The organism is Phreatobacter sp., assembly GCF_016793595.1.
Classification (GTDB): Bacteria; Pseudomonadota; Alphaproteobacteria; order Rhizobiales; family Phreatobacteraceae; genus Phreatobacter.
This window is the reverse complement of record NZ_JAEULY010000024.1, coordinates 1-55,448: the sequence shown is the minus strand read 5'-3', so window position 1 is coordinate 55,448 and position 55,448 is coordinate 1. Positions and strand designations below refer to the sequence as shown.

The 55,448-nt window shown below is 67.7% G+C and carries 55 protein-coding genes and 1 tRNA gene (1 of these 56 running past the window's edge); 25 read left to right on the top strand and 31 right to left on the bottom strand.

Going from position 1 to position 55,448, the window contains the following annotated elements; translation table 11 throughout:
• From JNK84_RS21465 to JNK84_RS21445, 5 genes are all read left to right on the top strand, one after another.
• Window positions 1-733, top strand: partial view of an AbrB family transcriptional regulator gene (locus tag JNK84_RS21465; RefSeq protein ID WP_293428074.1) — the 3' portion only. The gene continues 320 nt to the left of window position 1, outside the view; 733 of the gene's 1,053 nt are visible here — the last part of the coding sequence; the start codon falls outside the window, past its left edge; the stop codon is at window positions 731-733.
• A gap of 93 nt (window positions 734-826) precedes the next feature.
• A complete protein-coding gene (locus JNK84_RS21460; protein ID WP_293428072.1) occupies window positions 827-1,555 on the top strand; it encodes an SGNH/GDSL hydrolase family protein in 729 nt (242 codons plus the stop codon).
• A gap of 114 nt (window positions 1,556-1,669) precedes the next feature.
• A complete protein-coding gene (locus tag JNK84_RS21455; RefSeq protein ID WP_293428070.1) occupies window positions 1,670-2,872 on the top strand; it encodes a cell surface protein in 1,203 nt (400 codons plus the stop codon).
• A 133-nt stretch (window positions 2,873-3,005) separates the two neighbouring features.
• The gene (locus tag JNK84_RS21450) at window positions 3,006-3,950 is read left to right on the top strand and encodes a DUF6384 family protein (protein ID WP_293428068.1); all 945 of its coding nucleotides are present in this window, start codon (window positions 3,006-3,008) and stop codon (window positions 3,948-3,950) included.
• Window positions 3,951-3,961: 11 nt separating this feature from the next.
• The gene (locus tag JNK84_RS21445) at window positions 3,962-5,455 is read left to right on the top strand and encodes a hypothetical protein (protein ID WP_293428066.1); all 1,494 of its coding nucleotides are present in this window, start codon (window positions 3,962-3,964) and stop codon (window positions 5,453-5,455) included.
• Window positions 5,456-5,483: 28 nt separating this feature from the next.
• Here JNK84_RS21445 and JNK84_RS21440 read toward each other — a convergent pair whose 3' ends face one another.
• Window positions 5,484-6,308 (bottom strand): polyphosphate kinase 2 family protein, encoded by an 825-nt coding sequence (locus tag JNK84_RS21440; RefSeq protein WP_293428064.1) that lies wholly within the window; start codon window positions 6,306-6,308, stop codon window positions 5,484-5,486.
• Between the two features lie 125 nt (window positions 6,309-6,433).
• Between JNK84_RS21440 and JNK84_RS21435 the strand changes: the two genes are divergently transcribed.
• Complete coding sequence (locus tag JNK84_RS21435; RefSeq protein WP_293428062.1) at window positions 6,434-6,817, top strand: hypothetical protein; 384 nt, start codon at window positions 6,434-6,436, stop codon at window positions 6,815-6,817.
• Window positions 6,818-6,820: 3 nt separating this feature from the next.
• On the opposite strand, the gene JNK84_RS21430 is transcribed toward JNK84_RS21435, so the two are convergent.
• From JNK84_RS21430 to recG, 7 genes are all read right to left on the bottom strand, one after another.
• Entirely contained in the window at window positions 6,821-7,324 is a 504-nt protein-coding gene (locus JNK84_RS21430; protein WP_293428060.1) for a DUF2937 family protein, read from the bottom strand.
• Window positions 7,325-7,473: 149 nt separating this feature from the next.
• Window positions 7,474-7,548 (bottom strand) — tRNA-Lys (locus JNK84_RS21425).
• Window positions 7,549-7,622: 74 nt separating this feature from the next.
• A complete protein-coding gene (locus JNK84_RS21420) occupies window positions 7,623-8,369 on the bottom strand; it encodes an SDR family oxidoreductase (protein ID WP_293428058.1) in 747 nt (248 codons plus the stop codon).
• A gap of 105 nt (window positions 8,370-8,474) precedes the next feature.
• Window positions 8,475-9,218: a hypothetical protein gene (locus JNK84_RS21415; protein ID WP_293428056.1), complete on the bottom strand. Its 744-nt coding sequence runs from the start codon at window positions 9,216-9,218 to the stop codon at window positions 8,475-8,477.
• 48 nt (window positions 9,219-9,266) lie between these two features.
• On the bottom strand, window positions 9,267-10,232 hold the full coding sequence (locus JNK84_RS21410) for a PfkB family carbohydrate kinase (protein ID WP_293428054.1): 966 nt from the start codon (window positions 10,230-10,232) through the stop codon (window positions 9,267-9,269).
• On the bottom strand, window positions 10,229-10,603 hold the full coding sequence (locus JNK84_RS21405; protein ID WP_293428052.1) for a YbaN family protein: 375 nt from the start codon (window positions 10,601-10,603) through the stop codon (window positions 10,229-10,231). The genes JNK84_RS21410 and JNK84_RS21405 overlap by 4 nt, the downstream gene beginning before the upstream one ends.
• Before the next feature lie 3 nt (window positions 10,604-10,606).
• A complete protein-coding gene (gene recG / locus JNK84_RS21400; RefSeq protein WP_293428050.1) occupies window positions 10,607-12,721 on the bottom strand; it encodes an ATP-dependent DNA helicase RecG in 2,115 nt (704 codons plus the stop codon).
• Window positions 12,722-12,844: 123 nt separating this feature from the next.
• Between recG and JNK84_RS21395 the strand changes: the two genes are divergently transcribed.
• The 3 genes from JNK84_RS21395 to JNK84_RS21385 all read left to right on the top strand — a co-directional run bounded on the left by JNK84_RS21395 (window position 12,845) and on the right by JNK84_RS21385 (window position 17,451).
• On the top strand, window positions 12,845-13,144 hold the full coding sequence (locus JNK84_RS21395) for an FAD assembly factor SdhE (protein WP_293428048.1): 300 nt from the start codon (window positions 12,845-12,847) through the stop codon (window positions 13,142-13,144).
• The gene (mfd, locus tag JNK84_RS21390) at window positions 13,144-16,662 is read left to right on the top strand and encodes a transcription-repair coupling factor (RefSeq protein WP_293428046.1); all 3,519 of its coding nucleotides are present in this window, start codon (window positions 13,144-13,146) and stop codon (window positions 16,660-16,662) included. Before JNK84_RS21395 ends, mfd begins: the two co-directional genes overlap by 1 nt.
• A gap of 81 nt (window positions 16,663-16,743) precedes the next feature.
• Window positions 16,744-17,451: a DUF3053 family protein gene (locus tag JNK84_RS21385; protein ID WP_293428044.1), complete on the top strand. Its 708-nt coding sequence runs from the start codon at window positions 16,744-16,746 to the stop codon at window positions 17,449-17,451.
• 4 nt (window positions 17,452-17,455) lie between these two features.
• Here JNK84_RS21385 and JNK84_RS21380 read toward each other — a convergent pair whose 3' ends face one another.
• Entirely contained in the window at window positions 17,456-18,688 is a 1,233-nt protein-coding gene (locus JNK84_RS21380) for a hypothetical protein (RefSeq protein ID WP_293428042.1), read from the bottom strand.
• A 332-nt stretch (window positions 18,689-19,020) separates the two neighbouring features.
• On the opposite strand from JNK84_RS21380, the gene clpS reads away from it, so the two are divergent.
• The 4 genes from clpS to JNK84_RS21360 all read left to right on the top strand — a co-directional run bounded on the left by clpS (window position 19,021) and on the right by JNK84_RS21360 (window position 23,128).
• Window positions 19,021-19,356: an ATP-dependent Clp protease adapter ClpS gene (gene clpS, locus JNK84_RS21375; protein ID WP_293428099.1), complete on the top strand. Its 336-nt coding sequence runs from the start codon at window positions 19,021-19,023 to the stop codon at window positions 19,354-19,356.
• Between the two features lie 58 nt (window positions 19,357-19,414).
• On the top strand, window positions 19,415-21,898 hold the full coding sequence (clpA, locus tag JNK84_RS21370) for an ATP-dependent Clp protease ATP-binding subunit ClpA (protein ID WP_293428040.1): 2,484 nt from the start codon (window positions 19,415-19,417) through the stop codon (window positions 21,896-21,898).
• A 142-nt stretch (window positions 21,899-22,040) separates the two neighbouring features.
• Window positions 22,041-22,781 (top strand): AzlC family ABC transporter permease, encoded by a 741-nt coding sequence (locus JNK84_RS21365; protein WP_293428038.1) that lies wholly within the window; start codon window positions 22,041-22,043, stop codon window positions 22,779-22,781.
• Window positions 22,778-23,128 (top strand): AzlD domain-containing protein, encoded by a 351-nt coding sequence (locus tag JNK84_RS21360; protein WP_293428036.1) that lies wholly within the window; start codon window positions 22,778-22,780, stop codon window positions 23,126-23,128. Before JNK84_RS21365 ends, JNK84_RS21360 begins: the two co-directional genes overlap by 4 nt.
• Here the strand turns inward: JNK84_RS21360 and JNK84_RS21355 are convergent, their stop codons facing one another.
• From JNK84_RS21355 to JNK84_RS21345, 3 genes are all read right to left on the bottom strand, one after another.
• Window positions 23,129-23,575 (bottom strand): HIT family protein, encoded by a 447-nt coding sequence (locus tag JNK84_RS21355; RefSeq protein WP_293428034.1) that lies wholly within the window; start codon window positions 23,573-23,575, stop codon window positions 23,129-23,131.
• A 134-nt stretch (window positions 23,576-23,709) separates the two neighbouring features.
• Window positions 23,710-23,940, bottom strand: coding sequence for a hypothetical protein (locus tag JNK84_RS21350; protein WP_293428032.1), 231 nt, complete (start codon window positions 23,938-23,940; stop codon window positions 23,710-23,712).
• Window positions 23,941-24,114: 174 nt separating this feature from the next.
• Window positions 24,115-24,390, bottom strand: coding sequence for a hypothetical protein (locus JNK84_RS21345; protein ID WP_293428030.1), 276 nt, complete (start codon window positions 24,388-24,390; stop codon window positions 24,115-24,117).
• A 327-nt stretch (window positions 24,391-24,717) separates the two neighbouring features.
• Between JNK84_RS21345 and JNK84_RS21340 the strand changes: the two genes are divergently transcribed.
• Complete coding sequence (locus JNK84_RS21340) at window positions 24,718-25,113, top strand: hypothetical protein (protein ID WP_293428029.1); 396 nt, start codon at window positions 24,718-24,720, stop codon at window positions 25,111-25,113.
• Here JNK84_RS21340 and JNK84_RS21335 read toward each other — a convergent pair.
• The 3 genes from JNK84_RS21335 to JNK84_RS21325 all read right to left on the bottom strand — a co-directional run bounded on the left by JNK84_RS21335 (window position 25,110) and on the right by JNK84_RS21325 (window position 27,567).
• Complete coding sequence (locus tag JNK84_RS21335; protein ID WP_293428027.1) at window positions 25,110-26,288, bottom strand: GNAT family N-acetyltransferase; 1,179 nt, start codon at window positions 26,286-26,288, stop codon at window positions 25,110-25,112. The two genes, JNK84_RS21340 and JNK84_RS21335, sit on opposite strands and share 4 nt — an antisense overlap.
• 71 nt (window positions 26,289-26,359) lie before the next feature.
• A complete protein-coding gene (locus tag JNK84_RS21330; RefSeq protein WP_293428025.1) occupies window positions 26,360-27,109 on the bottom strand; it encodes a glycerophosphodiester phosphodiesterase family protein in 750 nt (249 codons plus the stop codon).
• Window positions 27,109-27,567, bottom strand: a complete 459-nt coding sequence (locus tag JNK84_RS21325; RefSeq protein WP_293428023.1) for a RidA family protein — start codon at window positions 27,565-27,567, stop codon at window positions 27,109-27,111. Before JNK84_RS21325 ends, JNK84_RS21330 begins: the two co-directional genes overlap by 1 nt.
• 299 nt (window positions 27,568-27,866) lie before the next feature.
• Here JNK84_RS21325 and JNK84_RS21320 point away from each other — a divergent pair, with 299 nt between their 5' ends.
• Window positions 27,867-28,697, top strand: a complete 831-nt coding sequence (locus JNK84_RS21320) for a cell envelope integrity EipB family protein (protein ID WP_293428021.1) — start codon at window positions 27,867-27,869, stop codon at window positions 28,695-28,697.
• Between the two features lie 10 nt (window positions 28,698-28,707).
• On the opposite strand, the gene JNK84_RS21315 is transcribed toward JNK84_RS21320, so the two are convergent.
• The 3 genes from JNK84_RS21315 to JNK84_RS21305 form a co-directional block, all read right to left on the bottom strand.
• A complete protein-coding gene (locus tag JNK84_RS21315; protein ID WP_293428019.1) occupies window positions 28,708-29,340 on the bottom strand; it encodes an NUDIX hydrolase in 633 nt (210 codons plus the stop codon).
• A 145-nt stretch (window positions 29,341-29,485) separates the two neighbouring features.
• Window positions 29,486-30,748: a DNA polymerase IV gene (locus tag JNK84_RS21310; protein WP_293428017.1), complete on the bottom strand. Its 1,263-nt coding sequence runs from the start codon at window positions 30,746-30,748 to the stop codon at window positions 29,486-29,488.
• 121 nt (window positions 30,749-30,869) lie between these two features.
• Window positions 30,870-31,166, bottom strand: coding sequence for a DUF3572 domain-containing protein (locus JNK84_RS21305; RefSeq protein ID WP_293428015.1), 297 nt, complete (start codon window positions 31,164-31,166; stop codon window positions 30,870-30,872).
• 94 nt (window positions 31,167-31,260) lie between these two features.
• On the opposite strand from JNK84_RS21305, the gene JNK84_RS21300 reads away from it, so the two are divergent.
• Both JNK84_RS21300 and JNK84_RS21295 read left to right on the top strand, forming a co-directional pair.
• Window positions 31,261-31,632: a response regulator gene (locus JNK84_RS21300; protein WP_293428013.1), complete on the top strand. Its 372-nt coding sequence runs from the start codon at window positions 31,261-31,263 to the stop codon at window positions 31,630-31,632.
• 16 nt (window positions 31,633-31,648) lie between these two features.
• Window positions 31,649-33,022: a PleD family two-component system response regulator gene (locus tag JNK84_RS21295; protein ID WP_293428011.1), complete on the top strand. Its 1,374-nt coding sequence runs from the start codon at window positions 31,649-31,651 to the stop codon at window positions 33,020-33,022.
• Window positions 33,023-33,392: 370 nt separating this feature from the next.
• Here JNK84_RS21295 and JNK84_RS21290 read toward each other — a convergent pair whose 3' ends face one another.
• The 9 genes from JNK84_RS21290 to JNK84_RS21250 all read right to left on the bottom strand — a co-directional run bounded on the left by JNK84_RS21290 (window position 33,393) and on the right by JNK84_RS21250 (window position 44,411).
• Entirely contained in the window at window positions 33,393-33,632 is a 240-nt protein-coding gene (locus tag JNK84_RS21290) for a hypothetical protein (RefSeq protein WP_293428009.1), read from the bottom strand.
• Window positions 33,633-33,728: 96 nt separating this feature from the next.
• The gene (rpmG, locus tag JNK84_RS21285) at window positions 33,729-33,896 is read right to left on the bottom strand and encodes a 50S ribosomal protein L33 (RefSeq protein ID WP_293428007.1); all 168 of its coding nucleotides are present in this window, start codon (window positions 33,894-33,896) and stop codon (window positions 33,729-33,731) included.
• 140 nt (window positions 33,897-34,036) lie between these two features.
• Entirely contained in the window at window positions 34,037-35,449 is a 1,413-nt protein-coding gene (gene cysG, locus JNK84_RS21280) for a siroheme synthase CysG (protein ID WP_293428005.1), read from the bottom strand.
• A 59-nt stretch (window positions 35,450-35,508) separates the two neighbouring features.
• Window positions 35,509-37,116: a sulfite reductase subunit alpha gene (locus JNK84_RS21275; protein ID WP_293428003.1), complete on the bottom strand. Its 1,608-nt coding sequence runs from the start codon at window positions 37,114-37,116 to the stop codon at window positions 35,509-35,511.
• Window positions 37,113-38,897, bottom strand: a complete 1,785-nt coding sequence (locus JNK84_RS21270; RefSeq protein ID WP_293428001.1) for a NirA family protein — start codon at window positions 38,895-38,897, stop codon at window positions 37,113-37,115. The genes JNK84_RS21275 and JNK84_RS21270 overlap by 4 nt, the downstream gene beginning before the upstream one ends.
• Window positions 38,898-39,156: 259 nt before the next feature.
• Complete coding sequence (locus JNK84_RS21265; RefSeq protein ID WP_293427999.1) at window positions 39,157-39,546, bottom strand: hypothetical protein; 390 nt, start codon at window positions 39,544-39,546, stop codon at window positions 39,157-39,159.
• Between the two features lie 112 nt (window positions 39,547-39,658).
• On the bottom strand, window positions 39,659-41,842 hold the full coding sequence (mdoH, locus tag JNK84_RS21260; RefSeq protein ID WP_293427997.1) for a glucans biosynthesis glucosyltransferase MdoH: 2,184 nt from the start codon (window positions 41,840-41,842) through the stop codon (window positions 39,659-39,661).
• On the bottom strand, window positions 41,818-43,371 hold the full coding sequence (locus JNK84_RS21255; RefSeq protein WP_293427995.1) for a glucan biosynthesis protein: 1,554 nt from the start codon (window positions 43,369-43,371) through the stop codon (window positions 41,818-41,820). Before JNK84_RS21255 ends, mdoH begins: the two co-directional genes overlap by 25 nt.
• A 107-nt stretch (window positions 43,372-43,478) precedes the next feature.
• On the bottom strand, window positions 43,479-44,411 hold the full coding sequence (locus JNK84_RS21250; protein WP_293427993.1) for a DMT family transporter: 933 nt from the start codon (window positions 44,409-44,411) through the stop codon (window positions 43,479-43,481).
• Between the two features lie 43 nt (window positions 44,412-44,454).
• On the opposite strand from JNK84_RS21250, the gene JNK84_RS21245 reads away from it, so the two are divergent.
• A complete protein-coding gene (locus tag JNK84_RS21245; RefSeq protein WP_293427991.1) occupies window positions 44,455-45,489 on the top strand; it encodes a hypothetical protein in 1,035 nt (344 codons plus the stop codon).
• On the opposite strand, the gene pimA is transcribed toward JNK84_RS21245, so the two are convergent.
• The 3 genes from pimA to queF all read right to left on the bottom strand — a co-directional run bounded on the left by pimA (window position 45,486) and on the right by queF (window position 48,605).
• Window positions 45,486-47,144: a dicarboxylate--CoA ligase PimA gene (gene pimA / locus JNK84_RS21240; RefSeq protein WP_293427989.1), complete on the bottom strand. Its 1,659-nt coding sequence runs from the start codon at window positions 47,142-47,144 to the stop codon at window positions 45,486-45,488. The two genes, JNK84_RS21245 and pimA, sit on opposite strands and share 4 nt — an antisense overlap.
• 104 nt (window positions 47,145-47,248) lie before the next feature.
• The gene (locus JNK84_RS21235; protein ID WP_293427987.1) at window positions 47,249-48,106 is read right to left on the bottom strand and encodes a hypothetical protein; all 858 of its coding nucleotides are present in this window, start codon (window positions 48,104-48,106) and stop codon (window positions 47,249-47,251) included.
• Between the two features lie 52 nt (window positions 48,107-48,158).
• A complete protein-coding gene (gene queF / locus JNK84_RS21230) occupies window positions 48,159-48,605 on the bottom strand; it encodes a preQ(1) synthase (protein WP_293427985.1) in 447 nt (148 codons plus the stop codon).
• 241 nt (window positions 48,606-48,846) lie between these two features.
• Here queF and JNK84_RS21225 point away from each other — a divergent pair, with 241 nt between their 5' ends.
• Both JNK84_RS21225 and eno read left to right on the top strand, forming a co-directional pair.
• Entirely contained in the window at window positions 48,847-49,332 is a 486-nt protein-coding gene (locus JNK84_RS21225) for an ankyrin repeat domain-containing protein (protein WP_293427983.1), read from the top strand.
• Between the two features lie 128 nt (window positions 49,333-49,460).
• Window positions 49,461-50,744, top strand: a complete 1,284-nt coding sequence (eno, locus tag JNK84_RS21220) for a phosphopyruvate hydratase (RefSeq protein WP_293427981.1) — start codon at window positions 49,461-49,463, stop codon at window positions 50,742-50,744.
• A gap of 106 nt (window positions 50,745-50,850) precedes the next feature.
• On the opposite strand, the gene JNK84_RS21215 is transcribed toward eno, so the two are convergent.
• Window positions 50,851-51,558 carry a YbjN domain-containing protein gene (locus JNK84_RS21215; RefSeq protein ID WP_293427979.1) on the bottom strand — a complete coding sequence of 236 codons (708 nt, stop codon included), beginning with the start codon at window positions 51,556-51,558 and terminating at the stop codon, window positions 50,851-50,853.
• Between the two features lie 251 nt (window positions 51,559-51,809).
• Between JNK84_RS21215 and JNK84_RS21210 the strand changes: the two genes are divergently transcribed.
• From JNK84_RS21210 to JNK84_RS21190, 5 genes are all read left to right on the top strand, one after another.
• Complete coding sequence (locus JNK84_RS21210) at window positions 51,810-52,706, top strand: DMT family transporter (RefSeq protein ID WP_293427977.1); 897 nt, start codon at window positions 51,810-51,812, stop codon at window positions 52,704-52,706.
• 51 nt (window positions 52,707-52,757) lie between these two features.
• A complete protein-coding gene (locus JNK84_RS21205) occupies window positions 52,758-53,075 on the top strand; it encodes an FtsB family cell division protein (protein ID WP_293427975.1) in 318 nt (105 codons plus the stop codon).
• A 191-nt stretch (window positions 53,076-53,266) separates the two neighbouring features.
• Window positions 53,267-54,328 carry a pyruvate dehydrogenase (acetyl-transferring) E1 component subunit alpha gene (gene pdhA, locus JNK84_RS21200; RefSeq protein WP_293427973.1) on the top strand — a complete coding sequence of 354 codons (1,062 nt, stop codon included), beginning with the start codon at window positions 53,267-53,269 and terminating at the stop codon, window positions 54,326-54,328.
• Window positions 54,329-54,374: 46 nt separating this feature from the next.
• The gene (locus tag JNK84_RS21195; protein ID WP_293427971.1) at window positions 54,375-54,617 is read left to right on the top strand and encodes a hypothetical protein; all 243 of its coding nucleotides are present in this window, start codon (window positions 54,375-54,377) and stop codon (window positions 54,615-54,617) included.
• Window positions 54,618-54,638: 21 nt separating this feature from the next.
• A partial coding sequence (locus tag JNK84_RS21190; RefSeq protein ID WP_293427969.1) for a pyruvate dehydrogenase complex E1 component subunit beta occupies window positions 54,639-55,448 on the top strand: 810 nt, incomplete at its 3' end.

Here is a 55,448-nt window from a genome sequence, read left to right as displayed (position 1 = left end):
GGTCTATCTCGTCCGCATCGAGCGGTTCGACCGCGAGACGGCGTTCTTCGCCTCGATTCCCGGCGCGCTGAACTACGTCATGGCGCTGACGCTGGATTCCCGCGCCGATGCGCGCGTGGTGGCGGTGATCCAGAGTTTCCGCCTGGTTCTGCTGGTTGCGGCGCTGCCCAGCCTGATGGCGCTGGCCGGGCTCGGCGCGGCGGCGCGGCCGATCGCGGGAAACGCCCCGGTTCACTGGACGGAAATGGCGCTGCTGGTGGCCTTTTCCGTCAGCTGCGGACTGGGGATGGAGCGCCTGCGCGTGCCTGGGGGCGCGACGGTCGGCGCCATGCTCGCCAGCGCGGTGCTGCATGCCAGCGGCCTCGTCACCGCGCTGGTGCCGGAGCCGGTGGTCATCGGCGGCTTCATCGTCATGGGCGTGCTGATCGCCGGGCGCTTCGCCGGAACCTCGCTCGCCGAGCTGCGCCTGCTGCTGCGCGCCTCCGTCGGCGCCTTCCTGGTGGGAACCGCGGTGACGGCGGTGGTCGCGACGGCCGTCGCGCTGGTCGCTGGCCTGCCGGTCGGCAAGGTGATCCTCGCCTATGCGCCCGGCGGCATCGAGGCCATGGCCGTGCTCGCCTTCGTGCTCGACATGGACCCGGCCTTCGTCGGAGCGCACCATCTCGTGCGATTCGTCGGCATCGCGGTCCTGTTGCCGTTAGCCGCGCGCATGGTGATCCGTCGCAAAGCTTAACCAAAGTTTATGTTCGCTTCTGCGGCATCCCATTGCGGAATCCAAGTATTTCGGGCATAGAGCGGTCTGCTCCTCCGGTGGGGTATTCCCTTCATGCTCAGGTCGGTTGTCGCCGCGGCGGCTCTTGTCAGCGGGCTTCTTGCGATGCCTGCTCTCGCCGTGGCCCAGTGCCCGGTGCCGTCGCTCGCCGGTGCCATCGGCGCGGCATCGTTGCCGCAGACCGCCGCCCGGCTGAAGAGCGGACAGGCGGTCCGCATCCTCGCCATCGGCTCGTCGACCACGGCGGGCGTCGGCTCGGGCGGCCTCGGCTTTGCCCACCGCCTCGGCCCCATCCTCAAGTCGCGCTTCCCGCGCGCCACCATCGAGGTCGTCGTTTCCGGCGTGTCCGGTGAAACCGCCTCGGGCGCCGCCGGCCGCCTCGCCTCCGAGCTTGCCCGGCACAGGCCGCTGCTCGTCGTCTGGCAGGTCGGCACCAACGACGCCAATTTCGGCGTGTCCGTCGACAGCCTGCGCGCGACCGTGTCGGGCGGCATTCGCGCCATCCGCGCCGCCGGGGCGGAAGCCCTGCTGGTCGATCCGCAATATTCCCGCTGGGCCGAACGGTCCAACGCCACCGAGGTCGCTGCCCGCGTCGTCGCCGAGGAAGCCGGCCGGCAGGGCGTGCCGGTGGTCAGGCGCTATGCGGCGATGCAGATGGTCGCGGCCTCCGACCGCTCCGCCTTCGACGGCCTGATCGCCTGGGATGGGCTGCACCTGACAGCCTCCGGCCATGCCTGCATGGCCGAGCAGGTGGCCGGCACGATCGCCCGCACCGCGCGCTGAAATTCTCAAGCCGGCCATCGGACAGCTCATCTGTCAGCGCGCCTTGCCTTTGGGTGAGGCGGCCATCACATTGAGCCGGCCGGCGGCGGGCCGGCCTGGCCAACGAGTGTCGAGATGAGCAGCAGCACCACGCCCACGACCACCGCGACCAAGACCGTCGTTCCCTCTCCGATGCAGTATCTCGACCGCGCCACGGGCGTCCTGCGCGATCTCGGGCTGATGCCGGCCAAGATCGACGAGCAGCCGATCATCCCGCTGCTGCAGAAGATTTCCGACCTCGACCAGGACCGGGTGACGATGATCGCCCGCACGCTGAACCAGGTCGGCGTGTTCAACGAGGTGGTGCGCAACCAGGTCGCCGGCATGGAGATCGGCGAGCGCTACGAGCTCATCACCAAGAGCTTCAACTCGATCCGCGACGACGCCAAGCGCATGGTCGACCAGCTCGCCGACGGCAAGATCTCGACTTTCGAGCGGCTGGAGAACATCTGGACCAAGGTCAGGCGCGGCGACATCGCCACCCGCTTCGACGGCATCCGCACGGTCTATCTCGACGTCGCGCGGGCCACCAAGGACCAGATCCAGCGCGAGGTGACCATTCTCGACGCCTATCGCGACTTCCGCGGCGCACTGAAACAGGCCGAGGTGCAGGCCCTCGAAGTGCTGGAAAAGGCCAACGAGAAGCTTCAGGCCAAGCAGGCCGAACTGAAGGCCGCCTCCGACGGCGTCGCCGCCTATACCGGCACCGTGCCGGCCGAACGGGCCAATCTCGAACTCGTCCGCGACACCAAGCTGCGGGAGATGCAGGACGAGGAGAAGCGCTACCAGATCGCCAAGGACCTCTCCGACAACCTGACCATCGGCTACAACACGTCCGAGGTCATCATGGCGCGCCTGATGCAGACGACCAACGCCAAGGAGCGGGTCTATTCGCAGGCGATCTCGTTCTTCTCGACCAACGACGCGGTGCTGACCGCCCTCAAGGCGTCGTTCACCGGCCTGCAGGGCCTGCACGAATCCACCAAGACGCTGAACGAGATGAAGGAGGGCGTCTCCAGGTCGCTCGAAACCCTCTCGGAGATCGGCGACAAGGTGCAGGAGGAGGCGCTGCGCGCCGGCTACGGCCCGACCATCCGCGCGGACGCGGTGAAGAAACTGGTCGAGAGCGTCGTCTCCTTCCAGGAGAAGTCCGGCGAGATCATCTACGAGATGCGCAAGCTCTCCACGCAGAACTCCAAGGAGATCCGCGACGTGGTGGAGGACGGCAAGAAGCGGCTCGCCGCACTCGCCGAGAAGGGCGCGGCTTTGGGCATGTGAGGGATACCCTCGTTCAAACGCTGCTTTCACGTCATGCCCGGGCTTGGCCCGGGAATCCACGACTTGAATACGGCGTCTTGAAGAAGTCGTGGATGCCCGGGCCAAGCCCGGGCATGACGGAAGCGAGACTTGGATGACCGACACAGCCGTTGCGACCGCCTCGGCCGCACCCGCGGCCGATAAGCCGCCCGCCCAGCTCGACGACATCATGCTCGCCATGGATGTCGTCGATACCCTGCGGCATGACCAGAAGATCACCGAGCGGGAACTTGCCGAGGGCGACCGCGAGGAGGATCTGATCGAGCGGCTCAGGACGATCTACCGCAACCAGGGCATCGCCGTGCCCGACGAGATCCTGCGGCAGGGCGTCAAGGCCCTGCGCGAGGAGCGCTTCCTTTACAAGCCGCCGGCGGACAGCCTCTCGGTGAAGCTCGCGCGGCTCTACGTGACGCGGGGCAGGTGGGGCAAATGGGCGCTGGCGCTTGTCGCGGCGCTCGGCATCGGCGCCGGGACGCTCGCCTGGCAGGGCTATTCGGCGCGTGTCGAACTGACCCAGACGATTCCGGCAGCCATCGAGCGGGTGTCAGCCGACATCAACCGCGAGGCAACGGCCGATGCCGTGCGCCAGCGCGTCGCCGCGCTGGTGACGGATGGCCAGACCGCCGCGCGCGACGGCAAGGCGGAGGCCGCGCGCACCGCTGTCGCCGATCTCGAGCGCCTGCGCGACGACGTCCGCTCCGAATATGACGTGCGCATCGTCTCGCGGCCGGGCGAATCCACCGGCGTCTGGCGCCGGCCCCGGCGCAACCCCAATGCCATGAACTACTACCTCATCGTCGAGGCCATCGGCCGGGACGGCCGGGCGCTGTCGCGGGCGATCACCTCGGAGGAGGACAGCGCGACCCGCGTCGTGACCAAATGGGGCATCAGGGTTCCCGAGAGCCTGTACCGGCAGGTGGAAGCCGACAAGCGCGACGACGGCATCGTCCAGAACAACATTCTCGGCCGCAAGGCGCGCGGCCAGCTTGAGCCGACCTGGCGCGAAGCGCTGCCGGGCGGCGCCATCACGAGCTGGTAGGAGGTTCGCGAATGATCCCCGGACATTCCGCGCTGGGCGGCATCGAGGGCGCGCTCGCCGAGCTTCGGCAGGCCGAGAGCAATGCGACGCGCCGGCTCGACGATGCCAACCGGCAGGCGACCGAGGCGCAGGCCGCCGAAGGCGATCTGTTCCGCCAGCTCGCCGCTTTCCGCCTCAACAGCGAGAGCGGGCTCGGCGGCAGGCTGAACCAGGTGGCGACGCAGGTGCGCGCCGTGCTGGCGCTGCGGCTCAACGACCGCAACAACCTCGACAAGCGGGTCGTCGAGGTCGAGGCCCGCATCGCCAAGATCGCCGCCGACCGTGAGGCTTTCGCCAAGACACTGATCGAGGCGGAGGAACAGCGCACCGCGGTTCAGAACGAGGCGCAGGTGGGTCTCGCCGCGCGGCAGGATTATGCATCGACGCGCGCTTCGGCCGAGCAGGCCTCGCAGGTGGCCGCCGAGGCCGACCGGAAGGCGAAGCTCGCCGAGGACGAACTGGAGACGAAGCGCAAGCCCTACGAGAGCGATGCGCTGTTCATCTATCTGTGGAAGCGCAGCTACGCCACGCAGGACTACAGCGCCGGCAACATCGCGCGCCTCATCGACGGCTGGGTGGCGCGGCTGGTGCGCTATCAGGATGCGCGGCCGAACTATGCGCGCCTGACCGAAATTCCGAAGCGCCTGCGCGAGCATGCCAACCGGGCGGCGGCCGCCGCCGTCGATGCGGTCGAGCAGGTCAAGGCCATGGAGAAGTCGGCCTTCCTCGCCGTCGGCGGCGACCGCACCGACGCCGCCATCGCCGAGCAGCGCCGGCGGCTCGACGCGCTGGAAGCGGCGCGTCAGGCCGCTGAGCAACAGCACGAGGGGTTGGAGAAGGAGGCGGAAGCCTTCGGTCGGGGCCAGGATGCGCGCTTTCAGCAGGCGGTCGGCATGCTAGCCGAGACATTGCGCGGCGAGGATATCGACAGGCTCTATCAGGAGGCGCGCCGCACGCCTTCGCCGGAGGACGAGGCCCTCGTCGGCCGCATCCAGGCCGGGCGCGACGCCCAGGAGCGGTTCGCCGCCGAGGCCCGCAAGGTGCGCGCCGATCTCGCCGAAATCTCGCGCCGGCGGTCCGAGACATCGCAGGTCGCGACCGGCTTCCGGCAGCGCCGCTACGATGCCGACGGCTCGGTCTTCGACAATGACGTGGTCGGCGCGCTGCTGCGCGGCCTCGTCACCGGCGTCATTACCGGCGCGGACTACTGGTCGCGCATGGAGCAGGGCCGGCGCTGGAACCGGCGCCGCGACGATGATGACGATGGCTGGGGCCGCGGCGGAAACTGGGGCGGAGGCGGCTCCTGGGGCGGCGGCTCGTCCGGTGGCTCATGGGGCGGTGGATCGTCCGGCGGGAGCTGGGGCGGTGGCGGCGGCTCGTCGGGCGGTTCGTGGGGCGGCGGCGGTGGCTCCTCCGGCGGCTCCTCGGGTGGCGGCGACGGATTCGAGACGGGCGGGCGCTTCTAGGGTCCCGCCGGCACGCTGGGCCGTCCCGCTACTCGATCGTGAAGTCCGACGCCTTCCAGGGCATTTTCGGATATTGCGGGTCCATGGTCTCCAGCGTGTCGCGCACGATCGCGGCGATGATGCAGTTGCGCGCCCATTTGCGGTCGGCGGGCACGACATGCCACGGCGCGATGTCGGTGGAGCAGCGGGCGAGGGCGGTCTCATAGGCTTTCTGGAAATCGCCCCAGAGCTTGCGGTCGTCGAGGTCCGAGGCGTTGAACTTCCAGTTCTTGTCCTTCTCGTCGAGCCGCTCCTGCAGCCGCTCGCCCTGTTCCTTCTTCGAGATATGCAGCATGAACTTGAGGATCACCGTGCCGTTCTCGGCAAGGATCCGCTCGAAGGCGTTGATCTGGTCGTAGCGGCGCTCGATGGCGTCCTTCGGCGCGAGGTTGCGCACGCGGCCGACCAGCACGTCCTCGTAATGCGAGCGGTTGAAGATGCCGATTGTTCCACGGCGCGGCGCGGCCACGTGCACGCGCCAGAGGAAATCGTGCGCCAGTTCCTCCTCGCTCGGCTTCTTGAAGGCGGTGACCGAGACGCCGAGCGGCCCGGTGGTGTTGAACACGCCGCGAATGGTGCCGTCCTTGCCGCTGGTATCGGTGCCCTGGAGGACGACGAGCAGCGCGCGCCGGCCCTCGCCATAGAGGCGGTCCTGCAGGCGGTCGATGGCGACGATATCCTCCGCCAGTTGCTCCCGCGCCTTGTCCTCCTTGGCGAGGAAGTCGACGTCGCGCGTGTCGATATCCTTCAGCTTCGGCTGCGAGCCGGGCCGGATGACGAGATGGCGAAGGGTCTTCGGGCAGGATGGCTGCATGAGGCGCTCGCGGCGGGAACGGGATCGCCATTGTTCTGTTCCGCGCGCGCCGGCGCAAGTCGTGCATCCGAACGCCGCATCCGCGTGTTCCCCCGGCGAGAGCGGATTTCGGAGAGGAGGGCACGATGTCGTTGCGCAGCCTGGTGGGAACGGCGACCCTGACCGTCGCCATGGTGTCCGCCGCATGGGTGTCCGCCGCATGGGCGCAGGAGGATTACGGGCGCTGGCCGCTGTTGCGCGACCCGTTCCCGAGCACGGGCGGCGGCGGGGTGATGATCGGCGGCTATGATCCGGTGGTGGCCGATGGCAAATGCCGCACGGCCTTCACCGCGACGCTGCCGGACGGCACGGTCTATCGCAACACCGTCGAGTTCGACGCCGAGCCCGCGCAGGGCGGCATTCTCTGCAGCAACGGACGCTGGCGCTCGGCGGACGGGGCGGCAACGGGAACCACGCCGTTCCGCGTCTTCATCAGGGACGGCTTCCGCCGGATGGCGCCGGCTGAGTAGGGATCAGGCGCTTGCGGCCTTCAGCCGCCTGCGGCGCTGGATCGGCGCGATCAGCGCGCGTCCACCGAGCCAACCGGCGAGAAATCCCGCGACGGTGGCGAACAGGCCCTCGGACGTGACCGGCACGGCCGGTTCGAAATTCTCCGCGGCGCGGCGGGCGATGTCGGGCTCGTAATTGCGGGCGAAGACCCCGATACGCCAGAACGGACCCGCCTCGGCATAGGATTTGAGCTGTTTTTCCAGCCGCCCGACGCGCTCGACATCGCTCTTCACCTGTTCGCCGCGCTGGCGAACGAACGTGTCGGCATTGCCGAGAAGCCGTTCGATACCGGCTTCGCGGGACAGGTTCATGCGGGAAGCGTCGGCGTCGAACTCGCCGATGACGCGGGCAAGCTCGTCGATCGCGCCGCCGAGGCGCTGGCGGTATTGCTGCGCGAATTCGGGAGCCTGCGAGGCGACGACGCCCAGCAGGATGGCAAGGAAGAAGACGACCCGCCGCAGGACCATGATGCATTCCGCAATCAGTGCTTCGGAGGCATCATAGCGGCTCCGTCGCTGCAATTCCCCGACCGCCTCGCATGCGGGCGGCCTCTGAATTTCAACCCGTCTGGAACGGCCGATGGGGTCTCACCGGGATCGGATTGCGTCGATCGATCTGGTGAGCGGGGAGGGGATCGAACCCTCGACCACATGATTAAAAGTCACGTGCTCTACCGCTGAGCTACCCGCCCATCAGGCGAGGGGGTTTGACGGATCGCGGCGGCGAAGTCAACGCATGCGCGCCGCGATCGCGCTTAATCCGTGCCTAAAGTGAGAAGCCGCCATCGGCGATGTGGATCGCGCCGGTCGTGTAGGCGCTCTCGTCGGAGGCGAGATAGACCGCGAGCCAGGCGATCTCCTCGGCCGTGCCGAGCCGGCCGATGGGCTGGCGGTCGATGAAGGCCTGCCGGGCGGCCTTCTCGGTCTGCTTGGTGGAGCCGGCGAGCGCCCTGATACGGTCGTCGAGCGAGGGCGACTGGATCGTACCGGGGCAGATGGCGTTGGCGCGGATGCCGCGACGGATGAAGTCGATGGCGACCGACTTGGTGAGCCCGATCACCGCCGCCTTGGACGAGCCGTAGGCGTAGCGGTTGACCACGCCGCGCACCGAGGACGCACCGGAGGCGATGTTGACGATGGAGCCGCCGCCCTTTTCCAGCATGCCCGGCAGGAACGCCCGGATCGTGCGGTGCATCGACTTGACGTTGAGGTCGAAGGAGCGGTCCCAGTCGGCTTCCGACGTGTCCAGCACATTGCCGTGGTGGACCCATCCTGCGGCATTGACGAGGATGTCGATGGGCCCGGTCTTCGCGGCGAAAGCCTCGACCTGCCGCGTCGAGGTCACGTCGAGTTTCAGCTTCCTGGCCTTGGCAATGCCTTCGAGCTTCGCCTTGTCGATATCGGTCGCATAGACCTTGGCGCCTTCCGCGACAAAAGCTTCGGCGATAGCCCGCCCGATCCCGTGGCCGGCGGCCGTGACCACCGCGACCTTGCCCTGCAACCGCTTCGCCATGTTTCGCTCCCGCTCGCGTTCCCGGCCGTTCTCGCGCGGCCAAATCGATTGAAGTCGTTGGATTGGAGTCGTGACATGGCGCGGGCGCGCCTGTCCATATGGGAGCTACCCGCCGTAGCGCTGGGAGAGTTGCGTGTCGAAGGTCTTCAGGTCCGCGAGCACCCGGTCGAGCAGGGCGGCGTCGCGCAGACGCAGGGCGGAATCGACCACGTCGAGCGCCGCCGCGATGCTGTCGGCCTGCCGGCGGTAATCGGCGTCAATGCCGAGATCGAGCGTGGCGAAGGGCTCGCAGCGTTTCAGCGCGAAGCGGTAGACGGCGGCGCGGGCGATGACGTCGCCGCGCGTTTCCGGGCGGGCGAGATCCTGCGGGTTGCGGCGCATGGCGTGGAAATAGTCCAGCGCCTCGCTGGCCTCGTCGAGGCATTCGACGAGGCCGTAGAGGCCGGCGGCGCGCCGGAGCGTGATCCATTCGCGCTTGAGCGGCGCGAGCGTTTCGAGCGCCGCGTCGCCGCGCCCCTGGGCGACGGCCTCGCTGGCCTGTTTCAGCCGCGCCGCGCCGCCATCCATCATCTCGGCGAGCATGGGCACGCGCGGCGTGGCGCCCGGCGGCAGGCCGGGCACGCGGGCGCTCGCGGCCGTCCAGAGGTCGGCGAGCCGCTTCAGGCTTGCCTGAGCCTCCTCGGCCCGGTTCGCCCTGAGCGCGACGGTCGTCGTCCGGTAGAGCACCTGCGCCTCGCCGATCCGGGCCAGAAAGCCATCTCCCGCATGCGCCGGCGCGCTGCCCGCCGCGATCAGCAGGAGGGTCGCGGCAAGGCCGGAGGGAAGGAGTTTGTGCAGGCGTCTGTTCACGGGGCGCATCCTAGCCGAACCGCATTCATCGTGCATCCCGCCAGCCCCTCACGCGGCGGCTAGCAGGGCCTCGACGCGCGCGCGTGTCGGCATGCCCTTTCGGCCACCGAATTCGGTGCATTTGAGGGCAGCGGCTGCATTGGCGAACCGCACTGCGCGGTCGAGCGGCTGGCGGTCCGCCAGCGCCACGGCGAGGGCGCCGTGCCAGGTGTCGCCGGCCCCCAGCGTATCGACCGATTTCACGGGAAAGGCCGGCACGTGGACCACCTTGCCGCCGTCCATGTACCAGGCGCCGTTCGCGCCATCCGTCACCAGGAACACGTTGACGACGCCGCCGGATGATTGGGCGCGAGATCCTAGGGCGCGAGATCCTAGGGCGAGGTATCCTTGGGCGCGAGATGCCTGGGCGAGGGCGGCGGGCAGGTCGTGGATGCCGGTGAACTCGCGCAGGGCCGGCGCCGAGAAGCCGACATGGGAGGCGAGCGCGAGCACCTCCGGCCGGGTCGGCTTGCGGTCGGCGTCGAGGACGGAGGGAATGCCGGCCGCGCGCGCCTGCGGCAGGATGGCGAGCGCCGCCTCGATCCAGCGGGTCTCGGCATAGATCGCATCGGCGTCGGCGCCGAGGTCGGTCGGTATCCAGCCGGTATCGGACGGGATGTCCGGGTCGGAATAGCTGACGACCAGCCGCTCGCCCTTCGGGTCGACCACCACCGCCGAGACCGGGGAGCGGTGGCCGGGGCAGCGCCGCACCAGAGAGCAGTCGACGCCGTCGCGCTCGAGCTCGGCGATCATCGGATCGGCCCAGAAATCATCGCCCAGCCGCGCCACCAGCCTGACACCGGCGCCGAGCCGGGCGCAGGCGGTCGCGGCATTGCCGGCAAGGCCGCCACCGGAGGTGACCATGGCGTTCGAGCGGTATTTCAGCGGCTCGGACGGCATGACGTCGACCGCGTAGATGAAGTCGAGCGTGGTGATGCCGGCGCAGACGATGCGCGGATGCGGCGTTCCGGTCATGAATTCGGTCTCGTTCCGACATAGAGGGCGCTGGCGGCGAGGCAGAGGCCGGAGGCGGCGATGCCGATGGGCGGCGCGGTCAGCCAGACGATGCCCCAGGACAGCGCCATGGAGCCGATGGCTATCAGCTTGATACGGGGCGCGATGGCGCCGCGCTCGCGCCATTTGATCACCGGCGGACCGAAGCGCGGATGGGTGATCAGCCAATGCTCGAAACGCGGCGACGAGCGCGCGAAACACCAGGCCGCGAGGATCAGGAACACCGTGCCGGGAATGCCGGGCAGGATGACGCCGACCACGCCGATGGCGGTGAACAGCCAGCCGGCGGTGAAGAGAAGCCAGCGCCAGAGGGGATTCAGCGGGCGGTTCACGGCTCAGCCCGCCTTGACGAGGCGGATCGCCTCGTCGCGCCCGAACAGATAGAGGAGGTCTCGCAGCGCGTCGCCGCGCTGGCCGGCGAGCTTCGGATCGGTCTCGATGACCAGACGGGCGTCGCTGCGGGCGGTTTCCAAGAGATGCGCGTGGTGTTCGAGCCGGGCGAGGCGGAAGCCCGGCATGCCCGACTGCTTGGTGCCGAGAGGGTCGCCCTCGCCGCGCAGCTTCAGGTCTTCCTCCGCGATGCGGAAGCCGTCCTCCGTCTCGCGCATGATGTCCAGCCGGCGGCGGGCGGTCTCGCCCAGCGGCCCCTTGTAGAGCAGGAGGCAGGTGGAGGCCGTCTCGCCGCGCCCGATCCGGCCGCGCAACTGATGCAGCTGGGCGAGGCCGAAATGCTCGGCATGGTCGATGACCATGATCGAGGCTTCCGGCACGTCCACGCCCACCTCGATGACGGTGGTGGCGACCAGTACGCGGGTATCGCCGCGCTGGAAGCGCAGCATGGCCGCGTCCTTGTCCGGCCCTTTCATCTGGCCGTGGACGAGATCGACCGCCTCGCCGAAACGCTGGCGCAGCAGTTCGAAGCGTTCCTCGGCGGCGGCGAGTTCGGGGCTCTCGACGGTCGGATCGTCGTTTTCGGCCACCAGCGGGCAGACCCAGTAGACCTGCCGACCCGCCTCCAGCGCGCGGCCGATGCCGTCGATCACGTCCGACAGCCGGTCCATGGCAACGATGCGGGTGTCGATGGGCTTGCGTCCCGCAGGCTTCTCGGTGAGCTGGGAGGATTCCATGTCGCCGAAATAGGTCAGGACCAGCGTGCGCGGAATGGGCGTCGCGGTCATCACCAGCAGGTCGACCGCCTCGCCCTTGGCAGCGAGTGCGAGGCGCTGGTGGACGCCGAAGCGGTGCTGTTCGTCGATGACGGCAAGGCCGAGGTCGCGGAAGACGACGTGCTCCTGAAAGAGCGCGTGGGTGCCGACGACGATGGCGGTGTCGCCGGAGGCAAGGCGCGACAGGATCTGCTCGCGCTCGCGGCCTTTTTCCCGGCCGGTCAGGATCGCAACCTCGAGGCCCGAGGGACCGGCAAGTGCCTTCAGCGTCTTGGCGTGCTGACGCGCCAGCAGTTCGGTCGGGGCCATCAGCGCGGATTGCCGGCCGGCCTCGGCCGCTGCGGCCATGGCCATCAGCGCGACGACCGTCTTGCCGGAGCCGACATCGCCCTGAAGCAGGCGCAGCATGCGCGTCTCCGCGCTCATGTCTGCGGCGATCTCCGCGAGCGCCCGTGTCTGCGAGCCGGTCAGCGCGAAGGGCAGGGTGGCTTCAATCACCGTCCGCAACGAGCCGTCGCCGACATTGCGCCGGCCGGCCGGCCGCTTGAGATTGGCGCGGACGAGGCCAAGGGCCAGCTGGTTCGCCAGCAATTCGTCATAGCCGAGGCGGCTCCACGCCGGCCCCTCGGGCGCGAAGTCCTCGGGCTCGGCGGGCGCGTGGACGCGGTGAAGCGCTGCGGAGAAGTCCGGCCAGCCTTCCCGCTCCAGAAGCCGCGCATCCAGCCATTCCGGCAATCTGGGCACGCGCTGAAGCGCCGCTTCCGCCGCGCGCCGGACGAAACCGGAGGCGAGCCCCTCGGTCAGCGGATAGACCGGTTCGACCGGCGGCATGGTCGCGGCCTGTTCCGGCGTCATGACCCGGTCCGGATGGACCATCTGGCGCATGCCGTCGAACAGCTCGATCCGCCCTGAGACGACCCGCGTCTCGCCGACCGGGCACATCTGCTCGATGCGCGAGCGGTGGGCGTTGAACCAGACCAGCGTCAGGTCGCCGGTCTCGTCGGACACCTGCACCCGATAGGGCGCGCGGCTCTTGCCCGGCGGCGATGGGCGGTGCCGCTCGACCAGAACCTCGACCGTGACGATGGCGCCGGGCTCTGCCTCGGCCAGCGTCGGGCGGGCACGCCGGTCGATCACGCCGCTCGGCAGATGGAACAAGAGATCGACGACGCGCGGCGGCCCCTCCGTGTCGAGGAGGCGCTTGTAGAGACCTTCGAGCTTGCCGCCGACGCCTTTCAGCGAGGTCAGCGAGGCGAAGAGCGGATCGAGTCGCGCGGGACGCATGGCCGGAATGTAACCGCTCCGCGGGACGCTGACAGGGCCTCCCGCGTTTGATAGTGACACTGTCGGAACCGGGTGGCGCGAAAAGGCGTCCCCGGCTTTCGCCGTTTTTGCCCCGGAGCCTCCATGACCGGCACGACCCGCTCTTCCGCCGATCTCGATCCGCGCCGCCGCAAGGTGCTGTTCCGCGCGTGGCATCGCGGCACGCGCGAGATGGACCTGATCATGGGCCGTTTCGCCGACGCCCATATCGGCGGTTTCTCGGACGCCGAGCTCGACGATTTCGAGCGGCTGATCGAGGTGCCCGACCGCGACCTGTTCGCCTGGGTGACAGCCAAGGCCGAGACCCCCGGCAATTACGACACCGCCATATTCCAGGCGCTGAAAGCCTTCCATTCCGAGGGCAAGGGAGTCTGGTTGGGCTGATGGCCAAGCGCGCTCCCGCCGACGTCGTCGCCTCGCGCGGCCGGCTGACCCTTGCGGGCGTGCCGCAGGGCTATGACGCGCTGGTCGTCGCCGATCTCGCGCGCCAGCTTCACGCCAAGGGCAATCAGGCATCGCCGGAACTGCTCGTCATCTGCCGCGACGGCCCGCGCATGCAGGCGATGGAGACGGCGCTGTCCTTCTTCGCGCCCGGCATCGAGGTTTTGACCCTGCCGGCCTGGGACTGCCAGCCCTATGACCGCGCCTCTCCGAACGCCTCGATCATGGCGCGGCGCATGCTGACCTTGTCGCGCCTCGCCCGCACCTCGGGCCGGGCGACACCGGCCGTGGTGCTGACGACGATCAACGCGGCGCTTCAGCGCCTGCCGGCGCGGGCGCTGCTCGCCAAACAGTCGCTGTCGGCGGCCCCCGGCAACGTCATCTCGATGAGCGACCTCCAGAACTGGCTGGAGGTGAACGGCTATCTGCGCACCTCGACCGTCCGCGATGTCGGCGAATATGCCGTGCGCGGCGGCATTCTCGACCTCAATCCGCCCGGTTTCGACGCGCCGATCCGCCTCGACTTCTTCGGCGACACGCTGGAATCGATCCGCACCTTCGACGCGGAAACCCAGCGCACCACCGGCAATCTGCGCCGGCTCGACCTCGTGCCGACCTCCGAGGTGCAGATCACCACCGAGACCATGGTGAAGTTCCGCCTCGCCTATGTCCGCGCCTTCGGCGGCTCGACCAAGGGCGACGCGCTCTACGAATCCGTGTCCGAGGGCCGGCGCTATCCCGGCGTCGAGCACTGGATGCCGCTGTTCCACGACCGGCTGGACACGATCTTCGACTACCTGCCGGATTCCGGCGTGGTGCTGGACGCGCAGGTCGAGGAGGCCGCGAAGGAGCGCCTGACCACGGTCGCGGACTATTACGACGCCCGAAAGACCGCGCTGGAGCACGATGGCGGCGGGGCCGCCTACAAGCCGCTGCCGCCGGATGCGCTCTACCTGAAAACCGAGGAATGGGAGCGCAAGCGCGGCGGCGAGGCCGTCGTGAAACTCTCGCCCTTCGCGCTGGCCGGCGCCTCAGACGGCGCGCTGATCGATCTCGACGGCCGGCGCGGCCGGTCCTTCGCCGCCGAGCGTGCGGACGAAAACGCCAATGTCTTCGATGCCGTCGCCTTGCATGTGACGGCGCTGCGCAAGGAGAAGAAGCGCGTCGTCATTGCGGCATGGTCGGAGGGCTCGCGCGAGCGCCTGCAACCGATCCTCGAAGACCACGGCATGAAGGCGATTCGACCGGTCGCGAGCTGGTCGGCGGCGGAAGCGCTGCGCGGCGACGAGATCGCACTCGCCGTGCTCGGGGTCGAGGAAGGCTTCGAGACGCCCGACCTCGCCATTATCGGCGAACAGGACATTCTCGGCGACCGCCTCGTGCGCGCCCAGAAGCGCCGCAAGCGGGCGCAGGACTTCATCACCGAGGCGACCAGCCTCTCGGCCGGCGACCTCGTCGTCCATGTCGACCACGGCATCGGCCGCTTCGTCGGCCTCGAAACCGTGACGGCCGCTGGCGCGCCGCACGACTGCGCCGAAATCCACTATGCCGGCGGCGACAAGCTGTTCCTGCCGGTCGAGAATATCGAGCTTCTGTCCCGCTACGGCTCGGAGGATGCCGAGGCGCAGCTCGACAAGCTCGGCGGGGGAGCCTGGCAGGCGCGCAAGGCGCGCATGAAGAAGCGCATCCTCGAAATGGCGGCCGGCCTGATCAAGATCGCCGCCGCGCGCGCCCTGCGCGAAGCGCCGAAGCTGGTCGCGCCGGACGGCGCCTATGACGAGTTCGCCGCCAAATTCCCCTATGACGAGACCGAGGATCAGGCGGGCGCCATCGACAGCGTCCTCGAAGACCTTGGCGCGGGCCGGCCGATGGACCGCCTCGTCTGCGGCGATGTCGGCTTCGGCAAGACCGAGGTCGCGCTGCGCGCCGCCTTCGCGGCGGTCATGGGCGGCAAGCAGGTGGCGGTCGTCGTCCCGACCACGTTGCTGGCGCGCCAGCACTTCAAGACCTTCGCCGAGCGCTTCAAGGGCCTGCCGGTCCATGTCGCGCAGGCCTCGCGCATGGTCGGCTCGGCCGATCTCGCCGCTGCCAAGAAGGGCCTCTCGGAAGGCACGGTCGATATTGTCGTTGGCACCCACGCCCTGCTCGGCAAGGCCATATCCTTCAAGGATCTCGGCCTCGTCATCGTCGACGAGGAGCAGCATTTCGGTGTTGGCCACAAGGAGCGGCTGAAGGAGCTGCGCGCCGAGGTCCACGTCCTGACCCTGACCGCGACGCCGATCCCGCGCACTCTGCAACTCGCCATGACCGGCGTGCGCGACCTCTCGATCATCGCGACGCCGCCGGTGGACCGCCTCGCGGTCCGGTCCTTCGTCACGCCCTTCGACCCCCTGATCATCCGCGAGGCGCTGCTGCGCGAGCGCTACCGGGGCGGGCAGGCCTTCTTCGTCTGCCCGCGCATCGAGGATCTCGGCGAGGTGGAGGCCTTCCTGCGCGAGCATGTGCCGGAGGCGAAGTTCATCGTCGCTCACGGTCAGATGGCCGCCGGCGAGCTGGAGGACCGGATCGGCGCCTTCTACGACGGCAAGGTCGATATCCTCCTGTCCACGACGATCGTGGAATCGGGCCTCGACATCCCCTCGGCGAACACGCTGATCGTCTGGCGCGCGGACATGTTCGGCCTCGCCCAGCTCTACCAGCTGCGCGGCCGCGTCGGCCGTTCCAAGACGCGCGCCTATGCGCTGTTCACGCTGCCGGAGAACAAGCCGGTGACGCCGCAGGCCGAGCGCCGCCTGAAGGTTCTGCAATCGCTCGACACGCTCGGCGCGGGCTTCCAGCTCGCTTCGCACGATCTCGACATCCGCGGCGCCGGCAACCTCTTGGGCGACGAGCAGTCCGGCCATATCAAGGAGGTCGGCTACGAGCTCTACCAGCAGATGCTGGAGGAGGCCGTGTCGATGATGAAGGCGGGCCTCGTGGACGAGACCGTGGAGGACAAGTGGTCGCCGCAGATCACGGTCGGCACGCCGATCCTGATCCCCGAGCACTATGTCGAGGACCTCAACCTGCGCCTGTCGCTCTATCGCCGCCTCGGCGACCTCGCCACCGATCAGGAGATCGACGCCTTCGCCGCCGAGATGATCGACCGGTTCGGGCCGCTGCCCGACGAGGTCCAGCATCTCGTCAAGGTCGCGGTGATCAAGGCCTATTGCCGGCGCGCCAATGTCGACAAGGTCGATGCCGGCCCGCGCGGCATCGTTCTGTCGTTCCGCGATCAGAAATTCGCCAATCCCGCCGGCCTCGTCCGCTATATCGGCGAGCAGGGCTCGCTGGCGAAGGTCCGCCCCGACCAGAAGATCGTGTTCATCCGCGACTGGCCGAAATCCGAGGACCGGCTCAAGGGCGCGGCCGTCATCCTGCGCAACCTCGTGAAGATCGCGGAAACGAAAAAGGCGGCGTGAGGCATCGGCCGGAATCAGGGCCGTGAGACAACCCATGGAAACAGCCGCCACCGCGCGGCTTCGCCATTCAAGGGTTCACGCATGAACGCCACGATGTCGCGACGCGGGCTCGTCCTCGGCGGGCTCGCCATGTTCGTCGCCTCCTGCGCCGACAGCGAAGGGCAGGGGCGTGCCGCCTTCATCGCCTTCCTCAGGGAGCGGCTGCTTCAGCCGCGCGGGCTGCGCGTTCCGCAGCTCACCGAAGCCGAAACGCGACGCTTCGGCATTTATGCGCGCCATTACGATCCGATCCGCGAGTTTCACGACACGCTGACCCGCGATGTCGCGCCGCTGATGAGCAGCGCCGCGCGCATCCTGCCGGCGCTGCGGCGTCCGCAGGACTGGGTGGCGAAGCGCTCCGACGTCGCCGAGAGCCGCAAGCTGATCGGCCATGCCAGGACGCGCGCCAGCGACCTGTTCGCCGCGACCAACACGGCGGTCAGCCACCTCGCCCAGCCGGACGACCTTAGGGCGGTCTATCAGGACGCCTATCGCAAGACGGTCTCGGAGGTCGCGCCGCTGTTCATCGCGACGCTCGACGGGCTCGACGACCTGTTCGACAACGTCGATCAGGCGGCCGCCTATATCGACGCGAACAGGGGCCGCATGCGGCTCGTCGGCGGCATGTTCGAGACTGCGGATACCTCGGTGCTGACCGGCCTTCAGGAGCGGTCAGCCGCCATTGCCGGGGCGCAGGCGCGGCTGTTCCAGGTGCGTGGACGCCTCGACAGCCTGATGGCGCGCGGCTGAGCCGTCAGTCGCCTTCGTCGGCGCTGACGACCACGACGCCGAATTCCCGCGTCATCAGGAACACCATGATGCCGCCGCGCCCCTGATCGCGCAGCTCCCGCGCGACGCGGATGGCGAGCTTGCGGCCCTCCGCCTCGTGCCTTGCGAGGAAGCCGTCATCCTCCCTGAACGCGCCGGGATTGTCCCAGTCCAGCGCATCCTCGAAACGCCCCACCCAGGCGTTGAGGTCGGTGGCGAGGGCGGGCGAGAGGCCCAGCGCCTCGGGATCGATATTGCTGCCGTACTCGTCGTCCAGAGACCAGACGGGATGGCAGCCGTAATCCGCCATCAGCTTGATCCGCCTGGGATTTGTGTAGACCCGTTCCGGAGCCTCGGGAAAGACCGTCCCGACCGGCGCATAGGCGATGCGGTCCGCGCCGATCGCCTCGGCCATGCGGGCCGCCAGCGCGCGGCCCTCCGCCTCGTGGTGCTCGGCCTGTTGCGGGTCGGTGAAGCCGCCCTTGCGCTTCCCCTGAGGGATGGTGCCGAGATAGTTCGTCTCCCAGTCGAGGATATCGCCGACCAGTTCCTCGCCGAAAGTCTCGGCGGCGAGCGTCTGCGGCACGACCCATCCGGTCGCATCGTCCGCGAAGGGCAGGACGAACGGGCGGATCATCAGCCGCACTTTCCGGGGCAGGACGGCCGCCTCGTCCGCTGCGGACGGGTCGGACGAGGTGGGCATGACCGCCCCGGCGGGCACGGCAGCCACCCGGCGCAGGTGATAGGCGGCGAAGGCGGCCACGGCGATGGCCGCGCCGGCGAGCGGCCATGGCTCATCCAGCGGCGAGCGCAGCAGCCCCGCCGACGCGACCGCGACGACCAGAGCGGTCGCCACCAGATAGATCAGGAAGGCGTTGATCGTGGCGCGGCGGCCGTCGGGATCAGGCTCCTCGTCGGGATCGATGAGGCGCGGCGCGGCATAGCCGAGATAGGCCGCTTGCAGGGCCGCGGCGACGAGGAATGCGGGCAGGGCGAGGATGCTGAGAACCACCAGCAGGACGCCGCCTGAAAAGACCGCGACGGCCGTGCCAAGCATCCACCGGCCGCGCAGCCTGTCGGCGCGGGGAACCGGCTTCAGCGTGATGCTGGCGAGGGCCTTGTCCATGAAGGCGTCCAACACCATTTGCCGTGCGGCGACGATCCCCGCCACGATGTAGAACGCGCCGACGAGGCGAATGCCGATATCGACGCCGTTCATGCCTCCGGGCTCTCCGCAACCCGGCTCCGGTCAGCCCGCCCCATGCACCACTCCGCCATTCCGCGCCAAAGGGTAGGGCGCGTTAGGGCTTTGTCCACCGCCACTGGCGGCGCCGTTCGCCGGTTCCTATTTTGGGGCTAGTCTCAGGGCATCACGCCCGGCATGATTCTCGCATTGCACTCGTCCATGATCCGCCTTGGAATGGACACCGATCGAACCGACAGTTTCAGGCGTGGCGCATAATGCGGCACGAACTCAAGACCATGATGCAGGACGCAAGGTCCATCGACGACAGCCACGGAGCGCCATTGCGGGACAATCTCGCACTGACGATGGCCGGCAAGCGCGACGAGCGCGACCAGGATCCGGGTGGGCCGGGGACGTCCGTGATCGCCAAGACCCGGCCGCAGACCAAGCGGCCGAGCCTCTATCGCGTGCTGCTGCTGAACGACGATTACACGCCGATGGAGTTCGTCGTGCACATCCTCCAGAAGTTCTTCAACAAGGACTCCGACGCCGCCACCCGCATCATGCTGCACGTCCATCAGCACGGCGTCGGCGAGTGCGGCGTCTATACCTACGAAGTCGCGGAAACCAAGGTCACGCAGGTCATGGATTTCGCGAGAAAGCACCAGCATCCGCTGCAATGCGTGATGGAGAAGAAGTGAGTTCCTTCGGCACCTTTCGCGCCTTCCGGCGCATCATGACTTACTGACGAGGTTTCCCTTGCCCTCATTCTCACGCAGCCTCGAACAGTCGCTCCACCGGGCCCTCGCGCTCGCCAACGAGCGGCGGCACGAATATGCGACGCTGGAGCACCTGCTGCTCGCGCTGGTCGACGATCAGGACGCGGCGGCGGTGATGAAGGCGTGCAGCGTCGATCTCGAGAAGCTCAAGAAGAGCCTCGTCGGCTACATCGATTCCGAGCTTGAGAACCTCGTCACGGACGGTTCCGACGATTCCAAGCCCACCGCCGGCTTCCAGCGCGTCATCCAGCGCGCGGTGATCCACGTCCAGTCGTCCGGCCGCGAGGAAGTGACCGGCGCCAACGTGCTGGTCGCGATCTTCGCCGAGCGCGAGAGCCACGCCGCCTATTTCCTGCAGGAGCAGGACATGACCCGCTACGACGCGGTCAACTACATCTCGCATGGCATCGCCAAGCGCGCGGGCCTGTCCGAGGCGCGCTCGCCCAAGGGTTCCGACGAGCCCGAGGAGGCCAAGGAGAAGGCACCGGACGGCGAGAAGAAGAAGGGCGACGCGCTCGACACCTATTGCGTCAACCTCAACAAGAAGGCGCGCGAGGGCCGCATCGACCCGCTGATCGGCCGCGACGGCGAGATCAGCAGGACGATCCAGGTGCTCTGCCGCCGCCAGAAGAACAATCCGCTGCTGGTCGGCGATCCCGGCGTCGGCAAGACCGCCATCGCGGAGGGCCTCGCCAAGCGCATCGTCGAGAACGACGTGCCGGACGTCCTGAAGGACGCCACCGTCTTCTCGCTCGACATGGGCACGCTGCTCGCCGGCACGCGCTATCGCGGCGATTTCGAGGAGCGCCTCAAGCAGGTCATCAAGGAGGTGGAAGCCCACCCCAAGGCGATCATGTTCATCGACGAGATCCACACGGTGATCGGCGCTGGCGCGACCTCGGGCGGCGCCATGGACGCCTCGAACCTTTTGAAGCCGGCGCTGGCGCAGGGCACGCTGCGCTGCATCGGTTCGACCACCTACAAGGAATACCGCCAGTATTTCGAGAAGGACCGCGCGCTCGTCCGCCGCTTCCAGAAGATCGACGTCAACGAGCCGACGGTCGAGGATTCGATCGAGATCCTGAAGGGTCTGAAGTCCGCCTTCGAGACCTATCACAAGCTGCGCTACACCAACGAGGCCATCAAGGCCGCGGTCGAACTCTCCGCGCGCTACATTCATGACCGCAAGCTGCCCGACAAGGCGATCGACGTGATCGACGAGAGCGGCGCGGCGCAGATGCTGGTGCCCGAGGGCAAGCGGAAGAAGACCATCGGCATCAAGGAGATCGAGGCGACGATCGCGACCATGGCGCGCATCCCGCCGAAGACCGTCTCCAAGGACGATGCCGAGGTGCTCCGCAACATCGAGACGACGCTGAAGCGCGTGGTCTACGGGCAGGACAAGGCGATCGAGGCCCTGTCGGCCTCGATCAAGCTCGCCCGCGCGGGCCTGCGCGAACCGGAAAAGCCGATCGGCAACTACCTGTTCTCCGGCCCGACCGGCGTCGGCAAGACCGAGGTCGCCAAGCAGCTCGCCAACACGCTGGGCGTGCAGCTCCTGCGCTTCGACATGTCGGAATATATGGAGCGCCACACCGTCTCGCGGCTGATCGGCGCGCCTCCCGGCTATGTCGGTTTCGATCAGGGCGGCCTCCTGACCGACGGCGTCGACCAGAACCCGTATTGCGTGCTGCTGCTGGACGAGATCGAGAAGGCCCATCCGGACCTGTTCAACATCCTCCTGCAGATCATGGATCACGGGAAGCTGACCGATCACAACGGCAAGCAGGTCGACTTCCGCAATGTCATCCTGATCATGACGACCAATGCGGGCGCTTCCGACCTCGCCAAGCCGGCGATCGGCTTCACCCGCAACAAGCGCACGGGCGATGATTCCGAGGCGATCAACCGCCTGTTCGCGCCGGAATTCCGCAACCGGCTCGATGCGGTCATCGCCTTCGGCCATCTGTCGACCGAGGTGATCGGCAATGTCGTCGAGAAGTTCGTCCTCCAGCTCGAGGCCCAGCTCGCCGACCGTCAGGTCACCATCGAGCTGTCGCCCGACGCCAAGGACTGGCTGATCGAACGCGGCTATGACGAGCAGATGGGCGCGCGTCCCATGGCCCGCGTGATCCAGGAATATGTCAAGAAACCGCTGGCCGAGGACCTGCTGTTCGGGCGCCTCAAGAATGGCGGCCATGTCCGCGTGATCGTCGAGAAGGACGAGGAGGGCTTCCCCATCCTCGGCTTCGACTATCCCGCCGGCCCCGTGACGCCGAAGCCCGAGCCGGTCGCCCCCGATGTTCGCCGCATCGCCAAGCGCGCTGCGTCGAAAAAGGCCGGTTCTGCCAAGGCCAAGCGCAAGCCGAAGGGCTCGGGCGGCGGATCGGGTGGCGTTCCCGCGCCGACCGAGCCGAAGCGCCCGTCCGGCTCGGTGCCGAAAGTGCCGCTCAAGGCGGAGTGAGGCGCGGAGCCCCGCCCGTGACGCGATCCGACCCCGGCCGAGGCAAGCCTCGCGCCGGGGTCTGTCGTTTGGGCCACCGAATGGCCCGCATGCGGCTTTGGTCCTTGTGCGGTGCAGCGCTCTGTCCGACTGATCGGCGGCGATGACCACCCCCAATCCGCCCTATGTGCCGCTGTCGCAGGCCGCCTGGTATCGCCGGGGCCTGCGCGCCTCGGCCGCCCTGCCGGCGGTGATCCTGGCCGCGACCTTCATCGGCATCGGCTCGGTCTGCGCCGATTACGGCATGCCGCTCGTCTGGGCGCTCCTCGCGACGCTGCTGATCTGGGCCGGGCCGGCGCATCTGATCCTCGTCGGCGGGCTCGGCAGCGGCGCGTCCTGGGTCGCCATCGCGCTCACCGTCGGCCTGTCGTCGGTGCGCCTTCTACCGATGGTGGTGTCGCTCTTGCCCTATCTCCGGCTGAAGGATCGCAACCCGCTCGTCGCGGCGCTGTGCGCGCACATGGTCGCCATCTCGATCTGGGTGGAGGGCCTGCGCCTGCTGCCGCAGGTCGATGCCGAGGGCAGGGTGCCCTTCTTCCTCGGCCTCGGCACTGGCCTGCTCGCCTCGGCGGCGGGCAGCACGGTGATCGGCTACGGACTGGCCGGCATCATCCCGAACGCCTTCGCCGCTGGCCTCTTGTTCCTCACGCCGATCTTCTTCCTGCTGTCGCTGTTCACCACGGCGCGGATGCTCTCCGACCGCCTCGCCATTGGCATCGGCTTCTTCGGCCTGCTCCTCGCATCGCTCGCGGGCGACGGGCTCGAACTGCTCTATGCCGGGCTTGGTGGCGGCACGCTTGCCTATGCGCTCGGCCGTATCAGGCGCGCGAGGGCCATGTCATGACCCTGATCGGTTCCGATCTCACGCCCTATCTCGCGCTGATCCTGCTCGGGGTGCTGCCGACCGAGATCTGGCGCTGGCTTGCGCTGGTGGTCGGACGCGGCCTCGACGAGAGCTCTGAGCTTCTGGTCTGGGTGCGCGCCGTCGCCACCGCGACGCTCGCGGCCGTCGTCGCCAAGCTCGCCTTCTTCCCGGCCGGCGCGCTCGCCGCGCTGCCGCTCGGCTGGCGGGCCGGCGCCTTCGTCGCAGGGCTTTCGGCCTATTTCCTCGGCCGCAAGTCGGTGCTGTTCGGGGTTCTGGCGGCCGAAGCAGTCATCGTCGCCAGCGCCTGGTGGCTCGGCGTCAGATAGCTAGCCGCCGGCCTGCATCGCTTCCAGCGCCGAGCGGATGGTGGCCGCGTGCTTGGCCAGAACGTCCTGATTCTCCATCGCGCCGGTGTGCGGCCGCAGCGCGACGCCGGTCCAGCGCGGCAGGATGTGGACGTGGATGTGGAACACAACCTGTCCGCCGGCGCTCTCGTTGAACTGCTGGACCGTCAGCCCGTCGGCGGCCATGGCGCGCTTGACGCCCTTGGCGACGAACTGGGAGGCCTTGGCGAGATCGGCGAGATCGTCCGGGTTGATGTCGAGGAGATTGCGCGCCGCGGTCTTCGGGATGACCAGCACGTGGCCGTCCGCGCGCGGCATGATGTCCATGAAAGCCAGCACCTTGTCGGTCTCGTAGACCTTGTGGGCCGGCAATTCGCCACGCAGAATTTTGGCGAAGATGTTGTTCGGATCGTAGGCGGTCGCGGCCATGGCAAACTCTCGCGCGGACTGGGGCGAGGGTGTCGCAATCCAGAACGGCGGCGTCAAGCTCCGGACGGCTGTGCCGGAAAAGACGATGCCGGCGCGGTTTCCCGCGCCGGCATGACGGCAAAGCCCGTCAGGACTTACCAGTAGTAGCGGCGACGCCAGTAGCGGCGGCGGATGACGTAGACGCGGCGCGGCCGGTAATAGTAGCGACGGCGACGCACGATGTAATACTGCATCTCCTGCGGCTCGCCCGTCGCCGGAACGGACGGAGCGGCGGCGGGAGCGGGAGCGGCCGAAGCAGCCGTGGCGGTGGCGGCGACGGCTGCGCCTCCGGCGATGGCTGCGACGAACATACGGCGATGAAGCATGGATAGTCCTCCTGCAGAGTTGCCTTGGCGCATCCAGGCACGAGACTGGGGCACCGACTTCCGCGGCGTCAAGCCGCTTCGTCCACCAGAGTTGACGGGTTCTGTTTCTGCACGACGACGCCCGGCTGACAGGGGCGTGTCACCGGGCGTCGCATGCGGCATTTCAGTCAGGCGTCAGCTGGCCCGGCGCACAGCCCGGCGGGCGCGGCGATGATGGCGGCGGGCACCGCGGCGGTGGCCGCGCACGGCGCGACGATGGCGGCGGCGGTGACGGCCGCGCATTTCCAGCGGCTCCGCATCGGCGGCGACGGCAGCCGGCGCCTCGGGCGCGATCGAGTCGATCAGGCGGTCGACGGCCGGGGCAGCCTGCGCCGAGCCGGCGACGGCGACGAGGGCGGTTGCGGCAACGCCGCTGCCGAGCGCGGTGAAGAAGGTGCGACGGTCGAACATGGCTTTTCCTCGGTTTCGTGAAGGCCGGACCACCCGGCTCACGCACAAGGTGCGCCGTTCAAACTGAACCGCTCATATCGCCGCGTTTATGAAGCGTTCAGCTTGATGCGCTCCAGGCACTGGGGAGCAGCTGTCAAGCCATTGATAAGAGGCCGTAATCTCCGTTTTCGGATCGATCGAGGCCGTCCGCGCGACCGCAAGTCATCGAACAGAAATATCTCTGCCCGCACGATCACCCGAAATCGGCGCTTCCCGGACGGGTTGTGCCCGATGAAAGCCGAAATGCTCCGGGCATCATGCCGGGGCCAACCCGACCGGAGCGTTTCCATGTCGACCAATCCCGATCTCGCGGCAGTCGCCGAGGCGGCGCGCCGCGCCGAGGAAGAACAGCAGCGCCAGCAGCAGGCCCAGCAGGGCAGCTATATCGACGTCGGCGATGCCGGATACGGCCTCTTCGACCTTGCCAGCAGCATGCTGTCGGGCGTCGGTCGGGCTGCATCGTCTGCCGCCTCAACGATCGGAGATGCCGCGGGCGGCGCCGCCAATATGGTCGGCTCGGTCGCCTCCGGCGCTGCCGATGTGGCCGGTACGGTCGCCGGTGGCGCGGTCGATGTCGCCGGCTCCGTCGTGTCGGGCGCTGTCAATGTCGTGGGCTCGGTCGCCTCGGGTGCCGTCGACGTCGCGAGTTCGATAGGCGAGGGCCTCGGCGGGATCGATTTCTAGTCGACCTCGGCGGCCATTTTCCGGAACGGCGCCAGCGCATCCAGTTCCTCGACCGCGTCGGCGACGTATCTCCGCTCGCGGTCGAGATAGTCGGCCACCGCGCGCCGGAAGCCGGGATCAGCGATGAAATGAGCCGAGTGGGTCGTTACCGGCCGGTAGCCGCGTGCGAGCTTGTGCTCGCCCTGCGCGCCCGCCTCGACCCGCTTGAGGCCGCGGCTGATGGCATAGTCGATGGCCTGATAGTAGCAGACCTCGAAATGCAGGAAGGGATGCTCTTCCACCGCGCCCCAGTGGCGGCCGTAAAGCACGTCGCCGCCGATGAAATTGATCGCGCCGGCGATATAGCGGCCGTCGCGCTCCGCCATGATCAGCAGGATGCGGTCGGCCATGCGCTCGCCGATCAGCGAGAAGAACGACCGCATCAGATAGGGCCGGCCCCATTTGCGCGAGCCGGTATCCATGTAGAAGGCGAAGAATGCGTCCCAGACATCCTCGGTCAGGTCGCGCCCGGTCAGTTGCCGGATCGTGATGCCGCGGCCTTCGAGCGCCTCGCGTCGCTCCCGGCGGATTGCCTTGCGCTTGCGGGAGGCGAGGGCGGCGAGGAACCCGTCGAAGGAGCCGTAGCCCTCGTTCTCGAAATGGAACTGCGTGTCGGTGCGCAGGAGGTAGCCGGCTTCCCCCATCAGCGCCGCCTCGTCCTCGGGGCAGAAGGTGACATGAACAGAGGAAGCGCCGAGCTTCATCGCGACCTGCGCGGCCCCCTGCACGAGTGCGGACCGCGCGGCGCCGCCAGCCTCGCCGGGCTTCACCAGCAGGCGGCGTCCCGTGGCGGGCGTGAAGGGTACGCTCGCCTGCAGCTTCGGGTAGTAGCGCCCGCCGGCGCGCTCATAGGCCTCGGCCCATCCGGCATCGAAGACATATTCGCCGCGCGAATGGCCCTTGAGGTAGCAGGGCAGGATGCCCTGGATCGCGCCGTCCGCCTCCAGCACCAGATGGTGGCCGAGCCAGCCGGTCTGTCGGGTGGCCGAACCTGATTCCTCGAGGCTGAGGAAGTAGGCATGATCCAGGAACGGATCGACCTTGCCGTCCGCGCTGGCGGCGCAGGCGTTCCAGTCCGTGGTTGCGATGTCCTTGAGGCTCGAGGCGACGCGGATCGTATAGGTCGGGGCGCTCATCGGTCTGATACTACAGCGTTTTCGAGCGAAGTGGGCATCGGTGCGCGTCAAGAAAACGCGATCACGGAAAGCTAGGCGAGATAGCCCTCGAAGGTCACCTGGTCGGCGTGCTCGGCCGCAATCATGCGCTCGCTGTCGGTGCGCACGGTCCAGCAGATGACCGGCCGCCCCAGCGAGCCGCGACAGCGTTCGGTCGCGGCGCTCGGCAGGTCCGCGACGCGCCAGGACAGGAAATGCGGGTCGGTCTCGCCGAAATGCGCGAGCGAGGCGAGGTCGCGGCGCATATCTGCGGGTATGCGCGCCCAATGCGCGCCGGCATAGTGCGATTCGGCGACGATGCCGCGCACCAGCGACGGCGCATTGGCCTTCAGCCAGGCGATGGGCACGGGATCGAAGGACATGAGGGCGAGGGGGCCTGCATAGCCCGCCGCCAGTTCCGCGACGCGCTTGGTCAGGCCCAGCCTGCCGTCGAATTCCGACTTGATCTCGACGACCAGCGGCACGCGCCCCCGTACCTGCGCGAACAGGCCGGCAAGCGTGATCATGCGGTCGCCGGTCGCCTTGAACGGAACCTTGGCGAGTTCGGCCGTCGTCAGGGCCTCGACCGGCCCGGCGGCCGTCGTCAGCCGGTCGAGCGTGCCGTCGTGGAAGACGATGGCGTCGCCGTCGGCGGTCGGCTGCACATCGCATTCGATGGCGTAGTTGCCGGCGATCGCCGCGGCGAAGGCGGCCGGCTGGTTCTCCACCACGCCGGGCGCCAGCCCATGCAGCCCGCGATGGGCGATGGGCCGGCGGATCAGGAAGCCGAGATCCGCCGTCATCAGGCGATCTCGACCGTCGCCTCGACCTCGACCGAGGCATTGGCGGGGAGGGCGGCGACGCCGATGGTCGAACGGGCATGGCGGCCCTTGTCGCCAAACACCTCGACCATCAGGTCGGAGGCGCCGTTCATCACCTTCGGCGCGTCGACGAAGTCCGGCGTGCAGTTGATGAAACCGCCGAGGCGGACGACGCGCACGACATTGTCGAGATTGCCGACGGCCGCCTGGATCTGAGCAATCAGGTTGAGCGCGCACTGGCGCGCCGCCTTCTGGCCGTCCTCGATGGAGACGCCGCCGCCGAGCTTGCCGGCCATCACCCCGTCCGGACCGAAGGGGAGCTGGCCGGACACGGTCAGCACATTGCCGGTCCGCACGAAGGGTACGTAGTTCGCGACCGGGGCGGCGGCGACCGGCAGGACGATGCCGAGATCGGCGAGGTGTTTGGCGACGGACGACATGGTGCGCTCCCAAAAAAGCGTTTTCAGGCGAAGTAGATGCCGGTTCGCGTGACGAAAACGCGGCAAAATAACCTCGATGGAGCGCTTTCGCGATATGCAGAAAAGCGAAAATGCTCCGGTTCCAGATGTTTCGGCGCGGACCCTGCCCCAAGCCCGGTGGCGGGGCAAGCCGGACGGCGCGACATATCCATGCCGCGTTGTCGCCTCCGATAGGCCTCTCTATCCTGCAATCCCGAGGCCCTGCGAATCCCTTCCTGTCGCCAGTCCCGCAAAGTTCAGCCTCCGCCGGAGCCCCGCCGATGAATCCTGTCCGCCCGCTCGCACTCGCGGCGCTGCTCGGAACCCTCGTCGTGGCGCCCGCCGCGACGCAGCCGGCGCCCGAGCCGGTTCTGGGGCCGCATCGGGCGGTCTACGATCTCAGGCTGGACAGCCGGCGCGCCGCCCGCGGCATGGACGATGCCCGCGGCCGCATCCTGTTCGAGACGAGCGGCAACCGCTGCGAGGGCTTCACCACCACGTTCCGGCAGGTCGTGCAGCTCACCGTCAACGGCAATCCCGTGACCATGGACGTGAACACCGCCCATTTCGAGGAGGGCGATGGCACCGGCTTCCGCTTCACCTCCCGCTCCAGCGAGAACGGCGCGCCGCGCAACGAGACGGATGGCAGCGCGCGCCGGACCGGCGACGCCGTGCAGATCGCCGTCAGGCGGCCGCGCGAGTTGGAGACGCGCGCCGATGCGGCGACCATCTTTCCGACCGAGCATCTCCTCCAGCTCGTCAAGGCGTCCCGCGCCGGCCAGACCATCCTCGAGGCCAAGGTCTATGACGGCGCCGAGACCGGCGAGAAAATCTACAATGCCACTGCCGTCATCGGTCGCCGCATCGCGCCCGGCGCCGGCGAGGTCGAGGAAGCCGCGCGCGATCCGAAGCTTGCGGCGCTCGCCCGCTGGCCGGTGACGATCAGCTATTTCGAGGATGGCAGCGACCGGGCGACGCCGATCTATTCCATCGCCTTCGAGCTCTACGAGAACGGCGTGTCGCGCCAGCTCGTTATCGACTACGGCGAGTTTGCCCTGCAGGGCACGCTGACCAAGCTGGAATGGCAGGCGGAAACGCCCTGCGGCCGCTGACGACGGCCCTCTACCGCCAGGCGAAGACCGGCTGTTCCAGCTGATCGACGCGGGTGGTGCGTCCGGCGAGCATTTCCCGGAACTGGTAGATGAGAGCGGCGGTCGGCGCGTGGATCACGTGGCCCGCGATGTGGACCCGCACGACCGACCGGTCGCTTTCGGCGATGCTGACGAAGTCGAAGGCGTCGGGATCGGCGACGGCGCTGACCGGGATGCGGTGGACGGACGCCACTTCCTGCGGGTTCGGCACCAGCGGGGCGGCTGTCCCGCCCCAGACGATGGCCGGCGTCACGAGGTAGCCGGAGCGCGTCGGATAATCGTCGAGCAGGCCGATGATCTGGTCGCGGCCTGCTCGCAGGCCCAGTTCCTCCTCCAGTTCCCGCAGGGCGGCGTCGGTCACGGTCTCGCCGTCGTCCAGCCGGCCCCCCGGCAGCGCCCACTGGTTGCCATGGGCGCGGAGCGTCGCGGCGCGCATGGTCAGCAGAAAGGCGGGCGGGGCGCTGCCGTTCTCGCCCGGCACCAGGACGATGGAAACCGCCGCGCGCTTCAGCGCCGCTGGGGCCTGATCGGTGGGCCGCCGCCTGAATGCGGCATAGCGAACTTCCACCTCGCGGCGGAAGGCGTCATCGAACGACCAGTCCATGCATTGGTGTATCGCAGGACGACGCCAAGGCCGCCAGTCCGACATACGGCCCGGCCGTTGCAGCCAGTAGCGACAATTCCCCGAATACCCATTTTCCTATCACACAGCGTTACGCTCGTCTAGGAAAAAATACACACGCAATGCATCAATCGTCGAAGGTGATGCCCTTGACCACCGCGGCCTTGCCGAATTTGGCCCGCAGGGCATCGACCGCGCCCTCCACCTTGACGTTGTGGGCGATGGAGCCATCGACGAGGTCGGAGGGGTCGGCCTTGTCGAGGCTGGCCAGTTCGGAAATGCCGATGCCGATGAGGCGGTAGGCGGTGCCGTCGGCTTCGCGCATCAGCATGTCGCGGCCGGCCTCGAAGATGCGCGCCGCCAGCACGGTCGGCGATGCCAGGCTGCGCGAGCGCGTCCGGATGCGGAAATCGGCGCTCTTCAGTTTCAGGGTGACGGTTCTTCCCGCCAGTTGCTGCGTCTTGGCGCGCGCTGAGACCTTTTCCGCCAGCCGGAACAACATCTTTTCCAGCGTGCGGGCATCCCGGATATCCGTTTCGAACGTCGTCTCGGCGGAAACCGACTTGGTCTCGCCGTCCGGTTCGACCTTGCGCTCGTCGATGCCGCGCGACAGGCGGGACAGTCTCAGGCCCATCGCGCCGTAGCGGCGCATCAGTTCGCTTTCGTCCAGCCGGCGCAGGTCCGCGATGCGCTTCAGCCCGTCGCGCTCCAGCGTCTCCTGCAGGGCCTTGCCGACGCCCCAGATCAGCGAAACCGGTTTCGACCCGAGGAAGTCCAGCGCTTCCGCCTTGCCGATGGCCGCGAAGCCGCGTGGCTTGTCCATGTCCGAGGCGATCTTGGCGAGAAACTTGTTGTAGGAGAGACCGGCCGAGATCGTGATGCCGATGTCGCGCTCGACGCACCTCGCGAATTTCGCCAGCACCACGGCCGGCGGGGCGCCGTGCAATCGTTCCGTGCCGGTCAGGTCGAGGAAGGCCTCGTCGATGGAGAGCGGTTCGACCAGCGGCGTCAGCGCCCGCATGGCCTCACGCACCTCACGGCCGACGCGGACATATTTCTCCATGTTCGGCTTGATGACGACCGCCTCCGGGCAGAGCGCCAGAGCCTTGAACATCGGCATGGCGGATCTGACGCCGTGGATTCGCGCGATGTAGCAGCAGGTCGAGACGACGCCGCGCTTGCCGCCGCCGACGATCAGCGGCCTGTCGACCAGACTCGGATCGTCGCGCTTCTCGATCGTGGCGTAGAAGGCGTCGCAGTCGACATGGGCGATCGAGAGCGCGGACAGTTCCGCATGACGGGCGAGCCGGGGCGAGCCGCAGGCGCGGCACCGCGCCGAAGCCGGGTCGGCCTCGGTGAAACAGTCTCGGCAGAAGGCGAGAAGCGCCACGTTTTACGTTCCGAGTGCGATCAGTGTCCCGCGCCCCCAAGGGTGATCCCGGCGATCAGCGGATTCAAGGCGACCTCAGCCGGGAACTGGCATCAGCCGGTGGTCTTTCCCCAACCGGGGGTCAGGCGAAGCCCCGCTCCCATGGCACGATGCCGAGCGCATGGGCGGCCTTCACCACCCGCTCGGGCCGGATCCCCTCGTTCGCCGCAAAGGCGAGCAGGAGCGGCTCGTCGGACATCAGGTGTTCCATGACCGCGACGAGAAATCCGGGCGATGCGGCGGCGGCCCTGATTCCCCCGGGATCGATGCCCGCGAGGGACAAAAACCGCTCCAGCCGCTCGGGTTCCGCGGCGAGAAACGCCAGAGCGTTCGCCGCGAGGCTCTCGGCAAGGTCCCGTTCACCCGGACGCAACGTCATGGTTTGTCCTTTTGTAAGGAATTCCAACTAGCTTGTCCGCCATCCGTCAACGCTCGGCAACCATGCCGGTGCGGCCCCGGCCCTGCGAGTTCCGATGTCGAAGACTGTCATGATCGTCGAGGATAACGAGCTCAATATGAAGCTCTTCCACGACCTTCTGGAGGCCAACGGCTACCGGACGATCCAGACTCGCAACGGCACCGAGGCCCTGGACCTCGCCCGCAATCACAAGCCCGACCTGATCCTGATGGACATTCAGCTGCCGGAGATTTCCGGCCTGGATGTGACGCGCTGGATCAAGGAGGACGACACGATCCGGCACATTCCGATCATCGCGGTCACGGCCTTTGCGATGAAGGGCGACGAAGAACGCATCAGGGCAGGGGGCTGCGAGGCCTATCTGTCGAAACCGATCTCGGTGGCGAAGTTCATCGAGACCGTCCGTCATTTCCTCGGCGGGGCATGAGAAGGCGATAGCACCGATGACCGCACGTGTTCTTGTCGTCGACGACATTCTCGCCAATGTGAAATTGCTCGAGGCACGGCTGTCCGCCGAGTATTTCGACGTGATCACGGCCATGTCGGGTCCCGAGGCGCTGTCGATCTGCGAGCGCGCCCAGTGCGACATCGTGCTGCTCGACGTGATGATGCCGGAGATGGACGGGTTTGAGGTTTGCCGTCGCCTGAAGGCCAACCCGGCGACGCACCACATCCCCGTCATCATGGTCACCGCGCTCGACCAACCCTCGGACCGCATCCGCGGCCTGGAAGTGGGCGCCGACGACTTCCTGACCAAGCCGGTCAACGATCTCGCCCTCATCACGCGCGTGCGCTCGCTCGTGCGCCTGAAGATGATGCAGGACGAGCTTCGCATGCGCGCGGTCACGTCGCGCGAGATCGGCATGCGCGACCCGCTCGCCGAAGCCGTCGCCGAGACCGGACTGAACGGCCGGATCCTGATCGTCGATGACCGGGCCTCGTCCCACGAGCGCATCGTGCAGGCGCTGAGCGCCCAGCATCAGGTCGAGGTCGAGCCGCGCGCCCAGGAGGCCCTGTTCAAGGCGGCCGAGGGCAGTTTCGACATGATCATGGTGTCGCTCGGGCTCACCGATTTCGACCCGCTGCGGCTCTGCTCGCAGATCAGGTCGATCGACCGCACCCGCGGCCTGCCGATTCTGGTGATCGCCGAGCCCGAGGACGAGGCGCGGCTGCTGCGCGGCCTCGACATCGGTGTGAACGACTACCTGCTGCGGCCGATCGACCGCAACGAGATGGCTGCGCGCGTGCGCACGCAGGTGCGCAAGAAGCGCTACACCGAACGCCTTCGCGACAACGTCCAGCAGTCGATGGAAATGGCGATTACCGACGGGCTCACCGGCCTGCACAATCGCCGCTACATGGAGAGCCACCTCGGCACGCTGGTCGAACAGGCCTCGATGCGCGGCAAGCCGCTTTCCGTGCTGATCCTCGACATCGACTACTTCAAGGCGGTCAACGACACCTGGGGCCACGATGCCGGCGACGAGGTGCTGCGCGAGTTCGCCCAGCGCCTGCGCAAGAGCGTGCGCGGGATCGACCTTGCCTGCCGTCTCGGCGGCGAGGAGTTCGTCGTGGTCATGCCGGACACCGATGCCGGCGTTGCCTCCATCGTCGCCGAGCGCATCCGCGCACGCGTGGCGGGCGAACCCTTCGCCATCCACAAGGGCGCGCGCGCGATCGACGTGACCGTGTCCATCGGCATGGCCCAGCGGCAGGCCGGCGATACTGAGGCGGACGAGCTGGTCAAGCGTGCCGACCAGGCGCTCTACCGGGCCAAGCGCGACGGCCGCAACAGGGTGGTTCTGGACGCAGCGTGAGCCGCGTTCACCATAAGAATAAACCTTGTCGCTTTAGGTTAAGGGCCGGTTTACCGGTTGTATCGCCTCGTCTTCATTGAAGCACTGACCCTGCCTCGGGTAAGCTCTTGGCAGATCAGGACGTGATCATCCCATCCGATGATCTGCGTTCGTCCTGATCTTCATGCCCTGCGCGTCACCAGGTCCGCCGCATCTCCTGGTCCCGTAGGGTCGGCCGGTCGGGTTCGGCGCGGATGGCCTCTCCGCATAGCCGCAGGCCCGGCCGGCCACCATGCCTCCCACATGTATCGGATCATTCCGTGCATCGGATTCGCGCGCGGGACTGTCGCTTTGGATCAGAGCCTGCGGTGCGCGGGCTTTTCCTGGCGCGTTAGCGGTGTCGCTGCACCCGCCTCAACCAGTAGAAGCCGTAGAGGCCGGCAGCGAGCAGCAGCAGGGCCGGGCTGAGGGACAACAGGAACATGCCCGGCGCATGATCGAACCTGTAGGAAGCGCAGCCCGACATGCGTCCGCAGATGCGGATCGAGCCGTAGTAGAACGTCAGCGCGATGATCGTCGCGCCAATCGCCGCGATGCCGCCGAACAGCCAGAGGGGCCAGGACTGACGCATGAGCCTTGCCGCTGAGCTTTGAACTCCAAGGGTCCGATACGACAATGGCCCCGCGTGGGGGCCATTGGGAATATCTCGACGATCAGGAACGGCCGATCACTTGATCTTGGCTTCCTTGAACTCGACGTGCTTGCGCGCGACGGGGTCATACTTCTTCATCGACAGCTTGTCGGTCATGGTCCGCGAGTTCTTCTTCGCGGTGTAGAAATAGCCCGTATCGGCGGTCGAAACGAGTTTGATCTTGATGGTTGCGGCCTTGGCCATGGCAAGTCCTCGCGGCAGGTCTGATTTCGGCGCCGGCCTCGGGAATAGCAGGCGAATGCCCGCTGCGTCGCCGCCAGCTGATCGGGCGGGATGTGACAGGTCGCATCCGCGATGTCAAGGAAAAGCAGGGCGGAGGCCGTTCAGACCCCGGTGAAGGCGGCTTCGATGCTTTCCGGGGAGACCTTCGACGCGGCAAAGGCGCTGCCATAGAGAATCAGCAGCGGGCCGCTCCACTGGGCGGAGGCGAGTTCCTGCCCAAGGGTGGCGACTGTCGAGGCGATCACCGCCTGATCCGCCCGCGTGGCATTGACCACGGCGACGGCCGGAGTTTGCGGATCGAGGCCTTCCCCGAGCAGGCGCGCCGCCATGTCCAGCCAGGTGCCGCCCGCCATATAGACGACCGTCGAGGCGGCGGGGTCGGCGAGGGCAGTCCAGCAAAGGTCGCGCGGCAGACGGCCGTCGCGGCCGTGGGCAGTAACATATTGCAGCCTGCGGGCATGATCACGATGGGTGAGCGACAGGCCAAGCGCGGCGGCTGCTCCTTGCGCGGCGGATATGCCGGGAACGACCTCGACGGGGATGCCCGCGGCCTCGGCGGCGGCGATTTCCTCGCCGGCTCGTCCGAAGATCATGGGATCGCCAGACTTGAGGCGGACGACGCGGCGGCCCTCGCGCGCGAGGCGGACGACAAGTGCGTTGATGTCCTCCTGACGGCAGGAGGGCCCACGCCCGCGCTTGCCAGCCGATATGCGCAGGGACTCGCGCCGCGCCACGTCCAGAACCGCTGGCGGCACCAGATCGTCATGGACGATGACATCGGCTGATTGCAGCGCGCGCACCGCCTTCATGGTCAGCAGTTCGGGATCGCCGGGGCCGGCCCCCACCAGCATGATGCAGCCGGACTTCGCCCCGACCGCCGCCATGGCTTCGGTTTCCAGCGCGTCCACCAGAGCTTCGGCGGGCTTCTGGGCGGGATTGGCTAGCGCCTGCCTGGCGAAAAGGCCCCAGAACCGCTGCCGCGCATGAAAAGGCAGGGCGAGGGCCGCGACGCGCATGCGCCAGACCTTCGCCGCCTCGGCCCAGCGCGCGAGGCCCTGCGGCAGGATCGCCTCGATGCGCGCGCGGATGGCCTGTCCGAAAACGGGGGCTGCGCCATCGGTCGATATGCCGATGACCAGGGGCGAACGGTTGACGATACCGCCGAACTGCACGTCGCAGAATTCCGGCTTGTCGATCACGTTGACCGGCATGCCGGCCGCGCGGGCGGCGTCGCGGAAGCGCGTGGCCTCGGCATCGCCCTCCATCGCACCGATCGCAAAGGAGGCGCCGGCAAGGTCGTCCTGCGTCCATTCGCGCGCATGAAGGGTGATTGCCTCGCTTGCATCGGCCAGAGCGATCATCGCCTCGCCGGGCGCACCCGAGAAGACCTCGACCCTTGCTCCGGCCGCCGCGAGCAGTTCCGCCTTCCAGACCGCCGCCCCGGAGCCGCCGGCAACGATCGTTCGCCGCCCGGCAAGCTTGAGGAAGACGGGCAGGACGGCGAGCGGGGCCATTCGCGGCGCATACCGGGCCTCAGGAGTGCGGACGGCTGCCTCGGTCATGACACCGCCCTTCAATAGACGTCGGCCTGGTAGCGGCCGGCCTTCTTCATCTCCTGCACGTAGGCGACGGCCTCATCGGCCGACCTGCCGCCATGGCCGGAGATCACGTCGACCAGGGCGGCTTCGACGTCCTTCGCCATGCGCTTGGCATCGCCGCAGATGTAGAAGTGCGCGCCATCCGAGAGCCAGCGCCAGAGCTCGGCTCCATTCTCGCGCATGCGGTCCTGCACGTAGATCTTTTCAGAGCCGTCGCGCGACCAGGCGAGCGACAGGCGGCCGAGGATGCCGGCCTTCTTCATCGCGTCCAGTTCGTCGGCATAGAAGAAATCCGTCGCCTGCCGCTGGTGGCCGTAGAACAGCCAGTTGGGTCCGGTGGCCCTGTCGGCCCAGCGGTCCTGAAGGAAGGCGCGGAACGGCGCGACGCCGGTGCCGGGGCCGACCATGATCACCGGCTTGGTCGGATCAGCCGGGAGAGCAAAGGCATGCGCGCGCTGGATATAGGCGCGGACCTTGCCGCCAGGCGCCGCGCGCTCGCCGAGGAAGGTCGAGGCGACCCCGAGGCGGCGGCGCTTGTTGATCTGGTAGCGCACCGCATCGACGGTGAGCGAGACGCGGCCGGGATTGGCCTTGATCGACGAGGAAATGGAATAGAGGCGCGGCTGGAGCGGCTCCAGCGCCTCGACGAAGGCTTCGGGATGCGGCCGCACGCCGGGGAATTTCTGGAGCACGGCGAGCACGTCGAGGGTTTCGGCATCGCCATCCGGGTCCTCGCCGGTGGCGAGCGCCCGGGCCTTGGCGCGCTGCGCGCCGCCGGTGAGGAAGGACAAGAGCTCGAACAGCGAATCCGGGGCAGGGGACAGCGAGACATCCTCCGTCAGGACATCGCGTAGCTGCCGTCCCCGCACTTCCGCGACATGGGAAGCGCCGAGCATGGCGATGATCTGGTCCACGAGGCCGAGATCGTTGGTGGGAAAGAGCCCGAAGGCATCGCCAACGACATAGTCGAGGCCGGCCTCGACGAGGTCGAACTCGACATGGAACGTGGCCTTTTCCGATCCTTCGGCGTTCAGCCGTTTGCGTGAAATGAAGGTCACCTCGACAGGCGTCTCGCGGGAACGGCCGGGCGCCGCCGTGGTGATTTGCTTTGCCGGCTCCGCGCCCGATGTAACCGCAGGAGCGGCGGGCGCGGCCCCGATCTCGGCGGCCAGGCTCTTGAGCACCCGCATCGTGTCCTTGCCGCCGGGCACGCAGAGGTTCAGTCGCTCCTCCGATTTCAGCGCCAGGGCATTGGCATAGTCGGCACAGTTGTAGCCGCACTGGCCGCAATCCTGCTGCGCCATGGCTGCCATCAGGCGTGGGGCCACGGGCTTGCCTTCGGCGAGCTTCATGCGTTCGCCGATCGCCATGGACGGGTCGTGCCACGGCGCGTCGTCATTGCTGGCGAGATCGGAGGAAGCGCCGCCGATATCCGGAGGCGGGTCGATGGCGACGGCCCCGGGAACCCCGCCGGGAGCCAGAGCCGCCGAGAAGAAGCCCGAAAGCCACTGGCGCTGTTCGGCGGAGAAGGGCGCGGTGTCCGGGATCAGCGCGTAAATCTGCGTCGTCGGATGGGCAGTCACTCCGCGGCCTCCTTCATGGTGGCGAGCGCCGGGGTCACGAGAGCGTCGAGCGCCTCCGCTTCATGACGAAGGGTGAAGGCCTGGAAGCTCTCGTCAGGTCCGGCGCGGTGCGCGAGGTAGGTTTTCAGCAGCGCCTCGACATGGCGCGGCGCGTCCTCGGCCTTGACGCCCTTCCACAGATAGCGGCCGATCCGCGCGTTCTCGGCGAAGCCGCCGCCAACCGCGATGTCGTAGCCCTCGACGGTGTCGCCGTCCTCGTTGGTGGGCACCCGGGCGCCGATCAGGCCGATATCGCCGATATAGTGCTGGGCGCAGGAATGGTGGCAGCCGGTCAGGTGGATGTTCACGGGGATATCGATGGCGACGCGCGCCTCGACATGGGCCGCGATCTCCAGCGCGTGGCCTTTGGTGTTCGACGCGGCGAACTTGCAGCCGGCATTGCCGGTGCAGGCGACGAGACCGGCGCGGATCGGCGTCACCGTCGTGGAGAGGCCGAGCGCGGCGATGCGCGCTTCCGCCGCGGCCACCCTGGCGTCGGGAATGCCGGACAGGATGAGGTTCTGCCAGACGGTGAGCCTGATGTCGCCGTCACCGAGCTCGCGCGCAATGGCGGCGAGGCCTTCCGCCTGCGTGCGCGTGAGCTTGCCGACGTTCATCACCACGCCGACCCAGTTGAGGCCGGCCTGCTTCTGTTTGTGGACGCCGACATGGGCATAGCGGTCGGTGGCGGGACGGGGCGCGACACGGGCCTCGTCGATCCGCGCGAGCTTGGCGCCGAGCTTCTCCTCCACCGCAGCTATGAACTTCTCGAAGCCCCAGGCATCGAGCACATATTTCAGCCGCGCCTTGCTACGGTTGGAGCGGTCGCCGTGATCGACGAAGACGCGGACGATGGCGTCCGCGATGGCGGTTGCTTGGGCCGGCCGGCAGAAGGTCCCGGTCGAGCGGGCGAGGTCGTGGTGGCCGGATATGCCGCCGAGCACGATGCGCAGCCAGATCCCGGGCTCGACGCCCGAACCGTCCAGCACATTCACCGCCTGAAAGCCGATATCGTTGGTCTCTTCGAGCGCCGGTGAGACGCCGGCGCCGTCGAACGAGACGTTGAACTTGCGGGGAAGGCCGTAGAGCACCCGCTCGTTGAGGATGTGGAAATGCCATTCGCGGCAGAGCGGCCGCGTGTCGATGAGTTCCCGCGCGTCGATCCCGGCCAGCGGCGATCCCGTGACGTTACGGATATTGTCAGCGCCGGAGCCTTTGGCGACGAGACCGAGATCGGCGAGACCCTCCAGCAGCGCCCTGGCATTTTCCGGGCGGATTTCGCGCATCTGAAGGTTTGCGCGCGTGGTGACATGGAGGTAGCCGCCGCCGAAGCGTTCGGCGAGGTCGGCGCAGCCTGCCAGCTGATGGGCTTTCAGGATGCCGTTCGGAATGCGCATGCGCAGCATGAAGCTGTCCTGCGCGGGGGCGACGTTGAACAGCCCGAAATAGCGCCAGCGGAAATTGTCCGGCGGGGCCGGCAGCTTGCCGGCCGCGGCTTCCGTGGTCAGCCGGTGGAATGCGTCGAACGGGTGCTCGTCGCGCTTCCACTTCTCCTGATCGACCAGCTTCTTGCCGGCCCTGGTCTGGGCATCCTGCGCGAGAAGGTGCGGAGCGTCCGGACCGGCCGGCGCGCTGGCGGCAGGTGTGGAGCCGCCAAGCCCGCCGACGGCGCGCGAGGCGGCAGCCCCTGCGACAAATCCTTCGAGATAGCGCTTCTGCTCGGCGCTGAAGTCCTGTGACATCCGATCCCCGTGTGGAGCGAGGGGCCGGCGTCATTGGCGGCCAGAAAGACTGGCCTCGTTCGAAGCAAGAGGGGTGCCAGAATGCGTCTGGTGCGAAATGTCACGCGATATCAGTGCATTGCGGTGACCTTGGCGGTTTGCCGCCATCGCGCGCGCTGCGGCCGATTTAGGCTTGATGCGATTCGATGCCGCCGATTTGTGCAATGCAGCAGCGGACCTGCATCGACGTGCTCGCGCGGGATCTGGGGCGCCATCCGGCCTATTTGCCGCCGGGCAGAGCCATCTGGGTCCACCAGGTGGTGAATGTGCCGTCGGCGTGGACGGTCAGCCCGACGCAACTGATGAAGAGGCCCCTGTCGGCGACGATCGAGTCCGTGAACGTGCCGTCAGGCGAGGTGAATTTCAGCTTGCATTCGACGAGGCGGATATTTTCGGGCCGCAGATCGAACGAGGCCGCGCCCTTTGCGGGCACTTTGGCGGCGATCTCGAGCGGGCTTCTCCAGAAATCATCGCCCTGGGACAGGACGGCGAGCGCGACGTTCTTGATCGTGGACGTGCCGTTGTTCTTGATCTCGACGGCCCGGCTTTTTTTCCTGTCCACGAAGCAGTGGCCGGGCACGACATCGGCCGGCAAGGCGTCGGGCGCCACCATCTTCGTCGTTTTGACAGTGTATTTCATGACCAGTCCCCCACTATCCTTCCGAACAGTGTGGCGGACCAACAATTCGGTCAATGTCCGGAGAAAACCGGTCAAGGTGACGCTAGGGGACCTGCGTCTCCCGTGCCTCCGGGAGCGCCGCGAGCAGAGCGATCAGCGCCCGGTCGTGCAGCACCAGCATGGATTCCCTGCCTGATAGCCAGGCGCGGGCGTCCTCGATGGACTGGGCGTCGGTGAGCTTGGCCTCGGCAATGACCCGGTCGGTGTCGATCTTGCCGCGCACGCGCGGAGGCGGCACCTGGATGATCTGTTGGTGCAGGTCGCGGAACGCGATATCGCCGTGGATCAGATCCAGTGCCTTGTGGTTCTCGAGGTCGAGGGCCTCGAATTCCTGCCCAAGCTTCCACGCCCGCTCGGCAATCGGCGGGGGCGCCGATTCCTCGGGGATCAGCAGCAGCCGCATGCGGCGCAACGTCCAGCCGATGCCGGCGGAAGCCGAAGCCCACGAGGTCGGGATCGCCATCCAGAGCCCGATAATGGTCGGCGACATCCAGGCGAAGATGTAGGGCGAGATGGAAAAGGCGGCGATGGCCGCAACGATGCCGAGCGCCGTATGCCGCCAGTGCCGCTGCACGATGGCGCGGAAGGGGATCGAGCCATCATCCCGGCGCTGCGTCTTCCAGCCGGTATCGCGACCGGAAATGATCGAGAAGACCGAGCTCGACTGGATCAGCATCATGACCGGGGCGATCAGTGCCGAGAGGATGATCTCCAGCACGGTGGAGATGGTCAGCATGATCGCGCCGCCGCTGCCACGCCGCGCCGGGCCGTTCACCAGCGTCACGAACCAGCCGAAGACCTTGGGCGCGAGCAGGATGCCCATGGTGATCAGGAACAGGTTGTAGGCGCGCTCGGAATCGAAGACCGGCCAGGCCGGAAACAGCGTGAACTGGTTGGTGAAATATTCCGGGCGGATGAAGGCGGCCTGCAAGGCGAGCAACAGGCCGATGAGCAGCTGGACGAACCAGAGCGGGCTCGACACGTAGCTCATGATGCCAGTGGCGAGATGCTGGCGCGTTGCCCAGTGCAGACCTTTGGCGCCGATGACCCGGCTGTGCTGGAGGTTGCCCTGGCACCAGCGGCGGTCGCGGATGGCGAGATCCATCAGCGAGGGCGGGCTTTCCTCATAGGACCCGTCGAGGTGTGGCAGCATGTAGACGGCATAGCCGCGACGGCGGATCAGGCCGGCCTCGACGAAGTCGTGGCTGAGGATATGGCCGCCGAAGGGCGGCTTGCCCGGAAGGTCCGGCAGGCCGGCCGAGGAGGCGAAGGCCTCCATGCGGATGATGGCATTGTGGCCCCAGTAATTGCCGTCGCGGCCTGACCAGACGGCAAGGCCCGCCGCGCAGACGGGACCATAGACGCGCGCGGCGAATTGCTGAAGCCTCGCGATGAGCGTGTTGCGGTTGATGAGCCGGGGCAGCGTCTGGATGATGCCGGAATCCGGGTCCTTCTCCATCGCATCCGCGAGCGCGACGATCGTCTCGCCGGTCATGACGCTGTCGGCGTCGAGCACGATCATATGGGCGTAGTTGCCGCCCCACTGGGTGACGAAGTCGGCGATGTTGCCGGCCTTGCGCGCGGTGTTCTTCGGGCGGTGGCGGTAATAGATGCCGACGCCGGGCAGCCGCTCGCGCAGGGCGAGAAAGGCGCGCTCCTCGGCGATCCAGATGTCGGGATCGGTGGTGTCCGACAGGAAGAAGAAGTCGAACGATGCGCCGTGACCTGTGGCGATCACGTCCTCGGCGATCGCCTGTACCGTCCCGAAAACCCGCGCCGGGCTCTCATTGTAGATCGGCATGACCAGCGCAGTGCGCTCGATCAGGTCATCGGGCAGGACCGGCTTGCGGTTGAGACCGTGGCGCAGCAGGTGACCGAGCCCGAGCAGGCCAGTGGTGAAAGCGAGCCCGATCCACGAGAAATTGATCACGAACAGGATGAGGAAGGCCCATTCCAGCAGCGTCACGCCGCCGGCTTCGACCACCTTGTACATCTGCCAGGCGCCGAAGCCGGTGATCGCCGCCATGCCGCCGAAGGCGACGAGGCGGGAGAAGCCGGGCTTGCGCCAGAGTTCCGGCGCAAGGCGCGGCCGCCGCTCGGCCCTGTTCCACCGGCGCAGCGACTGGGCCGGCATGGCGAGCGGGGCATGCGCAGGCATGGCGGCGCGTTCGCGGGCGACCGGCTGAGCTGCCGGCCGTTCGGTCAGGGCGTCCATCGATAGAGCCATGTCTCGCTTTGCGCCTGTCCTTCGCGCTCCAGAACCAGCCTCAGTTCCACCTGATTAGCGGTCTCCGGGTCAAGATCGAATGCGACGCGATAGAGCTTTACTTCGGGAACCAGGCGCCCGTCGACGCTGACGATCCGCCCGCGCTGGTTGGTGAGATTGGGGCGAAGATTCTGCACCTTTGCCGGATCGGCGAAGTCGTCGGATGAGAAATCGACGAGGAAGCGCCGGCGGCGGCCACCGCCGGGCGCGCGGCCGGTGCGCGTCGCGGAAACCAATGCGATCTGCGGTCGCTCGGGCGGCGACCAGCACCAGTGCATGCGATAGGTGAATGAATGCTCGGTGCCCCGGCCAAGCGGCGCGCGCGGCCGCCAATAGGCGAGGATGTTGCGGTTCATCTCGTCGTTGACGGGAATCTCGACGAGTTGCACCTGCCCCTGGCCCCATTCGCCCAGCGGCTCGATCCATACGCTCGGACGCCGCTCGAAACGGCCGTCGAGATCGTTGAACGCCTCGAACCGCCTATCGCGCTGCAACAGGCCGAAACCGCGCGGGTTCTGGTCGACGAAGGCGGCGATCTGAAGCGTGTCGGGGTTCTGGACAGGCCGCCAGATCCATTCGCCGTTGCCGTTCCAGATCTGCAGGCCGTTGGCGTCGTGCACCGCGCCGCGAACGTCGTCGATATTGATGCGGTCGTTGGGCGCGAAGAGGTAGTTGGCGGTCATCGGCGCTATGCCGACATGGGCGAGGTCGCTGCGCGGGAACAGCGTTGCCTCGACATCGCAGACCGTGACGTCGCCGGGCCGGATGGAGAAGCGGTAGAGCCCGGTGACGTTCTCCGAGTCGAGCAGGCCATGAACCACGAGGCTCGATCCACCGGGGCCGGGCCGCTCGATCCAGAAGGCGCGGAAGGCGGGAAATTCCTCGCCCTGCGCCTCGGCGACGTTGAGGGTGAGACCGCGGGCCATGACGCCGAAAGTCTGCCCGCGCGCGAGCGCGCGGAAGAGGCTCGCGCCCTGAAACACGAGGAACTCGTCGGCCGGGTCCGGCCGGTTCAGCGCGGAGAACGCGCGAAAACCGCTGAACGGCACCTGGATATCGGCCGGGGGCGGGGGAACGCTGCCGTAGTCGAACATGTCGGCGGCGAAGCGCTGGTCGCGGATGATGCCGCCGTCGACCGTGCGGATCGTCACGGGCGTCGTGAAGACGTTGCCCGCGGGCAGAAGGTCGAGCGTGAAGCCGCGATTCTCGCCAGCCCAGATGCGGCGGTCGGGCTTGAAGCGGATCTGCCGGTACTGGTCGAGGGAGAGCTGGGCGAAGCCGCGCGGGATTTCCGCACGCGGAGCCTGATAGGGCTGGCGTGAGATTTCCCGGGCAAAATCGATCAGCGCGTCGCGCGAGATCGCCTGTCCGTCCGACACAGCGGCCTGCGCGGTCTGGAGCGCGGTCTGCTGGGCGAAAGCCGAACGGGCCTGCGCCAGCAGGGCGGGCGCGGCCAGAAGGGATGTAAGGAGGGTACGGCGGCTCGGCATGAAGCGGTCGGTCGGCGGTTCTTTCGGGCGGGCCCGGCCCCCGGCCGGCGGGCATGCGCTGGAGACAGGTGGGGTTATAGACGAATTCGACGCGAAGACGAGGGACTTCACTCCACCTCACGCCTGCGCAGCATGGGCAGAATGTCTGGCGGAGCTGTGGCGGCGATGAGGCCGACAAGGACGAGGGCCATGCCTGCGAGATGGAAGGCGCGGAACTCCTCGCCGAGGAAGATCACGGCCATGCCGACCCCGTAGACGGGCAGCAGGTAGAGGAAGCAGGACGTGATCGACGGTCCGACCACCTTCACGCCGTACTGGTAGAGCGAGAAGGCGCCGACGGCCGAGAACAGCGCAAGCGCCACCACCCCGAGCCAAACCCGGTCCGTATCGGGCCAGCCTCCCTGCGTCGCAAGCTCGATCGCTGCGAATGGGGCAAGCACCGCCGTTCCCGCCACGGCGATGGCGGCGAACAGCGTCAGGGTGGGTATCGCTGTCAGCCGGTCGTTCTTCAGGACGAGCGAATAGACGGCCCAGGCGAGAGCGGCCGCGGCCATGCCGATGTCGCCGGGATTGAAGTCGAGGCGCGCGAGCGAGCCGAGATCGCCCCGCAGGACGATCACCGCGACGCCCAGCATGGCCAGCGCGACCCCGCCGAGCCGCGCCAGCGGCAGCCGGCGGCCCCAGGCTGCCGCCTCGATCAGGAGAACGAGGACGGGCGAGGTCGTGTAGATCAGCGTGCCGTTGGTCGCCGTCGTCATGCCGAGAGCCCAGTAGACGCCGGCGCCGCATATTCCCATCCCGAGAAAACCCAGCAGCAGGATGCGACGCCAGGATACGGCCAGACGTTCGCGCTCCGCAGCGAGCGAACCCCAGGTGAATGGCAGGAGCAGGATGGCGGCGACGCCCCAGCGCAACGCGGCGAGCGTGAAGGGCGGCACGGCATCGCCCATGGCGCGGGCGATGACCAGATTGGACGAAAACAGCAGCGGCATGACGAGCAGCAGCAGATAGGCGCGCTTTGCCTCGCTCGGTGTCGCCATGATTCCCGCCCCGGAGGCATTCCCCCTCGCGCTGACAGCAAGCATGCCGGCGGGACTCTGGCAAGCGGTGGCGATTCATGGCTGCGGCGCGGCCCCGGTGCTGCTGGATCGTGGGCGAGCGACCTATCGTCCGCGCCCGATCGAATTGAGGGGAATGCCGGTGCTGACGCGATTGCGGGCGCTCGCGGCCGACGGGCCGGTCGTTCTGACGTTTGGCGTGGTAGCGGGACTGGCACTCCCGCCGCTGGCCGACGCCGTGCGGCCGCTGCTGACGGCCTGCGTCTTTGTCTTCGTCGCCGGCACCTTCCTCCGGCTGGATGGCGCGTCGGTTCTGGCGGCGCTGAAGAACCCCCGTTTCGGAATTGTCCTGCCTCTTGCCGCGATCGTGCTGACGCCGCTGGCCGTGGCTCAGGGGGCGGCGGCGATCGGCTGGACCGGCCCGCTCGCGGCCGCGCTCGTGCTGAGCCTCGCCGCGCCGCCGTCGAGCGCCAACGCTGCCATCGCGCGGATGCTGGGTGCGACGGGATCGATCGCCTTCGTCGTCACGACGGTCGCGACCTTCGCCGTCCCGCTGTCCGCGCCGCTCGTCATGATGCTGTCAGGGTCAGCACAGGCGAACCTGTCGCCGTCCGATCTCGCGATTCGGCTGTTCGTGCTGCTCGGCGCCGCCGGCGGGCTGACGCTTGCCCTGAGGCGCTTTGCGCCTCGCTTCGTCGAGGACAATGGCAGCATGTTCGACCGCGTGGTGGTCGCAGCCCTGTTCGTGTTCGCCATGGCGACGATGAGCGGCGTGCCGCGGCTGTTCTGGGCCGACCCGGCAACGGTGCTGCTGACGGTCGCCGTGGCTTACGCGGCGAATGTCGTCCTCGCCTTCGTCTTCGCACTGGCTTCGCCGGGCTCCCTTGCGGAGCGCACCGAGATCGGCCTGACCATGGGCAACCGCAATGTCGGGCTGATCTGGGCGGCACTCGGGGCCGGCATCGATCCGTTCGTCGCGCTCTATTTCGCCGCTGCGCAGTTTCCGATCTTCACGACGCCATTGCTGATCAGGCTGCTGCGCCGGCCAAGGCCGGCCTAGCCGGCCGCCTTGATCTCACTGCGAAGCTCCGCGCGCGAGAGCTTGCCGACGGGGGTTTTCGGCAGGCTGTCGCGGAATTCGAGCGCAGCCGGCATTTCGTGCTTGCCGACCTTGTCCTTCAGGAAGACCTGCAACTCCTCCAGCGTGAAGGGCTTGGCGCCCTCGCGCAGGGTGACGAAGGCCTTGGCCGCCTCGCCGCGATAGCTGTCGGGCACACCGAGCACGATGACCTCGGCGACCGCCGGGTGCTCGTAGACAACCTGCTCGATCATCTGCGGATAGACGTTGAAGCCGCCGGAAATGATCATGTCCTTCTTGCGGTCGACGATGAAGAAGAAACCGTCCTCGTCCATGAAGCCGATATCGCCGGTGAGGAACCAGCCGTCGGCGTAGGAGGCCTTCGATTCCTCCGGCTTGTTCCAGTAACCGCGCGTGACGTTGGGGCCGCGGATCCGGATCTCGCCTATCTCGCCCGGCGGCAGCACCTTGTGCGGGTCGTCGAGGGCGCAGATGTCCAGTTCCAGACCGGGCAGGGGAAGGCCGATCGTGCCGGGCTTGGACAGGCCGGTATTCGGTACGTTGGTGCCGGCCGGCGACGTCTCGGTCATGCCCCAGCCGCCGGTCAGGCGGAAGCCGGCGCGGCTCTCGAACCGCCGCGCGATCTCGACCGGCAACGGCGCGCCGCCGGACGCGGCATAGATCAGCGAGGACAGATCGACGGTCGCGAAACGGGGGTGGTTGACCAGTGCGATCCACATGGTAGGCACGCCGGGAAAGATGGTCGCGCGCCGCTTCTCGAAGTCGTCGAAGGTCTGATCAGGATCGAAGCGCATGCGCAGCATCAGGCATGAGCCGCGCGTGAGCTGGCGCAGCATGACGCTGGTCAGGGCGTAGATGTGGAATAGCGGCAGGACGAGGATGATCTTGTCCTTGGCGGGATCGCCGGTCGGCAGCGCCACCTGCCAGGCGTCATAGATGGACACCGCCGAGGTGAGGTTGCCATGGCTGAGCATGGCGCCCTTCGGCATGCCGGTGGTGCCGCCGGTATATTGCAGCAGGGCGACATCGTCGGGCTTCACCTCCGGCCAGACGGCCGGGCGTGCGGCGTCGCCCACGAAGGACGCGAAGGTGACGATGCCCGGCTTGTCGGGGATCGGAAGCGTCGGAATGCCCGACGGGCCGAAGGCGGCATCCTCGGTGACGATCAGACGGTCGATCAGCCCGGCATCGAAGAGCTTCAGAGCCGTGCCGAACAATGGGGCGATGTCGGTGGTGACCAGCGTGCGCGCGCCGGCATCCTTCAGCTTGTAGGCGAGGACGCGCTCGGCATCGAGCGGCGAGAGATGGGCGAGCCGGATACCGGCCTTGGCCGCGCCGAAGAAGGAGATCGGATGATAGGGGGTGTTCGGCAGGTAGAGCGCGACCGTGTCGTTGCGGCCGAGGCCGGCGCGAAGCAGCGCGCCACCGAAGGCGTCCGACCGGCGTCCCAGTTCGGCATAGCTGATCAACTGATCGCGGAATTCGAAGGCCGGACGTTCGCCGAAACTGGCGGCGGCCTCGTCGACCAACGTGCCGAGCGTCGTCACGCGGATCGGCGCGTCCCAACGCACGCCCGGCGGATAGGACTTTTCCCAAGCGAAAGGCCTGGATGCCATGCGGAATTCCTCCCTGACCGGCGGATGTCTCCGGACAGCCCGGGCTCCGCTCTTGTTCTGGATGTTGGACGACCGCTCGCGCGGCACGCGCGCAAACCGGGGGGTCAGCGCACTGCCAGCCTTTGTCCGTCGAAAACGGCCGGTTTGCAATTCACACCTGCGGAAGAGAGCGTCGCGCAGAGGCGTGTGGCCGCATTGGCATTGGACAGCGGGCCGACCACGAGCCGCAGTTCGACCGCTCCCTGCCGTCCCTCCTGCACCGCGACCACGGGGCGCAACCCCTCCATGATCGGGCCGTGCTGGTTGCGGAACTGCTGCCAGCGTGCGCGCAGGGCGTCCATGTTGGCCTCGCCCGCGATATCGACGCCGAACTCGGTGCGAATGGCGGTGGATTCCTGCGTGTCGGGCGGGGCAGCGGCGGCCTGGTTCGGCGGCGGGCTCGGCACGGGCGCGACGACCGGCGCGGGCTGGGCGGTTGCCGGCGGGGCGGGTGCAGCGGACGCTGGCGGCTGAACGGGGGCGGCGGGTGGCGGCGCAGTCTCGATGACGCGAACCGGGCGCGGCTGGGCCGGCTCCGATCGCGGAATGGAGGCGGTCACGTCGCCGACCGTGCGCTCAACGGCGGCAAGCCGGTCGATCAGAACCTCGCGCTCGGCGGCCATGACACGGAGCTGGTCGGCGAGCCGGCGGGTCTCATAGACGAGCATCGGGTCGGCGGCCGGCTGGCGCGGCGGCTCGGGGCGCTGCGCCACCTGAACGGGCGGGGCGGGGGCGAACAGCCGCGCGACGCGCTGTGAACCGGCCTCGGTGCGCGTGGCGATGACGGCCGCCGAGACCATGAACAGCGCGACGCCGGCCCAGGTCATCAGGCGCGACAGGAGGCGCCGCGGCGGCTCGTCGGTCAGTCCGTCGAGCTTCGCGGTCAGATCGGCATCGTCCTTGTCGCGGCTGGCCTTGAGCATGGCATGTCAGATGTCGCTGATTCGACGGTCCAACGTCCATCAGGACGATCAATCAGCCCCGGCCGCGATAGGGCGCGACGCCCTGTTCCGGGATCCAGACGCCGCGCGGCGGTTCGCCGGTCTGCCAGAACACGTCGATGGGAATACCCCCGCGCGGATACCAGTAGCCGCCGATCCTGAGCCAGCGGGGGGAGATGACTTCGACGAGCTTGCGCCCGATGGCGACGGTGCAGTCCTCGTGAAACGCGCCATGGTTGCGGAACGAGGTCAGATACAGCTTGAGCGATTTCGACTCCACCAGCCACTGGTCGGGCACGAAGTCGATGACGAGATGGGCGAAGTCCGGCTGCCCCGTCACCGGGCAGAGCGAGGTGAATTCCGGCGCGACGAAGCGCGTGACGTAGTTGGTGTCGGCATGCGGGTTGGGCACGCGGTCGAGTTCCGCCACTTCGGGGGAGGCGGGGGTTTCGACCGCCTTGCCGAGCTTCAGTTCGGTCATGGCTGCTTGTCTCCAGTCCTGCCGCGCAAATCTGCGCGGATTTCGCCGCCGGTCCGTGAACTTTGCGCCCCTGCGCCGCCACAGAGAACCGACAGCCTGATCGGCGCGGGTGATAGCAGATCGACCGCGCGAAGGGGAATGCCGAGGGTGGTGGCCGGCATTCCCGGGAAGAGGAATGCGCATGGCCGCCGCGTCCCCCGGGACCTATTCCTTCGGCATCGACTATCCGGCCGATCTCGCATTGACGGTCGCCGCCTACAATTGCGCGCCGCTCGGCATCGTCCGGGCCCTCCGCGACGGCGCGCTGGTCGACGTCGCCAGCTCAAACGGCTTCACGCCGCTGATGTGGGTGTCGTTCCGCTCGGGTATCGGCTTCGACCCGATGGCCTCGGCCCGCTGGCTTCTGGCCGCCGGCGCCGATGTCAACCGGGTCGGCGGCAACCTGCCGGCCACCGCGCTGACGCTGGCCTGCGAGATGCACAATGCCGAGCTTGTCGGCCTGCTTCTGCGCAATGGCGCGGATCCGGACCCGCCGCGCCATGTGGATTCCCCGGTTCATTGCGCTTTGCCGGCCGCCGATGTCGTGGCCCTGCTGATCGCCGCCGGCGCGGACCGAAACCGCATTTACCGGAAACAAACGGCGCTGGAGCGCTATCTGGAAGGCTGGGCCGATCCGGAATTCGGCGACGCGGACCGGGACGAGGCCATGCGACGGCTGCTCGGGTGATGGTTTCAGCGGGAGAATGGCAGCAAGCCATGCCGAAAAGCCGGCCGGACCTGCCTCCGGCGGCTTGAACGGGCCGGCCCATGCTGTAGAACCCCGCCATCCTCCTCCGCAGCGCAACAGAGGCCGCAATGACAGCCATCGTCGACATTATCGCCCGCGAAATCCTCGACAGCCGGGGCAATCCGACGGTGGAGGTCGACGTGCTGCTGGATGACGGCGCGAAGGGCAGGGCGGCGGTGCCGTCGGGCGCTTCCACCGGCGCGCACGAAGCGGTCGAGCTCCGCGACGGCGACAAGGCGCGCTATCTCGGCAAGGGCGTGCGCAAGGCCATCGACGCCGTCAACGGCGAGATTTTCGATGCGCTTTCGGGTCTCGACGCCACCAACCAGGTGCAGATCGACGAGACGATGATCGCGCTCGACGGCACGCCGAACAAGAAGCGCCTCGGCGCCAACGCCATCCTCGGCGTGTCGCTCGCCACCGCCAAGGCGGCCGCGATTTCCCGCGACCTGCCGCTCTACAAGTATGTCGGTGGCGCTTTCGCCCATGTCCTGCCGGTGCCGATGATGAACATCGTCAATGGCGGCGCCCATGCCGATAACCCCATCGACTTCCAGGAATTCATGATCATGCCGGTCGGTGCGCCGACCTTCGCCGACGCGGTCCGCACCGGCTCGGAGATCTTCCACACGCTCAAGGCGGCACTGAAGGCCGACGGCCACAACACCAATGTCGGCGACGAGGGCGGCTTCGCTCCCAACCTGAAGTCGGCGCAGGCCGCGCTCGACTTCGTCATGACCGCCATCGACAAGGCCGGCTACAAGGCCGGTGACGACGTGGTCATCGCGCTGGACTGCGCGGCGACCGAATTCTTCAAGGACGGCAATTACGTCTATGAGGGCGAGCGCAAGACGCGCGACCCCAAGGCGCAGGCGAAATATCTCGCCAAGCTCGTTGCCGACTATCCGATCCTCTCCATCGAGGACGGCATGGCCGAGGACGATCTGGAGGGCTGGAAGATCCTCACCGATCTCGTCGGCTCCAAGTGCCAGCTCGTCGGCGACGACCTGTTCGTCACCAACACCAAGCGTCTGTCGATGGGCATCGACAAGGGCCTCGGCAATTCGATCCTGGTGAAGGTCAACCAGATCGGCACGCTGACCGAGACGCTGGCCGCTGTCTCCATGGCCCACAATGCCGCCTATACCGCGGTCATGTCGCATCGTTCGGGCGAGACCGAGGACGCGACGATCGCCGATCTCGCGGTCGCCACCAATTGCGGGCAGATCAAGACGGGGTCGCTCGCCCGTTCGGACCGCACCGCCAAGTACAATCAGCTCATCCGCATCGAGGAGGAGCTGGGCACGCAGGCACGCTACGCCGGCCGCGGCGCCCTGAAGGCGAAGCGCTGACCCCGTTCGCGGGCCGGCGCGAAAGCGCGCCGGCACCTTGCGACCGAATATGAAAACGGCGGGCTTCGGGCCCGCCGTTTTCATGTTTTTGGGGAGCGTCGGCCGATCAGGTCCGGCGTTCGCCCGGACGGTCGCCGGTATTGCTCTTGCCGCCGGAGCCGCCACCGGAACCGCCGCCGGACTGATCCGGCTGGGCCTGGCCGGGCGACGAAGGCGGCATGCCCGGCGATGTCGAGCGACCGCCGCTGGAATCGGGAGCCGCCGGAGCGGGCGCGCGCTGCCCTCCGGCAGATCCTGCACCCTGGTCGCGCGGCGTGAAGCGGTCGAAGGCCGTCAGCATGGTCTGGAAGGTCTGGACCGATTCAGAGATGAAGCCGACCGTGACGCCACCGTCGAAATCGACGTCCCACTCGAGGACGAGGTCGCCGTCGGAGTCGATATAGGTCTTGGCGAAGCGCTTTTCGTAGTTCCAGGCATTGACGAAGGCGTGCGTGAAGCGATCGTTCCGCTCGAACAGGGCGCGATACTGGATCGACTGGCAGCCGGTATCGTTGCAGGCATAGAAGAAGACGGTGACCCGGCGGTTGCCGATCTGCGTCCGGAGCCGGGTGCGGTTGTTCTCCGAAACGATCTCGGCGCGATGACCGCGATTGCGCAGCAGGCCCGCCATCTGGTTGGGCGTGATGCGATCGAGGGTCTCGCCGCCGGATTGCTCCTGCCGGGGCTGGCGCTTCTGGGCGTCGGCCGAGGGAGCAAAGCCGGCAATGAGGGCCAGGGCGGCCAGCGCGGCGAGGGTGGTCGGACGTTTCGTCATCGTCAGCTCCTGATCGGCGCCCGATCGCGGCGCCATCTCCCAAATGAGGGTCGATCGCGAAGGTTTCGGCCGGATGGCCGGCAGGTTGTCCGCATATTGCGCCGGAACAGGGCCGGGTCAAAGCGCGGATTACGGGGGCGCCAACGCGCATGCCCGCTTGACGGCCGGCTGGCCAGCCGTGCCGGCATGGCAAACCTGCGCCGTTCCTTGTTGCGATGCGGCAGCGAAGGCGCGATGGGTGCCGGACCGCCATGTCCAGTTCCCCTCCATCCAAGCTCGCGCTGGCCGCCATGTTCCTGGCGGTGTCGATCTATGGCGGCCAGTTCGTTTCCGTTCGCTGGGGCCTGCAATCCGGCTTGTCGGCCTATGACATGGCGGCACTGCGGTTCATTTTCGCCGGCGCGGTCATGCTGCCCTTCTTCGTGCGCGCCGGCATCGCCAGTTGCGCCGGCCTCGGCTGGGGCAGGGGGATTGCGCTGGTGCTGACGGGCGGCGTGCCGCTCACCGTGCTGTCCAATGTCGGCCTGATCTTCGCGCCGGCAGCCCATGCCTCGGCGATCCAGCCCGGAATGGTGGCGGTGACCGCCACGGTGCTCGCCTATCTGGGCATGCGGGTGCGCCTGCCGTTCTGGTCCGCTGTCGGCTTTGCCATCGTGCTTTCGGGGCTCGCGGCGATCGCCGTTGCCGGATCGACGGGGCGGGAGGGCGGCATGACCATTCTCGGCGATGCGCTGTTCGTCGTCTGCGGCCTTGGCTGGGGCACGTTCACCTGGCTGTGCGGTCGCTGGCAGGTGCCCTCGGTGACAGGCGCCGCCGTCGTCTCGGTGCTATCGGCCGTTGCCTTCCTGCCATTCTACTTCCTGTTTCTCGACCCCGGCCTCGCGCAGGTGCCTTGGCCGATCATCGCCTTCCACGGCATCAACCAGGGCATTCTCAACGTCGCCATCGGGCTGCTGATGTGGACTTACGGCGCGCGCACGCTGGGCATCGCGCTCGCCGCGCGCTTCCCCCCGATGATCCCCGTGCTCGGGACGTTGATCGGCATTCCCGCGCTGGGCGAGGTGCCGAGCCCGCTTGCCGCGCTCGGCGTTGCCGGCATCGTCGCCGGCCTGCTGGTGGCCACTGTCGCGGGCACCGGCCGGCGGTAACTTTCAGGAAGCATTAACGCTCCTGAAACCGGCCGAGGGCATGATGCCGGCATGGTCGTGCGCACCAGACGTCAGCGAATCCTTCAGGCCGCCGGGCTCTATCTCGCGGCAGCGGCGATGATCGCCTATTTCGGCTTCCACGCCTATCACGGCGAGCACGGCATTCGCGCCAAGCAGCAGTTCATCGCCCAGATCGACGATCTCAACAAGGAACTGGCGGCTCTGCGATCGGAAAAGGCCGAGGTCGCCCGTCGCGTGACGCTGCTTCAGGCCGGCGCGCTCGACCCTGACCTTCTGGATCAGCGCGCCCGGCAAATCCTCAACTTTGCCGATCCGCGCGATCTCGTGCTGATCCTGCGGCGGCGCTGACGCATCCGGCATGCGCAATGCCGTCAACCGGAAATCGGTTGACGTTCCGCTGTGAACCGGAAACAAGTTAAGTCGCTGATTGCGTTGCAATGCCAATGGTTTGTGCGCCGCACAAGACCGATGGCGGCGACCTTCCCTCGCGCCGTGTCCAGCGCTACATGTTGGGGACGATGGCAGCGCAGGGGAAGCACATGGCTGCAACCGGGACAAAGGCCGCGGCGGCGAAGACGTCGAAATCCGCGGCGACCGCCAAACCGGCGGGCGCGAAAAGCGCGGGCAAGGCGAAACCTGCCGGCTTCTCAAGGGAGCAGGATCTCGACGCCTACCGCGAGATGCTGCTGATCCGCCGCTTCGAGGAGAAGGCCGGCCAGATGTACGGCATGGGCCTGATCGGCGGCTTCTGCCATCTCTATATCGGCCAGGAAGCGGTCGTCGTCGGCATGCAGATGGCGTCCAGGGCCGGCGATCAGATGATCACCGGCTACCGCGACCACGGCCACATGCTCGCAACCGGCATGAGCGCCAACGGCATCATGGCCGAGCTGACCGGCCGGCGCGGCGGCTATTCGCGCGGCAAGGGCGGCTCGATGCACATGTTCTCCGCCGAGAAGCACTTCTACGGCGGCCACGGCATTGTCGGCGCGCAGGTCTCGCTCGGCACCGGCCTCGCCTTCGCCAATCGCTATCGCGGCAACGACAATGTCTCGCTGACCTATTTCGGCGACGGCGCGGCCAATCAGGGCCAGGTCTACGAGAGCTTCAACATGGCCGCGCTCTGGAAGCTGCCGGTCATCTACGTCATCGAGAACAATCGCTACGCCATGGGCACGGCGGTGACGCGCGCCTCGGCGCAGACCGATTTTTCCAAGCGCGGCCTGTCGTTCAACATTCCCGGCGAGCAGGTCGACGGCATGGACATCCGCGAGGTCTATGCGGCGGCCCAGCGCGCCATGGAATGGTGCCGGTCCGGCAAGGGGCCCTACATCCTCGAGATGCAGACCTATCGCTATCGCGGCCATTCGATGTCGGACCCTGCCAAGTACCGGACCAAGGACGAGGTACAGAAGATGCGCACCGAGCACGATCCGATCGAGCAGGTTCGCGAGCGCCTCCTGAAGGACTGGAAGGTCGCCGAGGACGAGTTGAAGAAGATCGACGCGTCCGTCCGCGACATCGTGGCCGAGAGCGCCGAATTCGCCACCAACGATCCCGAGCCCGATCCGTCCGAGCTCTGGACCGACATCCTGAAGTGAGGGCCTCGGGGTGACGGCGGCCCATTTCATCGCAGGAGGCGTCTTCTTGATCGCCGCCGGCGCATGGCTTGTGGCCGCCTGGTCCGCCTTCCAGGCCTGGGTGATCTCCGAGCGGCACGAGCCCTACCGCGCGCTCGGCCTCAGCCGCCTCGTCAACTGGATGGGCGCGATCAAATACATGCCGCCAGAAGCGGCGCCGCATCTTGCCCGCTTCGCCAAGGCCGTCGGCGTGTTCTTCATCGCCGTCATTGCCGGGATCGCCACCGGCGTCGTTTCCGCCCGTTCCTGACCTCCTGATCGGAAGCCTTCCATGCCTGTCAACATCCTGATGCCGGCGCTTTCGCCCACGATGGAGAAGGGCAACCTCGCCAAGTGGACCAAGAAGGAAGGCGACAAGGTCAAGCCCGGCGACATCATCGCCGAGATCGAGACCGACAAGGCCACCATGGAAGTGGAGGCGGTCGACGAAGGTATCCTTGCCCGCATCGTCGTGCCCGAAGGCACGCAGGACGTGCCGGTCAACGAGCTCATCGCCGTGCTGGCGCAGGAGGGCGAGGACGTATCCGCCGCCGCCACCGAACAGCCGCGCGAGGCCAAGGCGCAGCAGCCGGCCGCCGAGCTGTCGGTTCCGCTGTCGAGCCCGGCCGTCTCGGTCGCGCCGTCCGTGGCAGCTCCCGCCGCGACCGTCGCGGCCGACCCCGATATTCCCGCCGGAACGGAGATGGTCACCATCACCGTGCGCGAGGCACTGCGCGACGCCATGGCCGAGGAGATGCGCAAGGACGAGGCCGTCTTCGTCATGGGCGAGGAGGTCGCCGAATATCAGGGCGCCTACAAGATCACGCAGGGACTGCTGCAGGAATTCGGCGCGCGGCGGGTCATCGACACGCCGATCACCGAGCACGGCTTTGCCGGCATCGGCGTCGGCGCAGCCTTCACGGGCCTGAAGCCCATCGTCGAGTTCATGACCTTCAACTTCGCCATGCAGGCGATCGACCAGATCATCAATTCGGCCGCGAAGACGCTCTACATGTCCGGCGGCCAGATGGGTTGCCCCATCGTGTTCCGTGGTCCGAACGGCGCGGCCGCGCGCGTCGCGGCGCAGCACAGCCAGGACTAT

Excerpts from the sequence above, each read along its gene's own strand:
- JNK84_RS21460 (WP_293428072.1), top strand. The coding sequence starts at position 827 with ATGCTCAGGTCGGTTGTCGCCGCGGCGGCTCTTGTCAGCGGGCTTCTT.
- JNK84_RS21455 (WP_293428070.1), top strand. The coding sequence starts at position 1,670 with ATGAGCAGCAGCACCACGCCCACGACCACCGCGACCAAGACCGTCGTT.
- JNK84_RS21450 (WP_293428068.1), top strand. The coding sequence starts at position 3,006 with ATGACCGACACAGCCGTTGCGACCGCCTCGGCCGCACCCGCGGCCGAT.
- JNK84_RS21445 (WP_293428066.1), top strand. The coding sequence starts at position 3,962 with ATGATCCCCGGACATTCCGCGCTGGGCGGCATCGAGGGCGCGCTCGCC.
- JNK84_RS21440 (WP_293428064.1), bottom strand. The coding sequence starts at position 6,308 with ATGCAGCCATCCTGCCCGAAGACCCTTCGCCATCTCGTCATCCGGCCC.
- JNK84_RS21435 (WP_293428062.1), top strand. The coding sequence starts at position 6,434 with ATGTCGTTGCGCAGCCTGGTGGGAACGGCGACCCTGACCGTCGCCATG.
- JNK84_RS21430 (WP_293428060.1), bottom strand. The coding sequence starts at position 7,324 with ATGGTCCTGCGGCGGGTCGTCTTCTTCCTTGCCATCCTGCTGGGCGTC.
- JNK84_RS21420 (WP_293428058.1), bottom strand. The coding sequence starts at position 8,369 with ATGGCGAAGCGGTTGCAGGGCAAGGTCGCGGTGGTCACGGCCGCCGGC.
- JNK84_RS21410 (WP_293428054.1), bottom strand. The coding sequence starts at position 10,232 with ATGACCGGAACGCCGCATCCGCGCATCGTCTGCGCCGGCATCACCACG.
- recG (WP_293428050.1), bottom strand. The coding sequence starts at position 12,721 with ATGCGTCCCGCGCGACTCGATCCGCTCTTCGCCTCGCTGACCTCGCTG.
- JNK84_RS21395 (WP_293428048.1), top strand. The coding sequence starts at position 12,845 with ATGACCGGCACGACCCGCTCTTCCGCCGATCTCGATCCGCGCCGCCGC.
- mfd (WP_293428046.1), top strand. The coding sequence starts at position 13,144 with ATGGCCAAGCGCGCTCCCGCCGACGTCGTCGCCTCGCGCGGCCGGCTG.
- JNK84_RS21385 (WP_293428044.1), top strand. The coding sequence starts at position 16,744 with ATGAACGCCACGATGTCGCGACGCGGGCTCGTCCTCGGCGGGCTCGCC.
- JNK84_RS21380 (WP_293428042.1), bottom strand. The coding sequence starts at position 18,688 with ATGAACGGCGTCGATATCGGCATTCGCCTCGTCGGCGCGTTCTACATC.
- clpS (WP_293428099.1), top strand. The coding sequence starts at position 19,021 with ATGGCCGGCAAGCGCGACGAGCGCGACCAGGATCCGGGTGGGCCGGGG.
- JNK84_RS21365 (WP_293428038.1), top strand. The coding sequence starts at position 22,041 with ATGACCACCCCCAATCCGCCCTATGTGCCGCTGTCGCAGGCCGCCTGG.
- JNK84_RS21360 (WP_293428036.1), top strand. The coding sequence starts at position 22,778 with ATGACCCTGATCGGTTCCGATCTCACGCCCTATCTCGCGCTGATCCTG.
- JNK84_RS21355 (WP_293428034.1), bottom strand. The coding sequence starts at position 23,575 with ATGGCCGCGACCGCCTACGATCCGAACAACATCTTCGCCAAAATTCTG.
- JNK84_RS21350 (WP_293428032.1), bottom strand. The coding sequence starts at position 23,940 with ATGCTTCATCGCCGTATGTTCGTCGCAGCCATCGCCGGAGGCGCAGCC.
- JNK84_RS21345 (WP_293428030.1), bottom strand. The coding sequence starts at position 24,390 with ATGTTCGACCGTCGCACCTTCTTCACCGCGCTCGGCAGCGGCGTTGCC.
- JNK84_RS21340 (WP_293428029.1), top strand. The coding sequence starts at position 24,718 with ATGTCGACCAATCCCGATCTCGCGGCAGTCGCCGAGGCGGCGCGCCGC.
- JNK84_RS21335 (WP_293428027.1), bottom strand. The coding sequence starts at position 26,288 with ATGAGCGCCCCGACCTATACGATCCGCGTCGCCTCGAGCCTCAAGGAC.
- JNK84_RS21330 (WP_293428025.1), bottom strand. The coding sequence starts at position 27,109 with ATGACGGCGGATCTCGGCTTCCTGATCCGCCGGCCCATCGCCCATCGC.
- JNK84_RS21325 (WP_293428023.1), bottom strand. The coding sequence starts at position 27,567 with ATGTCGTCCGTCGCCAAACACCTCGCCGATCTCGGCATCGTCCTGCCG.
- JNK84_RS21320 (WP_293428021.1), top strand. The coding sequence starts at position 27,867 with ATGAATCCTGTCCGCCCGCTCGCACTCGCGGCGCTGCTCGGAACCCTC.
- JNK84_RS21315 (WP_293428019.1), bottom strand. The coding sequence starts at position 29,340 with ATGGACTGGTCGTTCGATGACGCCTTCCGCCGCGAGGTGGAAGTTCGC.
- JNK84_RS21305 (WP_293428015.1), bottom strand. The coding sequence starts at position 31,166 with ATGACGTTGCGTCCGGGTGAACGGGACCTTGCCGAGAGCCTCGCGGCG.
- JNK84_RS21300 (WP_293428013.1), top strand. The coding sequence starts at position 31,261 with ATGTCGAAGACTGTCATGATCGTCGAGGATAACGAGCTCAATATGAAG.
- JNK84_RS21295 (WP_293428011.1), top strand. The coding sequence starts at position 31,649 with ATGACCGCACGTGTTCTTGTCGTCGACGACATTCTCGCCAATGTGAAA.
- JNK84_RS21290 (WP_293428009.1), bottom strand. The coding sequence starts at position 33,632 with ATGCGTCAGTCCTGGCCCCTCTGGCTGTTCGGCGGCATCGCGGCGATT.
- rpmG (WP_293428007.1), bottom strand. The coding sequence starts at position 33,896 with ATGGCCAAGGCCGCAACCATCAAGATCAAACTCGTTTCGACCGCCGAT.
- cysG (WP_293428005.1), bottom strand. The coding sequence starts at position 35,449 with ATGGCCCCGCTCGCCGTCCTGCCCGTCTTCCTCAAGCTTGCCGGGCGG.
- JNK84_RS21270 (WP_293428001.1), bottom strand. The coding sequence starts at position 38,897 with ATGTCACAGGACTTCAGCGCCGAGCAGAAGCGCTATCTCGAAGGATTT.
- mdoH (WP_293427997.1), bottom strand. The coding sequence starts at position 41,842 with ATGGCTCTATCGATGGACGCCCTGACCGAACGGCCGGCAGCTCAGCCG.
- JNK84_RS21255 (WP_293427995.1), bottom strand. The coding sequence starts at position 43,371 with ATGCCGAGCCGCCGTACCCTCCTTACATCCCTTCTGGCCGCGCCCGCC.
- JNK84_RS21250 (WP_293427993.1), bottom strand. The coding sequence starts at position 44,411 with ATGGCGACACCGAGCGAGGCAAAGCGCGCCTATCTGCTGCTGCTCGTC.
- JNK84_RS21245 (WP_293427991.1), top strand. The coding sequence starts at position 44,455 with ATGCCGGCGGGACTCTGGCAAGCGGTGGCGATTCATGGCTGCGGCGCG.
- pimA (WP_293427989.1), bottom strand. The coding sequence starts at position 47,144 with ATGGCATCCAGGCCTTTCGCTTGGGAAAAGTCCTATCCGCCGGGCGTG.
- JNK84_RS21235 (WP_293427987.1), bottom strand. The coding sequence starts at position 48,106 with ATGCTCAAGGCCAGCCGCGACAAGGACGATGCCGATCTGACCGCGAAG.
- queF (WP_293427985.1), bottom strand. The coding sequence starts at position 48,605 with ATGACCGAACTGAAGCTCGGCAAGGCGGTCGAAACCCCCGCCTCCCCC.
- eno (WP_293427981.1), top strand. The coding sequence starts at position 49,461 with ATGACAGCCATCGTCGACATTATCGCCCGCGAAATCCTCGACAGCCGG.
- JNK84_RS21215 (WP_293427979.1), bottom strand. The coding sequence starts at position 51,558 with ATGACGAAACGTCCGACCACCCTCGCCGCGCTGGCCGCCCTGGCCCTC.
- JNK84_RS21210 (WP_293427977.1), top strand. The coding sequence starts at position 51,810 with ATGTCCAGTTCCCCTCCATCCAAGCTCGCGCTGGCCGCCATGTTCCTG.
- JNK84_RS21205 (WP_293427975.1), top strand. The coding sequence starts at position 52,758 with ATGGTCGTGCGCACCAGACGTCAGCGAATCCTTCAGGCCGCCGGGCTC.
- pdhA (WP_293427973.1), top strand. The coding sequence starts at position 53,267 with ATGGCTGCAACCGGGACAAAGGCCGCGGCGGCGAAGACGTCGAAATCC.